At 69.8% G+C, this 55,427-nt stretch carries 55 protein-coding genes and 1 riboswitch (1 of these 56 only partly in view); of the genes, 20 read left to right on the top strand and 35 right to left on the bottom strand.

All coding sequences use genetic code 11. The features are described from left to right. Window positions 1-842, bottom strand: partial view of an N-acetyl-gamma-glutamyl-phosphate reductase gene (argC, locus tag ACFYRH_RS30445; RefSeq protein WP_387782504.1) — the 5' portion only. 190 nt of this gene lie to the left of the window's left edge; the window shows 842 of its 1,032 coding nt (coding positions 1-842); the start codon lies at window positions 840-842; its stop codon lies off the left edge, out of view. A 159-nt stretch (window positions 843-1,001) separates the two neighbouring features. On the opposite strand from argC, the gene ACFYRH_RS30440 reads away from it, so the two are divergent. Genes ACFYRH_RS30440 through ACFYRH_RS30430 form a run of 3 tightly spaced genes read left to right on the top strand, consistent with a single transcriptional unit; the run spans window position 1,002 to window position 2,989 of the window. Then, window positions 1,002-1,556 (top strand): carboxymuconolactone decarboxylase family protein, encoded by a 555-nt coding sequence (locus ACFYRH_RS30440; RefSeq protein ID WP_387782502.1) that lies wholly within the window; start codon window positions 1,002-1,004, stop codon window positions 1,554-1,556. Further along, on the top strand, window positions 1,553-2,437 hold the full coding sequence (locus tag ACFYRH_RS30435; protein WP_387782500.1) for an RNA polymerase sigma-70 factor: 885 nt from the start codon (window positions 1,553-1,555) through the stop codon (window positions 2,435-2,437). Before ACFYRH_RS30440 ends, ACFYRH_RS30435 begins: the two co-directional genes overlap by 4 nt. 33 nt (window positions 2,438-2,470) lie before the next feature. Continuing rightward, entirely contained in the window at window positions 2,471-2,989 is a 519-nt protein-coding gene (locus ACFYRH_RS30430) for a GNAT family N-acetyltransferase (RefSeq protein WP_387782498.1), read from the top strand. A gap of 94 nt (window positions 2,990-3,083) precedes the next feature. Here ACFYRH_RS30430 and ACFYRH_RS30425 read toward each other — a convergent pair whose 3' ends face one another. The 8 genes from ACFYRH_RS30425 to ACFYRH_RS30390 form a co-directional block, all read right to left on the bottom strand. After that, window positions 3,084-8,825 (bottom strand): Ig-like domain-containing protein, encoded by a 5,742-nt coding sequence (locus ACFYRH_RS30425; protein WP_387782496.1) that lies wholly within the window; start codon window positions 8,823-8,825, stop codon window positions 3,084-3,086. A gap of 104 nt (window positions 8,826-8,929) precedes the next feature. Next, on the bottom strand, window positions 8,930-11,140 hold the full coding sequence (locus ACFYRH_RS30420) for a hypothetical protein (RefSeq protein ID WP_387782495.1): 2,211 nt from the start codon (window positions 11,138-11,140) through the stop codon (window positions 8,930-8,932). Next, entirely contained in the window at window positions 11,137-12,138 is a 1,002-nt protein-coding gene (locus tag ACFYRH_RS30415) for a glycosyltransferase family 2 protein (RefSeq protein ID WP_387782493.1), read from the bottom strand. Before ACFYRH_RS30415 ends, ACFYRH_RS30420 begins: the two co-directional genes overlap by 4 nt. A gap of 51 nt (window positions 12,139-12,189) precedes the next feature. Then, complete coding sequence (locus ACFYRH_RS30410) at window positions 12,190-13,731, bottom strand: gamma-glutamyltransferase (protein ID WP_387782491.1); 1,542 nt, start codon at window positions 13,729-13,731, stop codon at window positions 12,190-12,192. A 4-nt stretch (window positions 13,732-13,735) separates the two neighbouring features. Further along, window positions 13,736-16,309 (bottom strand): phenylalanine--tRNA ligase subunit beta, encoded by a 2,574-nt coding sequence (gene pheT, locus ACFYRH_RS30405; protein ID WP_387782489.1) that lies wholly within the window; start codon window positions 16,307-16,309, stop codon window positions 13,736-13,738. After that, window positions 16,309-17,418, bottom strand: a complete 1,110-nt coding sequence (pheS, locus tag ACFYRH_RS30400) for a phenylalanine--tRNA ligase subunit alpha (RefSeq protein WP_387782487.1) — start codon at window positions 17,416-17,418, stop codon at window positions 16,309-16,311. Before pheS ends, pheT begins: the two co-directional genes overlap by 1 nt. A gap of 87 nt (window positions 17,419-17,505) precedes the next feature. After that, window positions 17,506-17,850 carry a hypothetical protein gene (locus tag ACFYRH_RS30395; RefSeq protein WP_387782485.1) on the bottom strand — a complete coding sequence of 115 codons (345 nt, stop codon included), beginning with the start codon at window positions 17,848-17,850 and terminating at the stop codon, window positions 17,506-17,508. A 38-nt stretch (window positions 17,851-17,888) separates the two neighbouring features. Next, a complete protein-coding gene (locus tag ACFYRH_RS30390) occupies window positions 17,889-19,424 on the bottom strand; it encodes an MFS transporter (RefSeq protein ID WP_387782483.1) in 1,536 nt (511 codons plus the stop codon). Between the two features lie 55 nt (window positions 19,425-19,479). Here ACFYRH_RS30390 and ACFYRH_RS30385 point away from each other — a divergent pair, with 55 nt between their 5' ends. Beyond that, window positions 19,480-20,184 (top strand): TetR/AcrR family transcriptional regulator C-terminal domain-containing protein, encoded by a 705-nt coding sequence (locus ACFYRH_RS30385; protein ID WP_387782481.1) that lies wholly within the window; start codon window positions 19,480-19,482, stop codon window positions 20,182-20,184. A gap of 75 nt (window positions 20,185-20,259) precedes the next feature. Here the strand turns inward: ACFYRH_RS30385 and ACFYRH_RS30380 are convergent, their stop codons facing one another. From ACFYRH_RS30380 to infC, 5 genes are all read right to left on the bottom strand, one after another. Next, a complete protein-coding gene (locus ACFYRH_RS30380) occupies window positions 20,260-21,159 on the bottom strand; it encodes a CehA/McbA family metallohydrolase (protein ID WP_387782479.1) in 900 nt (299 codons plus the stop codon). Next, window positions 21,156-21,956 (bottom strand): TrmH family RNA methyltransferase, encoded by an 801-nt coding sequence (locus ACFYRH_RS30375; protein ID WP_387782477.1) that lies wholly within the window; start codon window positions 21,954-21,956, stop codon window positions 21,156-21,158. Before ACFYRH_RS30375 ends, ACFYRH_RS30380 begins: the two co-directional genes overlap by 4 nt. 29 nt (window positions 21,957-21,985) lie before the next feature. Beyond that, window positions 21,986-22,378, bottom strand: a complete 393-nt coding sequence (gene rplT, locus ACFYRH_RS30370) for a 50S ribosomal protein L20 (protein WP_131367113.1) — start codon at window positions 22,376-22,378, stop codon at window positions 21,986-21,988. Window positions 22,379-22,455: 77 nt separating this feature from the next. Beyond that, window positions 22,456-22,650: a 50S ribosomal protein L35 gene (rpmI, locus tag ACFYRH_RS30365; protein WP_184842517.1), complete on the bottom strand. Its 195-nt coding sequence runs from the start codon at window positions 22,648-22,650 to the stop codon at window positions 22,456-22,458. A gap of 92 nt (window positions 22,651-22,742) precedes the next feature. Then, window positions 22,743-23,420 carry a translation initiation factor IF-3 gene (gene infC / locus ACFYRH_RS30360; RefSeq protein WP_387782475.1) on the bottom strand — a complete coding sequence of 226 codons (678 nt, stop codon included), beginning with the start codon at window positions 23,418-23,420 and terminating at the stop codon, window positions 22,743-22,745. 338 nt (window positions 23,421-23,758) lie between these two features. Here infC and ACFYRH_RS30355 point away from each other — a divergent pair, with 338 nt between their 5' ends. From ACFYRH_RS30355 to ACFYRH_RS30345, 3 genes are all read left to right on the top strand, one after another. Continuing rightward, window positions 23,759-24,178 (top strand): DUF1844 domain-containing protein, encoded by a 420-nt coding sequence (locus ACFYRH_RS30355; protein WP_387782473.1) that lies wholly within the window; start codon window positions 23,759-23,761, stop codon window positions 24,176-24,178. A gap of 59 nt (window positions 24,179-24,237) precedes the next feature. After that, window positions 24,238-25,101: a phosphotransferase gene (locus ACFYRH_RS30350; protein ID WP_387782471.1), complete on the top strand. Its 864-nt coding sequence runs from the start codon at window positions 24,238-24,240 to the stop codon at window positions 25,099-25,101. Window positions 25,102-25,239: 138 nt separating this feature from the next. After that, window positions 25,240-25,611, top strand: coding sequence for a hypothetical protein (locus tag ACFYRH_RS30345; protein ID WP_387782469.1), 372 nt, complete (start codon window positions 25,240-25,242; stop codon window positions 25,609-25,611). Window positions 25,612-25,655: 44 nt separating this feature from the next. On the opposite strand, the gene ACFYRH_RS30340 is transcribed toward ACFYRH_RS30345, so the two are convergent. Genes ACFYRH_RS30340 through ACFYRH_RS30330 form a run of 3 tightly spaced genes read right to left on the bottom strand, consistent with a single transcriptional unit; the run spans window position 25,656 to window position 28,756 of the window. Continuing rightward, entirely contained in the window at window positions 25,656-26,570 is a 915-nt protein-coding gene (locus tag ACFYRH_RS30340) for a carbohydrate ABC transporter permease (protein WP_387782467.1), read from the bottom strand. Continuing rightward, entirely contained in the window at window positions 26,567-27,445 is an 879-nt protein-coding gene (locus tag ACFYRH_RS30335) for a carbohydrate ABC transporter permease (RefSeq protein WP_387782465.1), read from the bottom strand. The genes ACFYRH_RS30340 and ACFYRH_RS30335 overlap by 4 nt, the downstream gene beginning before the upstream one ends. 15 nt (window positions 27,446-27,460) lie before the next feature. Continuing rightward, the gene (locus tag ACFYRH_RS30330) at window positions 27,461-28,756 is read right to left on the bottom strand and encodes an ABC transporter substrate-binding protein (protein WP_387782463.1); all 1,296 of its coding nucleotides are present in this window, start codon (window positions 28,754-28,756) and stop codon (window positions 27,461-27,463) included. A gap of 88 nt (window positions 28,757-28,844) precedes the next feature. Between ACFYRH_RS30330 and ACFYRH_RS30325 the strand changes: the two genes are divergently transcribed. Together ACFYRH_RS30325 and ACFYRH_RS30320 are read left to right on the top strand one after the other, a co-directional pair. After that, complete coding sequence (locus ACFYRH_RS30325; protein ID WP_387782461.1) at window positions 28,845-29,861, top strand: LacI family DNA-binding transcriptional regulator; 1,017 nt, start codon at window positions 28,845-28,847, stop codon at window positions 29,859-29,861. Window positions 29,862-29,911: 50 nt separating this feature from the next. Continuing rightward, a complete protein-coding gene (locus ACFYRH_RS30320; protein WP_387782460.1) occupies window positions 29,912-31,081 on the top strand; it encodes a glycosyl hydrolase in 1,170 nt (389 codons plus the stop codon). Here the strand turns inward: ACFYRH_RS30320 and ACFYRH_RS30315 are convergent. Both ACFYRH_RS30315 and ACFYRH_RS30310 read right to left on the bottom strand, forming a co-directional pair. Then, window positions 31,073-32,236 (bottom strand): serine hydrolase domain-containing protein, encoded by a 1,164-nt coding sequence (locus ACFYRH_RS30315; protein WP_387782458.1) that lies wholly within the window; start codon window positions 32,234-32,236, stop codon window positions 31,073-31,075. The genes ACFYRH_RS30320 and ACFYRH_RS30315 overlap by 9 nt on opposite strands. 63 nt (window positions 32,237-32,299) lie before the next feature. Next, the gene (locus ACFYRH_RS30310; protein ID WP_387782456.1) at window positions 32,300-33,013 is read right to left on the bottom strand and encodes a TetR/AcrR family transcriptional regulator; all 714 of its coding nucleotides are present in this window, start codon (window positions 33,011-33,013) and stop codon (window positions 32,300-32,302) included. 156 nt (window positions 33,014-33,169) lie between these two features. Between ACFYRH_RS30310 and ACFYRH_RS30305 the strand changes: the two genes are divergently transcribed. Genes ACFYRH_RS30305 through ACFYRH_RS30295 form a run of 3 tightly spaced genes read left to right on the top strand, consistent with a single transcriptional unit; the run spans window position 33,170 to window position 36,813 of the window. Then, window positions 33,170-33,595 carry a hypothetical protein gene (locus tag ACFYRH_RS30305; RefSeq protein ID WP_387782454.1) on the top strand — a complete coding sequence of 142 codons (426 nt, stop codon included), beginning with the start codon at window positions 33,170-33,172 and terminating at the stop codon, window positions 33,593-33,595. After that, on the top strand, window positions 33,592-34,353 hold the full coding sequence (locus ACFYRH_RS30300) for an ABC transporter ATP-binding protein (protein WP_387782452.1): 762 nt from the start codon (window positions 33,592-33,594) through the stop codon (window positions 34,351-34,353). The genes ACFYRH_RS30305 and ACFYRH_RS30300 overlap by 4 nt, the downstream gene beginning before the upstream one ends. Window positions 34,354-34,356: 3 nt before the next feature. Beyond that, a complete protein-coding gene (locus ACFYRH_RS30295) occupies window positions 34,357-36,813 on the top strand; it encodes an ABC transporter permease (protein ID WP_387782450.1) in 2,457 nt (818 codons plus the stop codon). 53 nt (window positions 36,814-36,866) lie between these two features. On the opposite strand, the gene ACFYRH_RS30290 is transcribed toward ACFYRH_RS30295, so the two are convergent. Then, complete coding sequence (locus ACFYRH_RS30290) at window positions 36,867-37,361, bottom strand: SseB family protein (RefSeq protein WP_387782448.1); 495 nt, start codon at window positions 37,359-37,361, stop codon at window positions 36,867-36,869. A gap of 88 nt (window positions 37,362-37,449) precedes the next feature. On the opposite strand from ACFYRH_RS30290, the gene ACFYRH_RS30285 reads away from it, so the two are divergent. Beyond that, entirely contained in the window at window positions 37,450-37,950 is a 501-nt protein-coding gene (locus ACFYRH_RS30285) for a hypothetical protein (protein ID WP_387782446.1), read from the top strand. Next, the gene (locus ACFYRH_RS30280) at window positions 37,937-38,608 is read left to right on the top strand and encodes a uridine kinase (RefSeq protein WP_387782444.1); all 672 of its coding nucleotides are present in this window, start codon (window positions 37,937-37,939) and stop codon (window positions 38,606-38,608) included. Before ACFYRH_RS30285 ends, ACFYRH_RS30280 begins: the two co-directional genes overlap by 14 nt. Here ACFYRH_RS30280 and ACFYRH_RS30275 read toward each other — a convergent pair. Then, complete coding sequence (locus tag ACFYRH_RS30275; protein WP_387782443.1) at window positions 38,587-40,266, bottom strand: DUF6596 domain-containing protein; 1,680 nt, start codon at window positions 40,264-40,266, stop codon at window positions 38,587-38,589. The genes ACFYRH_RS30280 and ACFYRH_RS30275 overlap by 22 nt on opposite strands. A gap of 14 nt (window positions 40,267-40,280) precedes the next feature. Then, a complete protein-coding gene (locus ACFYRH_RS30270) occupies window positions 40,281-40,616 on the bottom strand; it encodes a YciI family protein (protein WP_387782556.1) in 336 nt (111 codons plus the stop codon). 102 nt (window positions 40,617-40,718) lie between these two features. Here ACFYRH_RS30270 and ACFYRH_RS30265 point away from each other — a divergent pair, with 102 nt between their 5' ends. Continuing rightward, entirely contained in the window at window positions 40,719-41,606 is an 888-nt protein-coding gene (locus ACFYRH_RS30265; protein WP_387782441.1) for an aldose 1-epimerase family protein, read from the top strand. Here ACFYRH_RS30265 and ACFYRH_RS30260 read toward each other — a convergent pair. From ACFYRH_RS30260 to ACFYRH_RS30250, 3 genes are read right to left on the bottom strand one after another with little or no spacing between them, the layout of a single operon-like run. Next, window positions 41,581-42,063: a PH domain-containing protein gene (locus ACFYRH_RS30260; RefSeq protein ID WP_387782439.1), complete on the bottom strand. Its 483-nt coding sequence runs from the start codon at window positions 42,061-42,063 to the stop codon at window positions 41,581-41,583. The two genes, ACFYRH_RS30265 and ACFYRH_RS30260, sit on opposite strands and share 26 nt — an antisense overlap. A 13-nt stretch (window positions 42,064-42,076) precedes the next feature. Beyond that, the gene (gene hisG, locus ACFYRH_RS30255) at window positions 42,077-42,925 is read right to left on the bottom strand and encodes an ATP phosphoribosyltransferase (RefSeq protein WP_387782437.1); all 849 of its coding nucleotides are present in this window, start codon (window positions 42,923-42,925) and stop codon (window positions 42,077-42,079) included. A 51-nt stretch (window positions 42,926-42,976) separates the two neighbouring features. Further along, window positions 42,977-43,240 carry a phosphoribosyl-ATP diphosphatase gene (locus ACFYRH_RS30250; RefSeq protein ID WP_387782435.1) on the bottom strand — a complete coding sequence of 88 codons (264 nt, stop codon included), beginning with the start codon at window positions 43,238-43,240 and terminating at the stop codon, window positions 42,977-42,979. 82 nt (window positions 43,241-43,322) lie between these two features. Here ACFYRH_RS30250 and ACFYRH_RS30245 point away from each other — a divergent pair, with 82 nt between their 5' ends. Next, a complete protein-coding gene (locus tag ACFYRH_RS30245; RefSeq protein ID WP_387782433.1) occupies window positions 43,323-43,727 on the top strand; it encodes a VOC family protein in 405 nt (134 codons plus the stop codon). Here the strand turns inward: ACFYRH_RS30245 and ACFYRH_RS30240 are convergent. After that, window positions 43,704-44,396: an MBL fold metallo-hydrolase gene (locus ACFYRH_RS30240; protein WP_387782431.1), complete on the bottom strand. Its 693-nt coding sequence runs from the start codon at window positions 44,394-44,396 to the stop codon at window positions 43,704-43,706. The genes ACFYRH_RS30245 and ACFYRH_RS30240 overlap by 24 nt on opposite strands. A gap of 18 nt (window positions 44,397-44,414) precedes the next feature. Between ACFYRH_RS30240 and ACFYRH_RS30235 the strand changes: the two genes are divergently transcribed. Together ACFYRH_RS30235 and ACFYRH_RS30230 are read left to right on the top strand one after the other, a co-directional pair. Next, the gene (locus tag ACFYRH_RS30235; RefSeq protein ID WP_387782430.1) at window positions 44,415-45,374 is read left to right on the top strand and encodes a P1 family peptidase; all 960 of its coding nucleotides are present in this window, start codon (window positions 44,415-44,417) and stop codon (window positions 45,372-45,374) included. Window positions 45,375-45,381: 7 nt separating this feature from the next. Further along, the gene (locus ACFYRH_RS30230; protein ID WP_387782429.1) at window positions 45,382-45,873 is read left to right on the top strand and encodes a hypothetical protein; all 492 of its coding nucleotides are present in this window, start codon (window positions 45,382-45,384) and stop codon (window positions 45,871-45,873) included. Here ACFYRH_RS30230 and ACFYRH_RS30225 read toward each other — a convergent pair. Next, the gene (locus tag ACFYRH_RS30225) at window positions 45,809-46,324 is read right to left on the bottom strand and encodes an anthrone oxygenase family protein (protein ID WP_387782428.1); all 516 of its coding nucleotides are present in this window, start codon (window positions 46,322-46,324) and stop codon (window positions 45,809-45,811) included. The genes ACFYRH_RS30230 and ACFYRH_RS30225 overlap by 65 nt on opposite strands. Then, window positions 46,324-46,962: an NAD(P)-dependent oxidoreductase gene (locus tag ACFYRH_RS30220; RefSeq protein ID WP_387782426.1), complete on the bottom strand. Its 639-nt coding sequence runs from the start codon at window positions 46,960-46,962 to the stop codon at window positions 46,324-46,326. Before ACFYRH_RS30220 ends, ACFYRH_RS30225 begins: the two co-directional genes overlap by 1 nt. A gap of 66 nt (window positions 46,963-47,028) precedes the next feature. Between ACFYRH_RS30220 and ACFYRH_RS30215 the strand changes: the two genes are divergently transcribed. Continuing rightward, window positions 47,029-47,511: a MarR family transcriptional regulator gene (locus ACFYRH_RS30215; protein WP_387782424.1), complete on the top strand. Its 483-nt coding sequence runs from the start codon at window positions 47,029-47,031 to the stop codon at window positions 47,509-47,511. Here the strand turns inward: ACFYRH_RS30215 and ACFYRH_RS30210 are convergent. After that, window positions 47,502-48,467, bottom strand: coding sequence for a helix-turn-helix transcriptional regulator (locus ACFYRH_RS30210; RefSeq protein ID WP_387782422.1), 966 nt, complete (start codon window positions 48,465-48,467; stop codon window positions 47,502-47,504). The two genes, ACFYRH_RS30215 and ACFYRH_RS30210, sit on opposite strands and share 10 nt — an antisense overlap. Before the next feature lie 62 nt (window positions 48,468-48,529). Here ACFYRH_RS30210 and ACFYRH_RS30205 point away from each other — a divergent pair, with 62 nt between their 5' ends. After that, window positions 48,530-49,489, top strand: coding sequence for a hypothetical protein (locus ACFYRH_RS30205; RefSeq protein ID WP_387782420.1), 960 nt, complete (start codon window positions 48,530-48,532; stop codon window positions 49,487-49,489). Window positions 49,490-49,701: 212 nt separating this feature from the next. On the opposite strand, the gene ribH is transcribed toward ACFYRH_RS30205, so the two are convergent. The 6 genes from ribH to ACFYRH_RS30175 all read right to left on the bottom strand — a co-directional run bounded on the left by ribH (window position 49,702) and on the right by ACFYRH_RS30175 (window position 55,208). Next, the gene (ribH, locus tag ACFYRH_RS30200; RefSeq protein WP_387782418.1) at window positions 49,702-50,172 is read right to left on the bottom strand and encodes a 6,7-dimethyl-8-ribityllumazine synthase; all 471 of its coding nucleotides are present in this window, start codon (window positions 50,170-50,172) and stop codon (window positions 49,702-49,704) included. Then, window positions 50,172-51,410 (bottom strand): bifunctional 3,4-dihydroxy-2-butanone-4-phosphate synthase/GTP cyclohydrolase II, encoded by a 1,239-nt coding sequence (locus ACFYRH_RS30195; RefSeq protein WP_387782416.1) that lies wholly within the window; start codon window positions 51,408-51,410, stop codon window positions 50,172-50,174. Before ACFYRH_RS30195 ends, ribH begins: the two co-directional genes overlap by 1 nt. Continuing rightward, window positions 51,411-52,085, bottom strand: coding sequence for a nicotinamide riboside transporter PnuC (gene pnuC / locus ACFYRH_RS30190; protein WP_387782414.1), 675 nt, complete (start codon window positions 52,083-52,085; stop codon window positions 51,411-51,413). After that, window positions 52,082-52,750: a riboflavin synthase gene (locus ACFYRH_RS30185; RefSeq protein ID WP_387782412.1), complete on the bottom strand. Its 669-nt coding sequence runs from the start codon at window positions 52,748-52,750 to the stop codon at window positions 52,082-52,084. The genes pnuC and ACFYRH_RS30185 overlap by 4 nt, the downstream gene beginning before the upstream one ends. After that, the gene (gene ribD / locus ACFYRH_RS30180; protein WP_387782410.1) at window positions 52,751-53,779 is read right to left on the bottom strand and encodes a bifunctional diaminohydroxyphosphoribosylaminopyrimidine deaminase/5-amino-6-(5-phosphoribosylamino)uracil reductase RibD; all 1,029 of its coding nucleotides are present in this window, start codon (window positions 53,777-53,779) and stop codon (window positions 52,751-52,753) included. 138 nt (window positions 53,780-53,917) lie between these two features. Then, a riboswitch (FMN riboswitch) is annotated at window positions 53,918-54,051 on the bottom strand. A gap of 89 nt (window positions 54,052-54,140) precedes the next feature. Next, complete coding sequence (locus ACFYRH_RS30175; RefSeq protein WP_387782408.1) at window positions 54,141-55,208, bottom strand: protein kinase; 1,068 nt, start codon at window positions 55,206-55,208, stop codon at window positions 54,141-54,143. Window positions 55,209-55,427 lie beyond the last annotated feature (219 nt).

Genomic DNA, 55,427 nt, shown 5'->3' with positions numbered 1-55,427 from the left:
GTCTGCGGCCACTGGCCCTCGGGCAGCAGGTGAATGAACGGCTCGCTCGCGTACGCGTCCTCGTACGCCTTCCGGAGTCCCGCGGCGTCGGTGCCCTCGGCAACCGGTGCGCTGCAGGTGGCGAGGATGCCACGGGCCATCGGCGCGAGCACCGGCGTGAACGAGACGCTGACCGGACCGTCGGCGTACGGCGTGAGGTTCTGCTCGATCTCCGGCGTATGGCGGTGCACGCCACCGACGCCGTACGCCGACGCGGATCCCATCACCTCGGCGCCGAGCAGATGCGCCTTCGGCGCCTTGCCCGCGCCCGACGTACCGCTGACGGCGACCACCACGAGCTGGGTGGCGTCGATCAGCCCCTGCTGTACGGCGGGGAGCAGCGCGAGCGTGGAGACGGTCGGGTAACACCCCGGTACGGCGACTCGGTTCGACCCGCGGAGCTTGTCCCGCTGCCCGGGGAGCTCCGGGAGCCCGTACGGCCACGAGCCGGCGTGCTCGCCTCCGTAGAACTCGGCCCACGCCTCGGCCTCGGTGAGCCGGAAGTCCGCGCCGCAGTCGATCACGGTGACGTCCTCGCCGAGCTGCTCGGCGATTCCGGCGGACTGTCCGTGCGGCAGCGCCAGGAACACCACGTCGTGACCGGCCAGCGTCTCCGCCGTGGTCTCGACCAGGATGCGCCCGGCCAGCGGCACGAGGTGCGGGTGGTGCGCGCCGAGCGCCGTACCGGCGTTCCCGCCGGCGGTCAGGGCGCCGATCTCCACCTCGGGGTGGCCGCTCAGCAACCGGAGCAGCTCGCCTCCCGCGTATCCACTCGCTCCGGCCACGGCCACCTTCACACTCATGTGAATGAGTATGCCATGAACCGGATGAATATCCAACAGCTTGGCCGGGTCATCCCATACCCACTTCCGGCCGAACCACTCACCTGTGATCCAGCTCATGTCACAACCGGCACCCCGCGCCGTGTCCGCAAGGGGGACGACGACCTGGAGGTGGATGTGATGGCTCGGATCGGGCTCGTACACGACCGGAACTGGTTCGTGCGACTGGTGGAATGGGGCAGCCGGCGGAAGTTCCGGAAGGTGCCGGATCCGGTGAAGGTGGCGTTGCACAACCGGCCGGTGCTGGTGTCGACGGCACTGCTGGAGACGACGGCGGGGCGGTGGAAGGCGCTGGACCCGGGGCTGAAGGCGCTCAGCGTGATGGTGGCATCGGCGCGGATCGGGTGCAGCTGGTGCATGGATTTCGGCTACTGGGAGTTCCATCACCAAGGCATCGACCCGGCGAAGCTGCGGGATGTGCCAAGGTGGCGGGACAGCGACGTCTACACGGATCTGGAGCGCGCGGTGATGGACTACACCGAGGCCATGACAGCGACACCGCCGGAGGTCACCGACGAGCAGGTCGACCGGCTGCGCCAGGATCTGTCCGAGAAGGAGCTGGTCGAACTGACCGCGGTCGCCGCGCTGGAGAACTTCCGCTCCCGGGTCAACGCCGCCGCCGGACTCACCAGCCAGGGCTTCAAGGAGTACTGCGAACTCAGGCCGGTGCAGTGAGCGACGACCAGCTGGCCCGGGAGTTCGCCGAGCACCGGTCCGTCCTGGTCGGAGCGGCGTACCGGGTGGTCGGGAGTGTGAGCGACGCGGAGGACGTGGTCCAGGAGGCGTGGCTGCGCTGGGCCGCGATCGACCACGAGGAGATCCGCGACCCGCGCGCGTACCTGATCCGGATCACCACCCGGCTCGCGCTCAACCGGCTCCGCGAGCAGAAGGCCCGGCGGGAGCAGTACGTCGGCCCGTGGCTGCCGGAACCGCTGGTCGCGGCGGACGACGACCCGGCCGCCGCGGTCGAGATGGCCGACTCGGTGAGCATGGCGATGCTCGTCGTCCTCGAGACCCTCTCGCCGCTCGAGCGCGCGACGTTCGTGCTGCGCGAGGTCTTCGATCTCCCGTACGACGAGATCGCGGACACCCTCGGCCGCTCGGAGTCCGCGGTCCGGCAGCTCGCGCACCGGGCCCGCGAACACGTGCACGCCCGGCAGCCGCGGCACCCCGTCGACAAGGCGCGGCACGACGAGCTGACCCTGCAGTTCATGCGGGCCGCCGGATCGGGCGACTTCGACCAAGTCGTCGCATTGCTCGCGCCGGACGCCGTACTGATCAGTGACGGCGGCGGGAAGAAGAAGGCGGCGCTGCGGCCGATCCACGGTGCGGAGAAGATCGCCCGCTGGCTGTTCGCGGTGCTCGCGGACAACCCGGGGTTCGAGATCCGGATGGCGACACTGAACGACGAGCTCGCCTACGTCGCGTACTTCGACGGCCGGCCGGACACCGTCGCGTTCCTGCACAGCACCAACGGTGTGATCACCGATCTCTACCTGATCCGGAACCCGGACAAGCTCGGAACCGTACCCCCGCTGCACGCCTTGGAGCCGTAGACTATCTGCAACTCAGTCGCAGATGGAGGTGCGGTGAAGTACCTGGAGATGGAACCGGACGAGGCCCTCGACCCGGGGTTGCGGGCGGACCTGCTGGATACCTGGGTCGCGGCCACGAACGCCGGCGGAGCGGTCGGGTACACCGCGCCGGCTCCGGTCGGGAAGATCGCCGAGAACCTGGACGGCGCGCTCGGCCGGGTCGGCGCCGGCCTCGACGTGCTCGGCGTTCTGCACACCGGCGAGCGGTACGCCGGGATGGGCATGCTGGTGAGTCGCGGCAGTGGCCTGCAGGCGCATTGGCGCACGGTGCTGCGGGTGATGGTTCATCCGGAGTACCAGGGCAACGGCGCCGGGCGGATGCTGATGGAGGGGCTGCGTGGTTCGGCGGTCGATCTCGGACTCGAGCAGTTGCAGCTCACGATCCGGGGCGGGCTCGGCCTGGAGAACTTCTACGGCCCGCTCGGCTTCCGCATCGTCGGCACCCACCCGCGTGCGGTCCGGGTCGCGCCTGACGACTACCGCGACGAGATCATGCTGGTGATGGATCTGTAGGCCATCACCATCACCATCACCATCGCCATCGCCGCGCTCGGGCCGGTGCAGGCGGGGAGCGCCGGCGGCGGCGCGATTGTGATGGTCCGGCGGTTCAGCGGCGGGTGCGGGCCAGGGTGGCCAGGGCTGCGCCGAGGGCGGCGAGGAGCAGGCCGAGGGTCAGCAGGACCGGGGGCGGTCCGCCCGTCGGTGGGAGTTCGGCGCGATTGACCGTGCGGAAGTTCTGGGCCGGCTCCGCGCCGACGGTGAACTTCACCGGTGCGGTGACCCTCTCGCCGGCCTCGTCGGTCCGCTCGTAGGTGACCTTCGCGGTACCGGTGAAGGCGGCCGCCGGCTTGAGCGTGACGGTGCCGTCCGTGCCGACCGACCAGGTGCCCGACCCGTCGGTGACGTTCTTGGCGCAGTTCCCGGTCGCCGTGCGGAGACAGACCGAGTTGGGCCGGATCGAGCCGCTGTCGTTGAGCAGCGGGTTGACCGCGACCGGGTTGCCCGGCGTTCCGGTCGCCGCGTCCGGTGCCGCCTTGGCGAGCAGCGGTCCGGCGACTGTCACGTCGAGCAGCGCGGTGTCCGACGTACCGTTCGCGTCGGTGACCCGGTAGGACAGCGCTCGCGTCGTACCGATGAAGTCCTTCGCCGGCGTGTACGTGATCGCTCCGTCCGGGCCGGCCGCGAACGTGCCTTCCTTCGGCACGGTCACGGACCGCTTCTCCTGGCCGTCGCCCGGATCCCGCAGTACGACGGAATTCGGGCGCAGCGGCGCGGACGGGTCACCGGGTTTGTCGTTGCCGAGCACCGTGACGACGACCGCCGTACCGAAGGCCGTGTCGGCGCTGTCGTCGGCAACCAGCGGACGGACCGGCACGACCGTGACGGTGACAGTCGCACGAGCAGCGTTCCGATGACTGTCCTTGACCTGGTACGCCGCCGGTCGCGCGGTACCCGTGAACGTCGCAACCGGGCTGAACGTGACCTTGCCCGCGCTCACGCCGTACGTACCCTGACCAGGGATCGCCACCTGATCGACGAGCGCACCATTCGGATCGACCAGCAGCAGTGACGCCGGATCGAGCGTGGCGCCCGGGCCCGGCTTGTCGTTCGCGAGCGGATCGAGCGTGACCGCGACATGCTGCTTGGTTCGTGCCTCGTCCGGCAACGCGACCGGACGAGCCTGCACCGTGACCACCAACGTGCCGGTGCCGACGGTGCCGTTGCGGTCGGCAATCTGGTATCCGACTGGGACCGCCGCGCCGACGAATCCGTCCACGGGCGCGAAACGAACCGCACCGGTCGGCTGCACCGTGAACGTCCCCTCCCCCGGCACGACGAGCGACGCCACTGGCTCCCCGGTCAACGGATCGATCAGCCGAACGCCGCCCGCGACCAGTGGCGCCGTCGCGTCCCCGGCCTTGTCGTTCGCCAGCACGTCGACCGTCACCGCGGTCTCGTACGGCGTCGTCGCGGTGTCGTCCGCGATCACCGGCGTGACCGGTGCGACCGTGACCGTCACCGAGGCGCCCGCCGTGTTCCCGGTCGTGTCGGTGACCTGATACGCGACCGACGCCGCACCGCGGTACGCCGGCTCGGGATCGAACGTGATCTTGCCGGCCTTCACGGCGAACGCACCCTGCCCGGGAACCGTGACCTTGTCTCCCCAGTTCGCGGCGTAGATCCGCAGCGAGGTCCGGTCGAGCTGCGCGCCGGTCCCCGGTTCGTCGTTGGCGAGCGGATCGACCGTCACCGTCACGTTCTGCTTCGTGGTCACCGGATCCGCCAGCGCCGACGGCCCCTTGCCGACCGTCAGCAGCAGCTCGCCCTCGGCGGTGGTCCCGTTCCGGTCGGCGATCCGGTACGTCGCCGGCGCCGTCACGCCCTGGAACCCCTTCGCCGGCGTGAAAGTGACCGTGCCGTCGCCAACCTGGTACGTCCCCTCCCCCGCCCGCGTCATCGTCTTGCCGTAGTGACCGCTCGCGTCCTTCAGCACGAGGCTCGCGGGCACGAGCGGAGCCGACCCATCACCCGGCTTGTCGTTCACCAGCACATTCACCGAGATCGCATGGCCGTACGGCGTGATCGCGGAGTCGTCGACCGCGACGGGACTGACCGGCGTCACGGTCATGGTCAGCGCGGCGGCAGCGTGATTGCCGTCCGAGTCGGCGACCCGATAGCCGACCGGCAGCGCCTTGCCCCGGAAAGTGGGCAGCGGATCGAACTGAATCGAACCGCTCGCCAGCACCGAGTAGGTGCCCTGCTTCGGCACCGTCAGCTTCTTGGCGAACCCGGACGGGCTCAGCAGCTCGACCGATCCACGCTCGAGCCTCGCATCCGTCCCCGGCCGGTCGTTGGACAGCACGTTCACCGTGACGGTCACGTTCTGCAGCGTGGACGCGGCGTCCGCGACCGCGACCGGCGGCTGCCCGACCGTGACGGTCAACCGAGCAGTCGCCGTGGTCCCGTTGCTGTCGGCCACCCGGTACGTCAACGGCGTACCGGGACCGCGGAACGTCGCGCTCGGCTCGAAGCGGATCGCTCCGCCGGACGCGGCGTACGCGCCTTCGTTAGGAATCGTCACGGTCGCCTTCGGCAACCCGTCCGCCGGATCCACGATCCGCAGGCTGCTCGGCACCAGTGGCGCCGACGGGTCGCCCGGTTTGTCATTCACCAGCACGTTGACCGGGACCGCATGACCGTACGGCGTCTGCGCGGTGTCGTCGGCCGCGCTCGGGGTGATCGGCGTGATCGTGACCGCGATCGTCGAGCGCGCGGTCTGACCGAACAGATCGGCGACCCGGTACGTCACCTTGGTCGCCGTCCCGGTGAAGCCGGGCAGCGGGTCGACGGTGACCGAACCGTCCGCGTTGACCTGGTAGTCGGCCTGTCCCGGGATCTTCACCAGCTTCTTCAGCGACCCGTCCGCCGGGTCCAGCAAGGTCAGGCTGCGCGGGTCGAGACCGGTCCCGCGGCCGGGGGTGTCGTTGGCCAGCGGATTCACGCGCAGCACAAGGTTCTGCTTGCCGGTCGCGGTGTCCGGTGCGGCGGTCGGCGCGGGCGGCTTGGCGACCGTGACGGTCAGGGTCGCGGTGGTCGTCGTACCGTTCACGTCCGCGACGCGGTAGCTGACCGGCGTCGCCGCGCCGGTGAACTTGGGCAGCGGGTCCACGGCGATCGTCCCTTCGGGTGTCGCCGTGTACGTCGCCTGGCCGGTCACCACGAGCGCGGTCGTCGGCAGCTTCGTGACCGGATCGATCAGCCGCACGCTGCTCGGCACGAGCGGCACCGACGGATCACCGGGGTCGTCGTTCGCCAGCACCGGCACGGTCACGCCGGTGTCGTACGCCGTACCCGCGGTGTCGTCGGACGCGTCCGGCTGGACCGTGGTCACGCGCACTGTCAGCGTCGACTTCGCGACCGCCCCGTTGCTGTCGGCAACTTGGTAGGCGACCGCGGTCGCGGGTCCACTGAAGGCCGGCAGCGGCTCGAACAGCACGCGGCCGTCCGGCTTCACCGAGTACCGGCCCTGACCGCGCACGACCAGTGTCGTGACCGGGTCGGTGTCGGATATCAGCCGCACACTCCCCGGCGTGAGCGCGGCGCCGGTCGGGCCTGACTTGTCGTTGTCCAGGACCGCGACCACCACCGATCGGCCTTGCAACGTCGCGACCGTATCCGGGTTCGCGACCGGCGGCCCGGGGGCGTCGACCGAGACGGTGAGCTCGGCGCGGGCCGCCGTACCGTTCTTGTCGAGCACCTGGTAGGTCACCGGCGTACCGACACCGGTGCGACCGTGCACCGGCTGGAACGTCACCTTGCCCGCGGACACCATGTAGGTGCCCTGCTGGGCGACGGTCACCTTGTCGACGAGCTCCTTGCTCACCGGGTCGACGAGCCGCAGCGTGCCCGGGACGAGCGGTGCGTCCGGCGAACCCGGCAAGTCGTTGTCGAGCACGGGTACGACGACATCGGTGTCGAACGCGGTCGAAACCGAGTCACCGTTCGCCGTCGGCGTCACCGGCGTGACCGTGACCGTCAGCGTCGACTCGGCGGTCTGGCGGGTGGTGTCGGTGACGCGATATCCGATCGATGTACCGACTCCGGTGAACTGCGGCTTCGGGACGAAGTCGACGTTGCCGTTCGGCTTCACGACGTACTGGCCCTCGCCGGTGATCGTCACCGTCTTCTTGAAGGTCGCGTCGGCCGGATCGCGGAGTACGACGGACCCGGGCACGAACCGCACACCCGGAGCAGCGTGGTCGTTGGCCAGCGGCGTGACCGACACGCTCACGTTCTGTGGGGTGGTCGCGGTGTCGAGGACGGCGACCGGGTGGTCCGGCAGCGAGACCGTGACGGTCAGCTTCGCGCTGGTCGTGATGCCGTTGCTGTCGGCGACGCGGTATGTGACCGGCTTGGCGGGACCGACGAAGCCCGGGATCGGCTCGACGCGGATCGTGCCGTCGGACCTGGCGACGTACTTGGCCTGGCCGACGACGTTCAGCATCTCGACGCAGTCGCGACCGTCGATCAGGCACAGGGTCGCGGGCGCCAGCGGCGTACCCGGATCGCCCGGCTTGTCGTTGGCGAGCACCGGGACGACGACCGCGGTGTCGAACCCGGCCGTCGCGGTGTCGTCGGTCAGCGCCGGCGGGGGCGGCGGCGTGATCGCGAACGGGTAGTCCTCGACCTCGCCCGCATCCGCGGCACCGGTCGGCTTCTCCACCTGCGCGTCGCTGTAGCCGACCCGGACCCGCGCGTACGATGCACCGGCCTTCGGCGCGAGCTCCGCCCAGCGCACCGTGACCGTGGTCTGCTGCGCTGCGAACGGTGCACACGCCCGCTCGCCTTGCTCGAACTTTCCGTTGACGTTGGAGTCGATCCACGCGCACGCCCGCCCCGCCTTGGACGTACCGGCGAGCTGCAGGTCGGCCGTGTACGTCGTCTGGTTGGTGCGCAGCGGCTTGAACACCACACCGTCGTCGCCCTGATCCGGCGTCACCGGCCCGGTGGTGCCGTTCGCGGTCGCCGCATTGTCCTCGGTGACGTCCTTGCCGAGTTGCACGTCGCTCAGCGCCGACCACGCGGCGTCGTACGACGCCGGCGCGTCACCGAAGTCCTCGGGTGCGGTCGCCACGATCGAAAACGCATCACCCGACGAACCGTTGTTCAGCGCCGGGAGCTTCGGGTGCTTGGTGAACTGCGCTGCCACGTCGAAGGTGACCTTGGTGACGACGCCGTTCACGCGGACCGATCCGCAGGCGGCGGTCGCGGTGGTGTCGAGGCCGGACGGCGACTTCCGGTTCACACAGTTCGGACCGGCGTCATGGTCGGCCGCCGTGACCGTGTCGCTGGTGACAGCGAGGTTGTTGCCCTGGCCAAGCTTCGTGAGGCTCAGGCCCGGCGTGGTCAGCGTGAGGATCGAGTGCAGCTCGGATTGCGCGGTCGTCCGGCCGCTGACGGTCCGGGTGACGGAGCCACCGATGCCGCCGAGGTGCAGGACCGGATTGCGGACCGGTTGGGAGAACGCGATCGTCACCGTGCCGCGATCGCCGCAACCGCCGGTGGACGCGCAGTCGCCGGTGGTCACCACGACGTCCTGCGCCGGGGTGCTCTTCGCGATCGCCGGTTGGTACGTCGTCGGGCCGAGCCCGCGGAAGCCGGCGGTCGTCGGATCGCCGAGCTCGGTCTTCCCGGTCACCGTGATCGTCTGCCGCAGTCCCGAGCCCGGCATCACCGTGGTCGCCGAGTCCGAGAAAGGTGCCGTCGGCACCTGATAGGCATTCGCCGGGACGGTGGTGATCAGACCGAGAGCGACGAGAACCGCCAGCCCCGGTCGGGTTGCCCGCATCTGTCCCAGCCCTCCCGAGCAATCACGGTTCCATTGCATCGGCCGCGTGGCGGGCGGGCCTGCGTAGACGTAACGGACTACGCCGACTCGATGTTACGGGAGAATCACTCTCCGAGGTCGTAGATCCGGACCTTGCCGATACTGTGTCGACGCTCCGCGAGCCGGTCGAGCTCCGCGGAGACAGGACCGTTGCGAGTGTCGGCGTACAGCCAGCGGACGCCGTACTCGGTCCGCAGCCGGCGCAGTACGTCGGGACTTGGGGCAGTGAGCGCCTGCTCGGTGAGCGCGACCCGGTCCGGCCACGGTGACGGCTGCTCGGTGTAGCGGCGGCCGCCGTTGCCCTGCGCGGCCATCGCCTGGTTCGTGTACGCCCACCCCTCGATCAGCGTGCGACGGCCGGCGATCCCGCTGACGATGTACCCGCGGGCGTCGCAACCGGGCTTCGGCGGACCGGCCGGGCGGCACCACGTGTTGGTCGCGACCACGTCATCCCGCGCTGAGTGCTCCCCCAGCCACAACGCTGCCTCCGCCTCGTCCGGGTACACCCACCAGCGCGCCGCCCGGTACGTCGGCGCCTTCTCGGTGTCACCATGCAACGCACTCTGCAGGAACGAACTGATCGGCGCGGTCGACAGCAGCACGAGTACGACGAACATGCCGCCGCCCGCCTGCCGCAAGGTCAGTCGCCAGACGAGCAACAGGAACAGCGTGATGCCGAGGACGACGAGCAGCACCCGGGTGCTCAACCACAGTTGCCGACCGGTCGACGCAGCCGGGACGCCACGGACCCAGACGAGCAGACCGGCGTACCCGATCGACAGGACGAAGGCGGCGATTGCGATGGGGATCGGACGGCCGGACGCGCGGGCGCTGCTCGCCGCGAACCAGCCGGCGCCGGCCAGGCTGAACGGGGCCGCTGTATAGACGAAGTACGACTCGCTCACCGACGGGTGGTCGATCAGCAGGTACCCGGCCCAGCCCGCGATCATCGCACCGAGCAGGAACCACGGCACCGGGTCCTTGTGGACGATCACGCCGAACCCTGCCCAGGACAATGCCTGCAAGGTCAACAGCAGCCCGAGCAACAGGCTGAGTGTGCCGATCACCTCGCCGTGCGCGAGCGCGGGGAGGATCAACCCGCCCGCACCTGGCTGCGTCCGATCGCCGGTCGCCGCGGCGTAGACCGGCAGCGACTTGAGGACGGCGAGCAACTGCAGGCGTGAACCGCTGGTGCTGCCCGCGACGGTCAGGAACGTGATCGCGCCGGCGACTACCAGCACCGCCGTCGTACCGATCAGGCGCCACGGCAAGCGGCGGGTGGTGACGAATAGGTAGACCGCCGCGAGGCCGACCGCCGCGACCAGCAACGGCAACACGGTCGGCTTCGAGCCACCGCCCACGATCGCGATCGGCACAGTGAGCAGCCACAGCGATCTGGGCCCGTTCTTGAACAGCAACTCGATCAGGAACACCGCGACAGCGACCGCCGCCACCATGCCGAAGGTCTGCGACGGACTCAGCAGACTGACCGGCGGCGCGAGATTCACACTCGTGTCGACCAACAGGAACAGTTGCGGTGCGGCCAGCGCGAGAGCCGCGAGTACGCCGGTCCACCACGTGCGGCTCACGATGCGCGCGAGGGTCGCGCAGACAAGCAGGGTGACGACCAGCCAAGGCAAGACCCACAACCGGAACAGCACCACCATCGGGGTCAACCGAGTGACATCCACCGCCGCCGCCATGTCGGCGTTGGCGAACCAGTGGTACTCGAGCCGCTCCCCGACCACCTGCGGGATGTCCGGCGACATCGACCGGGTCAGCTCATTCACCATCGACAGGTGGTAGAGCAGGTCGGGGTAGTACGCGTGACCGTTCGGCGGCATCGGGTGGTACGCCATCACGCCGAACGTGGTCGCGCCGACCATCACGGCTGCCGACACCGCCAACCCGACGGTCCACGCGAACGGCAGCGGCCGCGGATCGGCGATCCGGAAGTGCTGCCGCCCGGCGACCGCGAACCCGATCAGCACCAGTGCCGGCCAGACGATCAGCCAGCGTTGCCAACCGAGCGCGGTGAAGATCGCCCAGCCGATCAGCTGCCAGGTCACGCCGACGACCGATCCGAGGCCGAGATCCTCGGCCCAGTTACCGGTACTGCGCCACGCGGCGCGAAGCAGCAGGGTCCCGGGGAGGGCGATCGCCGCGGCGAAGTACACGGCGTACTTGACGAGTGGGCCGGCCCCGACGTCGCCGAGCGAGGCGAACCCACCGGCCGCCACCAGGATCGGCAGCAGCCACGGGGCGTTCCTCCTCATCTCTCAGAGGATGCAGGATCCCCTGCGGCCCGCTCGTGCAGCGGCTCCGGATGTCCGTGGTCCACGAGGCTGTCGTACCCGACCAGGAACTGCGGCCGGCGCTGACTCGACTGGAACAAGCGCGCGACGTACTCGCCGAGCAGACCGAGGCAGAGCAACTGGATCGCGCCGATCACGCTGACCGCGAGAACGGTCGACGTCCACCCGGGGATGCTCCGGCCGGTCAGCTTGATGACCAGCGCACCGACGACGAACAGGCCCGACATCGCGCCACCGAGCAGCCCCAGCCAGGTCGCCAACCGCAACGGCGCCGCCGAGAACGCGGTCACACTGTCGAACGCCAGCCGCACCATCTTCGACACGCTGTACTTCGTCGATCCGGCGGCCCGCTCCGCGCGGACGTACCGCACCTCGGCACTCGGGAAGCCGAGCCACGGGATCACCAGCCGGAAGACGCGGCCGTCGTCGGGTAGCGCGTTCACCGCGTCGACCACGCGGCGCGTGACCAGGCGGAAGTCGGCGGCGTCGAACGGGATGTCCTTGCCGACGAGCCGGCTCATCAGGCGGTAGTACAGCCGAGCAGTGGTGCGCTTCGCCCACGAATCACTCGAGCGGTCCGAGCGGACGCCGTACACGACGTCGACGTCCTGCTCGCGGACGGTCTGGAGGAACTCGGCGATGACTTCCGGCGGGTCCTGCAGGTCGGCGTCGATCGTGACGACGTACCGGCCGCGAGCGCGGCGGAAACCGGCCGACTGGGCGGCCTGGTGACCGCTGTTGCGGAGCAGGCGCACGACCCGGAGCTGCGGCCAGTCCTTGGCGGCGTCGAGGAGCAGCGCCGCGGTACGGTCACGGCTGCCGTCGTCGACGATCAGCAGCTCGTACGTGATGCCCAGCCCGTCGAGCAGCGGATGCATCCGGTCGAAGAAGATCGGCAGCACCTCCTCCTCGTCGTACATCGGTACGACGACGGAGAGCTCGGGGTGCGTGTCCCGCATCGGCTGCCTTTCCGGATCCTGGGGTATCAGGCTGACCCTACTAGCGTTCGCTCAGGGCGAGATCGCTACGGCGCCGGTGCGGCGCGGGTCGCCGACGGCGAGCAGGCCGTCGACCGGCTCCCAGAACGCGGCCGCGACGCCGCCGAAGTACATCGAGTGCGGCGGCATCGGGCGGGTCGGCAGCGCGGTCGAGCCGGACACCGGCAGGTCGTCCTCGTAGTCGACGACCACGTCCTCGCGGACGCGGACGTGCAGCCGCGGGTACTCGACGGCTTCCCGCAGCGACAGGCCACCGTGTGTGTACAGCGCGTAGACCTGGGCGAGCGCAGTGGGAATCCGGTCCGACCCGGGCGAGCTGATCGCGAGTACGGCGCCGTCGCTGTCCCGCCGGGCCACGCTCGGGGCCATGTTCGAGGTGAGGCGGGTGCCGGGCGCGAGGCTGTGCGGGCCGCCGTGCAGGAGCTCCTGCTCACCGAGGGCGTTGTTCAGCCAGATGCCGGTGCCCGGGGTGAGGACGCCGGAGCCGTACCCGGACGAGACCGTGATCGCGCAGGCGTCACCTTCGTCGTCGACCACGCTCACGGTCGCCGTACTCGGCGAGGTCAACGCCCGCAGATCGCCGGCCGCGGCGAGATCGAGCACCTTCTGCCCCGCCAGCGTCCGCCGGTCCTCCTCGTCGAGCTCGGCGAGCCGCTGACCGAGGACGGCGTACTCGACCTCGACGAGCCGCTCGAGCTCGGGCCCGCTCCAGCCGCCGTCGGCCGGTACGCCGTCCAGCAGCGCGAGCATCGCGGCCGTGGCGACGCCGCCGACCGCGGGCGGCGGGTTGGTGGCGAGCTGCCACCCGTTCTGCCGCACCACCAGCGCCGGGCGGACGACGGCCTCGTAGGCCGCCAGATCCTCGGCGGTGAGGATGCCGTCGTTCGCGGCCATGTCGTGGATCAGGAGGCGCGCGAGTTCGCCGGTGTACATGGTCTCGGCGCCGTCGCGGGCGATCAGTTCGAGGGCCTCGGCGAGCTCCGGGATGACGATCGTGCTGCCGGCCTTGAGCACCCGGCCGTCGTCGTCGTGCACGACACCGTGGCTCGGCTGGTGCCAGCCGAAGATGATCTCGTGGGTGAAGCCGAGGTAGTAGCCCGACGTCCGGCTGAGCGGGAATCCGTTGCGGGCCACGTCGATGGCGGGCTGGACGACCTCGCGCCACGGCGCCTTGCCGGACCGCTGATGGGCGAGATCGAGAGCCTTCATCCCGCCGGGTGTGGCGACCGAGCCGTGGCCGACCGTGGTCGTCGTACCGCCGCCGTAGTCGGTGGTGATGTCCCAGACACCGCGACCGAACCGGTCCGGCGACAGGCCGCGGCCGGGCATCTCCACCCAGCCGTCGATGGTGACCGCGGCACCGCCCGCGACCTGCAGCGTGACGAACCCACCCGACGCCGGCGAGACCACGCCGATCTCGTTCACCATCGTGACGAGCGTCGCCGCGATCGCCGCGTCGACGGCGTTCCCACCTTCGGCAGCCACCCGCACGCCGGCGTCGGCAGCAGCCGCATTCGGCGCCGCCACCGCCACCCTCGGGTGACCGCCTCTCATGGTCTCAGCCGACCCGTTGGACGGCGCCGAAACGGTCGACGGCGACCTGGACGGCGGCCTGCCGTGCGTCGGCGACCTCGTTCTCCTTCAGGGTCCGATCCGGCGCCCGGAACCGCAGCGCGAACGCGAGCGACTTCTTCCCGGCACCGATCTGCTCGCCGGTGTACACGTCGAACAGCCGCACCGACTCCAGCAGCTCGCCCGCGCCCTCGGCCAGCGCCGCCTGCACGTCCGCCGCCGGCACCTCGTCCGGAACGATCAGCGCCACGTCCTCCTTGGCCACCGGGTACGACGAGAACGGGTGCGCCGTGATCGACTCCGGACCCGCCGCGATCAGCGCGTCGAGATCGAGCTCGACCGCACCCGACCGGGCCGGCAGACCGAACGCCTGGCAGACCTTCGGGTGCAATTCGCCCGCATACCCGACGACCTTCCCGTCGACCGAGAACTCCGCGCAGCGACCCGGGTGCCACGGCGCGAGCTCGGTGTTCTTCACCACCGGCTCGACACCGACCGCGGACGCGACCACGCGCGCGATCTGCACCGCGTCCGCCCAGCTTGCCGGCCGGCCCTTGCCCCACCAGCCGGTCGGGGTCAGCGCACCGGTCAGCACGATGCCCACGTGCAGCGGCTGGTCCGGGAGGGCGTCGTACAGCGACTGGACCTCGGCGTCGCTCGGCCGGTGCTCGACCGACGGGAGCGGCGCGGGCTTCGTCTCCGCCTTCGGCAGGAACACCAGGCCGGTCTGGAAGATCGCAAGATCGTTCGCTCCGCGGCCGACGTTGCGCTCGGCGGTCCGGAGCAGGGTCGCGAGCAGCATGGTCTGCATCGACGGCTCTTCGTCGGACAACGGGTTGACGAGCTTGACCGTCGTACGGCGAGGATCGTCTGCGGGGAGACCCATCGCGTCGAAGTCGGCCTCGCCGGTGAACGGGTACGACACGACCTCGGTCAGGCCGGCGCCGACCAGCGCGGTCGCGATCCGGCGGCGCCGCTTCTGCGACACCGTCAGCCCCTGACCACCCGGCGCGGGCGGCAGCACCGACGGCACGTTGTCATACCCGAACAGCCGAATGACCTCTTCGGCGAAGTCGTTGGGGTCCCCAAGATCCGGCCGCCAGGACGGTGGAGTCACCGTCAGCAGATCGTCGCCGACGACCTGGGTGGAGCCGATGGTGGTGGCGCCTACCTCGACGAGTGCGGAGGCGTGCACGCCGGCCGCCAACGGAGCGGCGACCGCGTCGGCCGCGGCCACCTCGACCGTGCAGCCCACCGCCCGCAAATGACGAACGGTTTCCTCGAGCGAGATCGGAGCACCCGCGACGCGCGCGGCGTGGTCGGCGCGAAGCGTCACCGGAGCCGGCGCGGGATGGGTGTCGACGACGGTCTCGTCCGGCAGGATCGTGCCGCCGGCGTACTCCGCCAGCAGGTCCGCGACCCGCTGCGCGGCGTACCGCGGGAGCAGTGGGTCGACCTCGCGCTCGAACCGGCGCGACGCCTCCGACGACAGCTTGTGCCGCCGCGATGCCCGCGCGATCACGACCGGGTCGAAGTGCGCCGCCTCGATCACCACGTCGGTGGTCGCGTCCGAGATCTCGGTCGACGCACCGCCCATCACGCCCGCGACACCGATCGGGCCGGAGTCGTCGGTGATCAGCAGGTCCTCGGTGTCCAGCTCGCGGGTCTGGTCGTCGAGCGTCATCAGCTTCTCGCCGGCGTTCGCCCGCCGTACGACGATGGCACCGGACAGCCGGGCCTTGTCGTAGGTGTGGATCGGCTGCCCGAGCTCGAGCATCACGTAGTTCGCGACGTCGACGCCGACCGAGATCGGCCGCATCCCGGACGCGAGCAGCCGCTTCTGCATCCACCGCGGCGACAACGCCTTCGCGTCGATCCCGGTGACGGTCCGCGTGACGAACACGCTGCACGCCTCGGCGTCGTCCACGCGCACCGGGTAACCGCCGGCGCCGGAGCCGGTCAGCGGCAGATCCGCCGGGTCCTTCAGCGGTACGCCGTACGCCGTCGCCGCCTCGCGCGCGACACCACGGATCGACAGGCAGTACCCCCGGTCCGGAGTCACCGCGATGTCCAGGACGTCGTCGCTCAGCGCGAGCAACTCGATCGCGTCGTCACCCGGCTGCGCCTCGCCCGGTTCGAGGACGACGATGCCGTGCGTACCGTCGTCGCCCAGGCCGAGCTCCGCGCTCGAGCAGATCATCCCGTTGGAGACGTGGCCGTAGGTCTTGCGCGCCGAGATCGCGAACCCGCCGGGCAGCACCGCACCCGGCAGTACGACGACCACCAGGTCGCCGACCTCGAAATTGTGCGCGCCGCAGACGACCCACTGCGGCTCGTCCTTGCCGATGTCCAGCGAGCACCAGCGGATGGTCTTGCCGTTCTTCTGCGGCTCGTTCTCGTACGTCAGCACCTTGCCGACCACCAGCGGGCCGGTCAGCTCGGACTCCTCGACGGTCTCCACCTCGAGACCGGCCCGGATCAGCTGCTCCGCGACCTGGCGACCGGTGACGTCGGCCGGCAACTCGACGTATTCACGAAGCCATGACAGTGGGACCCGCATCAGATCTCCATCCCGAACTGGCGGCTGAACCGCACGTCACCCTCGACCATGTCCCGCATGTCCTCGACCCCGTTGCGGAACATCAGCGTCCGCTCCAGGCCCATGCCGAAGGCGAATCCGGAGTACCTTTCGGTGTCGATGCCGTTGGCCTGCAGGACCCGCGGGTTCACCACGCCGCAGCCGCCCCACTCGATCCAGCCCTCGCTGCCGCAGGTGCGGCACGGGCGGTCCGGGTTGCCGACGGACGCGCCGCGGCAGACGAAGCACTTCAGGTCCACCTCGGCCGACGGCTCGGTGAACGGGAAGAAGTTCGGCCGCAGCCGCGCCTCGAGGCCCTCGCCGAACATCGACACGACGAAGTGGTCCAGGGTGCCCTTCAGGTGCGCGAGCGTGATGCCCTCGTCCACCACCAGGCCCTCGACCTGGTTGAAGACCGGCGTGTGCGTCGCGTCCAGCTCGTCGGTGCGGAACACGCGGCCCGGGCAGATCACGTAGATCGGGGGCTTGCGGCTCAGCATCGACCGCGCCTGCACCGGCGACGTGTGCGTCCGCAGCACCTTCCCGGAGCCGGCCGGCTCGACGAAGAAGGTGTCCTGCATCTGCCGCGCCGGGTGGTCGGGCTGGAAGTTCAGCGCGTCGAAGTTCAGCCACTCGGCCTCGACCTCCGGCCCCTCGGCGACGTCCCAGCCGAGCGCGGTGAACACATCCGCGACCTGCTCGGAGATCAGCGACAGGGGATGCCGCGCGCCGAGCCGCGGGGTGTGCCAGGGCAGCGTCACGTCGACCCGCTCGGTGGCGAGCATCTGCTCCTCGTGCTCGGCCTCGAGCACGGCGAGCCGGGCCGCGAAGCCCTCGTTGATCGCCTTCCGGGCGGCACCGATCCGCTGACCGGCCTCCTTCCGGGCCTGCGGCGGCAGCGCGCCGATCTCCCGGTTGGCCAGCACGATCGGCGACTTGTCCCCGAGATGCGTGGACTTCGCCTCCTGCAGGGCGGCCAGGTCGGCCGCCTCGGTAAACGCCGTCAGCGCCTCGTCGCGGGTCCGCTCCACCTCTTCGGCATGCAGCGGCGTCACTTCGACCGGGTCGTAATCAGTGTTGGGACCGGACATGGCTCGCTCTCGGGTTGGTACGTCTGCGGATTGCAGTCTAGGAACCCGAACCCCAAGAGCGTGAATCGGCTGTCCACAACCCCCTGGTCATCCCATCTTCCGCCTGGTGCGGACGACGCTGCCGAGGACGGCCCAGGCGGCGAGGACGACGGCGCCACCGGCAGGCATCAGGAAGACCGGGAAGTCGTAAGCGCCGGGCCCTGGAATCCCGGGAGCGGTATCCGGGACAGTGTCCGCGAGGATCAGGCAGACCGCCCACGCCACGACGTACCCGGTGGCCAGGGCGGTCGACAGGACGCCGACCGCCTGGGCCCACTTCAGCACGAACCGGTTCGACCTCCGCCTGCCGACCAGATAGGTGATCAGGCCGACGGGAAGCAGCACCAACGCGGCGACCAGCACCGAACTCACGATCCGCTGGGCGTCGATCATGCCCGCATGGTGTCAGCGGATGGTGTCAGCGGCAGGTGTCAGTGCACCGCTTCGGGTACGTCGTCCTGCGTCTTCTGCCCGCCCCTCGGCAGCACGGCCAGCGCCACCACCGCGCCGGCCACCGCACCGATCGCCCCGACCGTCATCGCGATCGACATCGCGTCCGTGAACGCATGCTTCGCCGCGCCGAGGAAGTCCGGCCCGAGCGCGAGCGTCGCGGCGATCGACTTGCGCGCCGCCTCCGGTACCGAGTCCGGCAGCGCCGACGAGTACGCCGCCGCGAGCACACTGCCCAGTACGGCGACCGACAGCGCCGCCCCGGTCTGCTGAACGGTGTCGTTCATCGCCGAACCGACCCCCCGATGCTCCGCGGGAACGGCTTGCATCAACAGGGTGTACGCCGCCGGACCGGCCAGGCCGCCACCGATCCCCATCACCAACAGCCCGATGATGAGCAACCCGTACCCGCTCGAGTCCGACACCTGAGTCAGGATCGCGAAGCTGCCCGCGATGATCAGCAGGCCGAGCGAGATCAGCGTCCGGTCCGCCATCTTCTTACCCAGCGTCGCACCCAGACCGTTGAACACCGCGGCCGCCAGCGCGTACGGGATCAGCGCCAGCCCCGCCTTCAACGGCGAGTACCCGAGCACGAACTGCAGGTACTGCGTCAACGCCAGCAGCAACCCACCCGCTGTGAAGGACAGCAGCACGATCGAGAAACTCGTACCGCTGAACCGCCGGTCCCGGAACAGCGCCAGCGGCACCATCGGGTGCGCACTGCCCTTCTCCCACAGCGCGAACGCGGTCAACGCGACGACACCGACCGCCAGCCCACCGAGCACCCGGGCGGAACCCCAGCCGTGTGCCGGGATCGAGACGATCGCCCAGACGACCGACGCCATCCCGACCATCGTCAGCACGGCACCGGCCGGGTCGATGTCGCGCGCCGGGCCTTTCGACTCCGGGATCAACGCCAGCGTGCCGATGATCGCGAGCACCGCGATGGGTACGTTCAGCAGGAAGATCGAGCCCCACCAGAAGTGGTTCAGCAGCACGCCGCCGACGGTCGGGCCGGCCACCACGCCGACCATCGCGACCATCGACCAGCCGGCCATCGCCTTGCGCTGCTCCTCCGGCGGGAACACGGTGAACAGCAGCGACAACGTGCTCGGCATCAACAGCGAACCGCCGACACCCATCAGGCCGCGGCAGGCGATCAGCTGCCACGGGTTCTCCGCCAGCGTCGCGAGCAGCGACGCCGCGCCGAAGATCACCAGGCCGAGCAGCAGCATCTTCCGCCGGCCGAACCGGTCGGACAGGCTTCCGGCGGTCAGCAGCAGCCCGGCGAACGCCAGGATGTAGGCGTCGATCACCCACTGGATGTCCGCGGGCGTCGCGTTCAGGTCCCGCATCAGGGACGGGATGGCCAGGTTCAGGACGGTGTTGTCGACCACCAGAACCATCAGGCTCAGGCACAAGATCCCCAGGATCCACCACCGCCGGGGATGCCCGGCCGGCCCGGAAAGCTCAGGAAGCTCAGAAGCCTCAGAAGACTCGAACGGTGTACTAGTCACTCGCACACTGTACGACGATCTCGAACACCGTGCGAGTGGTTTGTAGGATGGGGTCATGAAGGAGTCGATCTGGACCCGCCAGGCGGCGGCCGCGCCCGCTCGCGAGACGCTCAGCCGGGAGCAGATCGTGAAGACCGCGATGACGACCCTGGACGAGGACGGCCTCGCCGGGCTGAGCATCCGGAAGCTGGCGGCCAAGCTCGGCGCGGGGGCGACCAGCCTGTACTGGCACGTGCCGACCAAGGACGACCTCGTCGACCTGCTGATCGACGAGGTCTGGGGCGAGATCGACGTACCGGAACCAGAGCTCGCCGGCTGGCGGAACGGGGCGATGCTGTTCGCTCACAGCCTGCGCTCGGCCGTGCTTCGGCACCCCTGGCTCCCCGAGGTCATGTACACCCGGCCGAGCACCGGCCCGAAGGCCATGCGCCTCGGTTCCCGGGGCCTGGCGCTGTTCGCTGCGGCCGGTTTCACCGGCGACGACATCGATCTCTCGATGGGCAGCGTGATGTCGTACGTGCTCGGCTGTGCGAGCGCCGAGGTCGCGACCCGCGAGATGATGCGCCGCTCCGGCCAGTCACCGGACGACTGGACCGCGCAGATGCTGCAGCACGCCGAGACGGTTGCCGCCGGCCACCCCGAGATGCAGGAATCCGTCCGCCGCCGCGGCCACGCCGACCTCGACGCAACCCTCACCCGCCAGTTCGTCTTCGGCCTCGACGCCCTCCTGAACGGCCTCGAATCCCAACTGAAGACCTAGACCCCGACGCCAAAGCGGCGTCATGGCAGCTGGGGAGGATCGTGTGCCCGTTATGGGCAGGAGATCCTCCCCACCTCAGGCGTCAGCTGCGATGTGGATGGGGTTGGTCCAGGCACGGCGGCCGAGGACGTCTTCCACGGTGATCCGGCAGTGGGTGCCGCGGAAGAGCGTCAGGGGGAAGGAGCAGGCGGTCAGATCGGTGCCCTGGGCAACCTCCGCGCCTGGGTGGCCGCCGCTCAGCAGCACCTTCGACGCGGGTGAGCAGCGCACCACGATCGCGTCGCCCTGGATGCGTACGTCGTACAGCTCGGGGCCGGTGCTGGAGTAGAAGTGGCCGGACTTGAGCGCGGTCAGGAGTGCGTTCGGATCCAGTGACTCCGTGCGGACCTGGACCCACGCCTGGCACGGCGGCGGGTCCTGCGGTTGCAGGTGGGCGTCGTCGGCGGCGTAGGTGGTGAAGAGGTGGCCGCGGTTCAGGAGGACGTCGGTGAGGTGCCAGCTGTCACCGCGGTTCTCGCGGTCGGCGAGAGCGTTGTAGACCTCGACGGAGTGGGCGGCGTCGAGGGACTCGGCGTCCGCAGCCGTCAGCAGAGACGCTGACGGATGGGCCATCCCGACGAACGCCCCGGCGGCGCGCGCCCGGCGGGCGAGCTCCCGCCCGGTCTCCGTGTCCGTCGGCGGCGGGAAGTCGAGGGGCAGGCCGGCGGCGACGATGTGCCACTGCTGGCCCGCCTCGGTGCGCGGGGCGTGGAGTTCGGCTCCGATCAGCGTCGTGAAGCCCGCCGTGCGCAGGTCCCGGGTGTCCGTGATCGGGAACCCGTACTCCGCGCGGAAGTGGTCGGTGATCGACACGAAGTCGTAGCCCGCCTCGCGGTAGACGTCGGCGGTCTCCGCCGGGGACAGGTACCCGTCGGACAGGTTCGAGTGGGTGTGCAGGTTCCCGCGCCGGAACCGGCCCGGCAGGTCGAAGATCATCGGCGCTGCTCGCGGGCCGAGGCATACAGACAGATGGCGGCCGCGGTCGCCAGGTTGAGGGACTCGGCGCGGCCGTAGATCGGGACCTTCACCGAGTGGTCGACGACCGCGTTGATGCCGTCCGGCAGGCCATGCGCCTCGTTGCCGAACAACCAGACCGTCGGCTTCGCGAGCGTGCCGTCGTCGATACAGGTGTCCAGGTCCGTGGCGCCGTACCCGTCGGCGGCGAGCACCTGCAGGCCCTGCTCACGCCACGCCTGGACGGCGGTGACGATGTCGACGTCCGTGGTGATCGGCACGTGGAAGATGCTGCCGACGCTGGCCCGGACCGCCTTCGGGTTGTGCGGGTCGACCGACTCCGCCGACAGTACGACGGCATCCGCGCCGGCCGCGTCCGCGGTACGGATCAGGGTGCCGACGTTGCCGGGGTCGCGGACCTGGACGCCTGCGGCGATCAGTTTCCCGGGCGGGCCGAGCGGCACACTGACCAGCGTGCAGACGGCGACGACGCCCTGGGAGGTGACCGTCTCGCTCAGCGCCTCGATGGCGGCACGATCGACCCCGAGCCACGGGACACCCGCGACGCCGGCCAGGTCGTGCAGGTCGCGATGACGGGTCTCGATCCCGGGCTCGGCGTACACCTCGACGACCAGTTCACGGTGTTCGAGTGCCTCCCGGACGGCCTGTGGGCCTTCGACCAGGAAGCGGCCGGTCTTGCGCCGGAACGCACGAGTGGCGAGCCGCCGAGCCTGTTTGATCCGCGCCGATTGCGCGGTCAGCAGACCGGGACTCGCCACTCGAGTGCTTACTTCAGGGGTGCTGCGGCTCAGGCCGCGGCGTCGCTCTTCGGCGCGTTCACGTCCGCCGGCAGGGCGGCCTTGGCCACCTGCACGAGCGCGGAGAACGCGGCCGGGTCGTTGACGGCGAGGTCGGCGAGGATCTTGCGGTCCACCTCGACCTCGGCCAGGCGCAGGCCCTGGATGAAGCGGTTGTAGGTCAGGTCCTCGGCGCGGACCGCGGCGTTGATGCGCTGGATCCACAGCTTGCGGAAGTCGCCCTTGCGCGCCTTGCGGTCCCGGTAGGCGTAGACCAGCGAGTGGGTGACCTGCTCCTTGGCCTTGCGGTACAGCCGCGAGCGCTGACCGCGGTAGCCGCTGGCCTGCTCGAGTACGACCCGGCGCTTCTTGTGGGCGTTGACTGCCCGCTTCACGCGTGCCATGAGGTGTTACTCCTTGTATTTCTGCGCCGCGGGCAGGACTGCCGGCGCGGCGGGGGATGTTCGGGAGGGAGGGGGCGTCAGATGCCGAGGAGCTTCTTGGCCTTCTTCACGTACGCCGGGGCGACCTCGACGGTGCCGGACAGGCGCCGCTTGCGCTTCGAGGTCTTGGCCTCGGCGAGGTGACGGACACCGGTCTGCTCGCGACGGATCTTGCCCGACCCGGTGACCCGGACCCGCTTCTTCATCCCCGAGTGGGTCTTCATCTTCGGCATGGCTGTGTGCTCCTGAGTTTTCTTCGTTGACTCGATCTTCGGTGTGACGGCTCCGGCTGCTGTGTGGTTCACCTGGCGGCCGGAGCGGTTCGTCACTCCGGGTCGAGGTTGTCGGCCGGACCCTTCGGCTTCTTGGTGACACCGGCGGCACGCTCGGCCTCGTGGGCCTGAGCCTGCTCGGCGCGCTCCTGGCGCTCCGCCTGCTCCTCGGCCTCCCGCTCGGCCTTCCGCTGCGCCTTCTCGGCTTCCACGTCGACGCGCGCCTCGGACTTCTTCTTGTGCGGTCCGAGCACCATGATCATGTTCCGGCCGTCCTGGCGCGGCGAGGACTCGACGAAGCCGAGCTCGCTGACGTCCTCGGCCAGCCGCTGCAGCAACCGGAACCCGAGCTCGGGCCGGGACTGCTCACGTCCGCGGAACATGATGGTGATCTTGACCTTGTCCCCGGCCTTCAGGAACCGCACCACGTGACCCTTCTTGGTCTCGTAGTCGTGCGGGTCGATCTTCGGCCGCAACTTCATCTCTTTGATGATGGTGTTGGTCTGGTTCCGGCGGGACTCGCGCGCCTTCTGCGCGGTCTCGTACTTGTACTTGCCGAAATCCATCAACTTGCAGACCGGAGGCCGTGCGGTTGCCGCGACCTCGACCAGGTCGAGATCGGCTTCCTGGGCCAGCCGCAGTGCGTCCTCGATCCGGACGATGCCTACCTGCTCACCGTTCGGTCCGACCAGCCGCACCTCGGGAACGCGGATGCGCTCGTTGACGCGCAAATCAGTGGTGATGGGTCCTCCTGGGTTGAACTAGTACTGGTGCCACCTTGTGGATCATGCGGAGACCCGGCGCCGAAAACGACGAAAGGCCCTCGCGCGTCCGCACGAAGGCCCAATTCCCAGATCGACGGCGTCCTGAACCCGCTGACGGGAGGTACGCCGTACGATCGCCTCGGCACCGAATCGCTCCGGGACCTCGGCGTGACCGGGACCCGCCGACTGTGCATCGGCTGGGTGGGAGGTGGCCCTCCGCTTAGACTCGAACCATCGGAGGCCCTCGAGTATTCCGCTCAGGGGTCACCGGTGGACCGAGTCGGTCGCCGTGCAAGAGTAGCAGCATGACCGACGCAGATGCCACTTCGCTGTCCGACGCACCGACCGCCAGCGCACCGGACGAGGCCGCCCGGCCCGATCCGCTCTCGACCGCGTCCCGGGACATCGCCGAGGTTCCGGCCGTGGAGATCATCTCCACCGCGGCTTTGCACCTGATGAGCGCTGCCGCGGTGAACCTCGGCCTGGCCGAGGACCTGCCCGAGCACAAGGACCTCGACGAGGCCCGCTCGCTGATCGACTCGCTGGCCGGCCTCCTGGACGCCGCCGCCCCGTCGCTCGGCCATCACCACGCCGCCCCGCTGCGTGACGGCCTGCGCTCGCTGCAACTGGCCTTCCGCGAGGCCAGCTCGATCCAGGACGAGCCGGGCCAGGGCCCCGGCGAGAAGTACACCGGCCCGGTCTTCCCCAAGGCCTCCGCCCGCTGAGGCGCCCACTCGCGATATCCGGTCGGCCTGACGTCGCCCGGCCGGTACGGTCGGGCGCTATGACTGCCGACGGTGTGCCCCTGCCTGTCCCGAAACTCGACGCGCGGCAGTTGCTGCTCGAGGTCAACCGGTCCACGGGTGCCGGGCTCGAGTTCACCGGGCACGCGGCCGCGGGCGAGGTCGGCGCCGCGTTCGTGCGCTGGCCCGACGGACGGGACGGCGTCCTGACCCGAGGCTCCGGGTCCCTCACCGAACTCCGGCGTACGGCGGAGGTCCTCGAGGAAGCGCGGGGGCGCGGCTTGCCGGTTCCGGAGTACCAACTTCTCGCGGAGGTGCCGGACGGCGTCGGCGTCGTTCAGGAACGCCTGCCCGGACGACCGCCCACGACCGTCGACCGGGCACTGCTGGAGTCGATGATCACGCTCGCGGACCGCTTCACCGGCCTGGCCCCTGACCTTCCCGTGCCGTCCCTGCACCTGCTCGAGAGCGGCCCCGGCTTCTGCCTGCACGAATCCCTCCAGCGCTACGACGACCGCTCGCGAAAGCTCCTGGGATGGGTTCACGAGGTCGGCCGCGCGGAGACCACAGAGATGACCGGCGACGACCTGGTCCATCTCGACTTCCACACCGGCAACGTGCTCGTCGACGACGCCGGCACGATCACCGGCATCGTCGACTGGGACGGCATCGGCCGCGGCGACCGCCGCTTCGGTCTGGTGACGTTGCGATTCGATGCCCACGTCGCCGTACCGGATGCGGATCTGGCGTGGTTCGACGAGCACCTGGACCGTGTCCTGGCGCCGGACGTGCTGCGGCTCTACTGGGCACACATGAGCCTTCGCCTGGTCGACTGGTCGATCCGGCACCACACGCCCGCGGACACCACCCGCTGGCTCGATTTCGCGGCGATCCGGATGAACTGACCCGCGCGATGGAGCGCGGTGGCAACCGTTTCGGCCCAGTCCGAAATGGGCTCGAATCCTCGGCGGATGCACCGGGACCGTACCTACCTTCGATGCAACGGCCACCGACCGGTGGCCACCACTCGGAGGGGACGAAAGATGCGAAAGATCGCGATGACCGCCGCTGGAATCGCTGCCACGGTGATCGGCACCGGCCTGGCCCTGGCGCCGGGCGCGCAGGCGGCCACGACACAGACGATGTCGACGACGGCGACCTGTCCGTCGGGCGCGGTGTGCCTGCAGGAGCCGAACGGCAGCATCCTGAGCAAGAACATCTGGTACAGCTACGGCGCGCACAACCTGTCGGGCGTCACCGGCAACAAGGTCCTGATCAACAGCCAGACCGGTGGCGCGGGCTTCGCCATCTGCAAGGGGTACAACGGCACGAACTGCTACCCGGTGCAGCGCTACCCCGGCGCGTACGCGTCGTACGACTTCACCCCGATCAACTCGATCGTGCTCGTCAAGTAGCTCGCGCACCGGCTCCGGCCACCACAGGGCCGGAGCCGGTCCGGCTAGCCCTTGACCGCGCCTTCCTCGACGCCCTTGAAGAAGAAGCGCTGCAGGGTGGCGAAGACGATCACGATCGGGATGAACGCGATCATCGTGCCGGCCGCGATCAGGCGGGGATTGTTGCTGAAGGTGCCCGACAGGTACTGCAGGCCGACGGTCAGCGTGTACTTGTTCGGGTCCGTCAGCACGATCAGCGGCCAGAGGAAGTCGTCCCAGGCGCCGATGAACGCGAAGATCGCGATCACGCTGATCGTCCCGCGCACCGACGGCAGACCGATGTACACGAACCGCTGCCAGGCGTTCGCGCCGTCGACGATCGCCGCCTGGTCGACCTCGAGCGGCAACGCGCGGAAGGCGTTGTACATCAGCAGCACGTTGAGCGCGCCGATCATCCCCGGCAGCGCGACACCGAACAGCGTGTTCGCCAGACCGAACTCCCGGACCGTCACGTACTGCGAGATGATCGTGACCTCACCCGGCAGCACCAGCGTCGCGAGGAACAGCCCGAGGACGATCTTCCGCCCGCGGAACTGCAGCCGCGAGATCGCGAACCCGGCCAGCGACGCGCCGACGATGTTGCCGCCGACCACCAGGACCGCGACCACCAGCGAGTTCCGCGCGTAGTCCCAGACCGGGATGGTGTCGGTGACCGCCTTGTAGTGGTCGAGCGTCGGCTGCGCGGGCAGCAGTCGCGGGATCCGGGTGTAGATGTCCTCCCCGGAACCCTTCAGCGACGTCGACAGCTGCCACAGGAACGGCCCGATCGTGATCAGCAGCACGAACGCGAGCAGGACGTACCGCACGAACTTCTCGCGCGGCGACACCGAGTTGAACCCGAACGAGCCCCGCCGGCGTCTCGACGGTTCCGGAGCCTCAGGCGCCACAGCCGGACGCGCCGGATCGGTGACCACACTCATGCTTCTGCTCCTCGACGGTTGAGCCGGGCCAGCACCAGCATCGGTACGACGGTCACGAAGAACAGCACGATCGACAACGCGGACGCGTACCCGAGGTTGCCCTCGAAACCCTGGCTGTACTGCTGGATCAGCATCACCACGGAGTTGTCCCGGCCACCCGGACCGCCCTTGCCGCCGCTCAGGATGAACAGCTCGGAGAACACCCGCAGCGCCGACACCGAGATCAGGATGGAGATCAGGATCATCGTGCCCCGGACGCCGGGAATCGTGACGTGCACGAATCGCCGCAACGGCCCGGCACCGTCGACCGCGGCCGCCTCGTGCAGCTCACGCCCGACGTTCCCGAGAGCGGCCAGGTAGATGATCATGTAGTACCCGAGTCCCTTCCAGATCGTCAGGCTGATCGCACTGAGCAACAACAGCCATTGATCGGACAGGAACGGCAACGGCCCGGAGATCACACCGAGCTTCTCGGCCAGACCGTTGACCAGACCGCGGTCGTCGAGGATCCACTGCCAGATCAGCGCCACGACCACCGCGGACGCCACCACCGGGGTGTAGAACGCGGTCCGGAAGAACGTGATCCCGGGCAGCTTCTTCTCCACCAGTACGGCGAGCAGCAGCGGCAGGACGGTCAGGAACGGCAGGCAGACCACCATGTAGATGACGCTGTTCAGCAGCGCCCAGCGCAGCTGCTCGTCGTGCAGCAGGGTCTCGAAGTTCTTCAGCCCGACGAAGTGGCCGCCGCCGATCGGCCTGGCGTTCGTGAACGACAGGATGACGGTGTTGATCGACGGCCACAGGTTGAAGACGAGCAACCACGCGAGTGCTGGGATGACCAGCACCCACGGGGTGAACCAACGGTTGTAACGCATGCTGTGCCTGTTCAACTACTGAGTGAGTAGCTGGTTGGCCTTGGCCACCGCCGCGTCAAGTGCTGCCTGCGAGGTGATCTTCCCGGCGATCGCCAGCGAGATCTGCTGGCCGATGAAGTCGTTGGTCGCGCCACTGATCACCGGCGGCTGCAGGTTCTTCGCCTTCGCCAGCGACTGGAAGGCGAGCACCTTCGCGTCACTTTCCGGCGTACCGTCGGACTTCGAGAAGTACGGGTCCTGGGCCGAGGCCTTGGTGGACGGGAAGATGTTCACGATCTTCGCGAACGCGGCCTGGTTCTCGGCGTTGGTGACGAACCGCGCCAGCGCGATCGCCGCGGCCTGGTTCTTGGTCTTGGCCGACACCGACAGGCCCTGCACATAGAGCGGCGGGGTGTCCAGTGCCGGCGACGGGACGACCTTGCCCTTCAGCGACGGGTTGTCCTTCATGAAGTCCTGGATCGCGTTGCCGCCACCGGTGGTCCAGGCGACCTTGCCCTGGGTGAAGAGCTTGGAGTTGCCGAGGTACTCGTTGGTCAGGATGTCGCGCGGCATGTAGCCGGCCTTGTACGCGTCGCGGTACTTGTCCAGCAGCGCGGCGGCCTCGGGGGTGTTGAAGACGAACTTCTTGCCGTCGTCGGAGAGGATCTTGATCCCGGCGTTGGTGAAGTCACCGATGCCCGGCAGCCGGCTCATCAGGTATTCCTTGCCGCCGGTCTTGTCGTGCATCACCTTCGCGGCCGCGAGCAGCTCGTCGAAGGTCTTCGGTGGGTTCTTCACGTCCAGGCCGGCCGCGGCGAACTTGGTCGCGTTCCAGTAGTCGATGTCGGTGTTCAGGTACCACGGGTAGCCGAAGGTGCCGTCCATGCCCTGGTACTGGTACGCCTGCACCCCGCCCTCGACGTACTCCTCGTTGAGCTTCGGGTCGGCGGCGGCGACGTCGAGCAGCATGTTCTGCTTGGCCAGGCTCAGCGCGAAGTCCGGCGGCAGGTTGGTGACGTCGGGCAGCTGGCCGGCCGAGGCCTGGCTCAGCACCTTCTTGTCGTAGCCGTCGCCGGGCTGGTCCAGCCAGGTGACGTGGGTTCCCGGGTACTTCGCCTCGAACGCCTTGATCACGCCTTCGACGTACGCGGTGAACTTCGGCTTCAGCGCCCAGGTCTGGAAGCTGACCTCACCGGTCACCTGAGCATTCGCGTCGACGGTCGGCTTCGCCCCGCCGCCGCCGCCGGAGTCCTCGGAACCGAGGCCGCATCCGGCGAGAGTGAGAGCGGCGGCGGCAAGGGCGGCCACCGGCGCCAGACGGCGTCTACGCATGGAATCTCCTGGATTTGATAAACCGGTATAGCTCCCGAACTATCCACATCGTAGAATCCGCTGTCAAGGGCGGATGAGAGGTACGACGATGGCGAGACCGACGATCGCGGACATCGCGACCAGGGCCGGGGTGTCCAAGGGCGCGGTGTCGTTCGCGCTGAACGGGCGGCCGGGTGTCAGCGACGCGACCCGGGAGCGGATCCTGAAGATCGCGGAGCAGATGAGCTGGCGCCCGCACAGCGCGGCACGGGCGCTCGGGGCATCCCGGGTGGACTCGGTCGGGATGGTGATCGCCCGCCCGGCCCGGACGCTCGGCGTGGAGCCGTTCTTCGCGCACCTGCTGTCCGGCGTGCAGTCGGGTCTGTCCGCGGAGTCGATCTCGCTGCAACTGCTGATCGTCGAGGACACCGCGGCGGAGATCGAGGTGTACCGGCGGTGGGCCTCGGAGCACCGCGTCGACGGCGTGATCCTGGTCGACCTGACGGTGAAGGACCCGCGCGTCGACGAGCTGAGGGCGCTCGAGCTGCCGGCCGTGGTGATCGGCGGCCGCGGCGGCAAGGGCGCGCTCGCCTCCGTCTGGGCCGACGATCGCGACGCGATGCTGGCCGTCGTCGAGTACCTGGCCGCGCTCGGCCACCGCCGCATCGCCCACGTCGCCGGTACGCCGGACTTCCAGCACACGCAGCGCCGGATCCGGGCCGTCCGCGACGCGGCACCGCGCCTCGGGCTGCTCGACGCCCCGTCCCTCACCACGGACTTCAGCGACGCCGAGGGCGCCGCGATCACCCGCAAGCTGCTCTCCCAGCGGGACCGCCCGACCGCGATCGTCTACGACAGCGACGTGATGGCCGTGGCCGGCCTCGGCGTCGCGATGGAGATGGGCGTCTCGGTCCCGGGCGACCTGTCGATCGTCGCGTTCGACGACTCGATCCTCACCCAGCTGATGCACCCGGCCCTGACGGCGCTGTCCCGCGACACCTTCGACTTCGGCCGCCAGGCCGCCGAGGTGCTGCTGGAGACCATCGCCGACCCGGGCCGGGTGATCAACCGCCGGACCACCGACCCGGTCCTGACGGTCCGCGAGTCAACCGCTCCCCCGGCTTGATGCCGCCCTGATGTTGCCCTGGAACCCTAAACCGATTTAGCATCCTCGCCATGGCTTTGCAGACCGTCACGCCCCGGTTCGGTGCGAACTACGTTCCCTCGGCGGGATGGTTCTACTGCTGGCTCGACTACGACCCGGACGCGGTCCGCCGGGACTTCGCCGACCTCGCCGGGATGGGCCTGGACCACGTCCGCGTGTTCCCGGTCTGGCCGTGGATCCAGCCGAACCGGGCGATCATCCGCGAGCGCGCGATCGCCGACCTGCTGGACACGATCGACGCCGCCGCCGAGCACGGGCTGACCGTCGCGGTCGACCTGATCCAGGGCCACCTGTCCAGTTTCGATTTCCTCCCGTCGTGGGTGCTGACGTGGCACAAAGCCAGCCTCTTCGAGGACCGGACGGTCCGCGACGGCCTCACGGCGTACGTCGGCACCGTGGCCCGCGCGGTCGCGACGAAGCCGAATGTCTTCGCGATCACGCTCGGCAACGAGGTCAACAACCTGTGGCCCGACAGCCTGACCACCCCGGAGACGTCGACCGCATGGGCGCGGGAGCTGCTGGCCACCCTCAAGAACGCGGCGCCCGACGTGCTCGCGCTGCACTCGGTCTTCGACGACGCCTGGTACAAATCCGACCACCCGTTCCACCCCGTTGACGCCGTGGACCTGGGTGACCTGAGCACTGTCCACTCGTGGGTTTTCAACGGGGTCTCACGAGTGGACGGTCCCCTCGGGCCGGCCACGCTCACGCACGCGGACTACCTGGTCGAGCTCGCCAAGGCCACGTCGCTCGATCCCGAGCGTCCCGTGTGGCTTCAGGAGATCGGCGTACCCGGGCCCGACATCCCTGCGGACCTGCAGGCCGAGTTCACCCGGCGGACCGTCGGGACGGTGCTGCCGAACCCGGCGCTGTACGGCGTGACGTGGTGGTCGTCGCACGACATCGACCGGCGGCTGCTCGACTTCCCGGACCGCGAGTACGACCTCGGTCTGTTCACGGTCGACCACCAGCGCAAGCCGGCCGCGCAGGCGCTCGCCGACCTGATCGCCGAGGTCCGGGCGAACGGCGTACCGGAGCAGGCTGCGGTGACGACGCTGACCGCGCCGGTGAACCTCCGCACCGAGCCGGACCGTCGCGCGGAAGTTGCCCCCGGCAGCGAATTCCACCTGCAATGGGTCGAGGCCCGCGCGCACGGCCCGGTGCGGATCGTCCTACCCTGACCGGCCGGTCAGGACCTGCCGCAGTTCCTGGTTGACGTTCGCGCCCGGGGCCGGGTCGTAGTTCCCGAGGTGTACGGCGGTGTACCCGCGGCCCGGGTACCACTCGGCGCTCGTACTGACCCCCGGTGCGCCGCCGGTGTGTCCGCTGACCAGCGCACCGTTGAGGATCGAGCTGTCCACGCCGTACCCGAAGAAGTTGACGATCTCCGGCAGCCCGGGCTTCGCCGGCAACGTCCCGAACGTGAACTTCGGCGTCACGAAGACGTCCCGGTACGTCGTACTCAGCAGCGTGCCGTCGTTCAGCGCGCGGAGGAAACGCACCAGGTCGGGTGCGTTGGCGAAGGCGTTGCCCGCCGGGCTGCCGATCAGATCGAACGCGCCGGCGTCGAGGGCGTCGTACCGCTTGCCGGACTGATCTGTCGGGTACGGACGCGCGAAGCGACTGTCGGTCTTCCACTGGCCGAGCAGGGTGAAGTCGGCCGACGTCATCCCGGCCGGGCGGAACACGTGCTCGCGGATGTAGTCGTAGTACGAGACGCCGGCGATCTTCGCCACGATGCAGCCGAGGACGTGGAAGCCGGAGTTGCTGTACTTGCCGGCCGTCCCGGGAGCGAACGCGAGCGGCTCGGTACGGATGTAGCGCAGGGTGCCGTCCATCATCTGCTGCGGCGTGGTCCAGCTGGCCGACTCCGCGAAGTACCCGTCGAGCTGCATGTAGTCGCCGAGGCCGGAGGTGTGGGTCAGCAGGTGGTGGATCCGGACCTTGTCGCCGATCCCGGCGGTGAATCCGCTCAGGTACTTCTCGATCGGGTCGGCCAGGCTCAGCAGGCCGCGCTGCGCGAGCCGGCCGATCGCGGTCCCGGTGAACATCTTCGTCACCGAGGCGAGGCAGAAGATCGTGTCCGCGCGGTTGCGGATCCGCTTGCTCCGGTTCGCGTACCCCATCGAGCGGGACAGCACCGGACGGCCGTCGCGGAGCACCAGGACGGTGCCGGAGAACGAGTCGTCGGCCGCGAGCTTGTCGAGGTACTTCTCGAGCTCGCCGAGTCTCGTACCGGTCGCGGCGGCGGGAACGGTCCAACTGACGCCGGCGACGACCGGGGCGACCGCCAGGCCGGAGCGGCCGAGAAACGTGCGCCTGCTGTGGGTTGCCAAGGGAGTGCTCCTCACGTGATCGATGACCAGTGAGATCCAACGCGGCAGGCCGTTTCCCCGGCGTTACCGCCGGCCGATGAGGACGTCGATCCCGTCCAGGATCCGCGCCAGCCCGAACTCGAGGTCGTCGTCGAGCTCGTCCTCGTACTCCGAGTTCAGGTAGAGCGAGGTCAGCGTCGGGTAACCGCCCGCCATCAACCGCGGCACCAGGAACTGCCCGACCTGTTCCGCCTGCACCGGCGTGTTGTCGTTCGCGCCGAGGTGGCGGGCCAGGTTCGCGTAGTTCCGCGCGTACCCGTCCAGGAGCACCACGCAGCCCAGGTTGTCGTGCTGGCTCAGTCCGGTCCCGGCCAGCGCCGCGAGGATCACCTCGACCCAGCGCAGCAGGTTCGGCGTGACGGGCGCGCCACGGATCGGCACGTCGAGCAGCCAGGGCCGCTCGGCGTACAGCTTCACCTGGGCGTCCACCCAGGCGGTCGCGGCCGCACGCCAGCCGGACGGCAGCTCGGGTGGTACACCGACCGCCTTGTCGTGCACCAGCACGATCAGCTCTTCCTTGGACCGGACGTAGCGGTACATCGCGTTCGTCGTGACACCGAAATGGCCAGCGATCCGCTGCAGGGAGATCGCCTCGAACCCGTCCCGGTCGCCGAACTCGATCCCGGCGTCCACGATCTGATCGACCGACAGCGCCGGCTTCGGCCCGCGGCGCTGCACCGGCAGCACACCCCACGACAGGGCGAGCCCAGGCGGCAGTTCCCCGCGGTCCTCGGTCATGTCTCCCATCCTGACGTACGCCGGCCGCTGGGCACGCCGATCCCGGCAAAGAGGGGTGCTAGCACCACCGGGGAAACGGGTCCTGAGCACCGCGAGGGGAAACTGTTCAATCCCTACGCTTTTTCACATCAGAACTTCCCGGAAAGGACCCCGCCGATGAACACGCTTCTCGACCCCCTGTTGATGCCCGACCAGGTCCAGCTCACCGAGGCCGACCGGCGCGCCGCGATCGCCAAGCTCGACAGCGCCGTCCGGCAGGCCGCGCTGACGCCGTCCCAGGCGAGCGACCGGCAGCTGCGGCTGATGACCGCACGCACCCGCGGTGAGTTCCGGCAGATCATGGCCGGAGTCCCGGACGCCGCGCCGCCGCGGGCGCTCACCGTCGCGTTGCGTGGCTTCACCGGTCTCTGGCTGGTCGCCTGCGTGGTGCAGTTCGTGGTCTGGGTGGCGCTGGCGATGTTCGGCCACTTCGACGGCCCGTGGTGGCTCTGGTCCGACCTCGGTCTCGGCGCGGTCGTCGCGATCCTCTGGTGGACGAACGAGTCCTACCACCGCAAGTCCGACGTACTGGTCGCTTCGTGACCGCGCCGGTCCAGCTCACCGGCGTCCGGAAGGTCTACGGCACCGGCGCCGGCGCGGTGGACGCGCTGGCCGGCGTGACCTACGGGTTCGCCGCCGGCACGTTCACCGCGGTGATGGGGCCGTCCGGATCCGGCAAGAGCACGCTGCTGCACTGCGCGGCCGGCCTCGATACCCCGACCTCGGGCGATGTCCAGCTCGCCGGTACGTCGTTGCGCGGCCTGGACGAGACCGCACTGACCGAGTTGCGCCGGGAGCACGTGTCGTTCGTCTTCCAGTCGTTCAACCTGATGCCTGCGCTGACCGTGCGGCAGAACGTCGTCCTCCCGCTGACGCTGGCGGGGAAGGCGGCCGACGACGCGTGGGTGACCGACGTGATCCGGCGGGTCGGGCTCGGCGAGCGGATCAACCACCGTCCGAGCGAACTGTCCGGTGGCCAGCAGCAGCGGGTCGCGATCGCCCGGGCACTCGCCGGACGGACCGCGATCACCTTCGCCGACGAGCCGACCGGCGCACTGGACACGACCACCGCACTCGAGGTGCTCACGCTGCTCCGCGATCAGTCGCGCGAGCTCGGACAGACCATCGTGATGGTCACCCACGACCCGGTCGCGGCGTCGTACGCCGATCGCGTCGTGTTCCTCGTCGACGGCCGGATCGTGTCCGAGTCCCCGCACCCCACGGCCGAGAACGTCGCCGCGGAGCTCGCACTGCTGAGCGCCGGGCGCTACACCACCCACCAGACAGCCATGGAGATCTGACCCATGTACCGCCTCGCCGTCACCACCCTGCGGTACCGCACCGCCGCCTTCCTCGCGATCTTCGTCGCGGTCCTCCTCGGCGGGGCCCTCCTGAGCGCCGCCGGCGGTCTCCTCGAAACCGGCCTCCGCCTGAACGCCCCACCCCAGCACCTCGCTGCCGCCCCGGTCGTCGTCACGGGCGACCCGGCGTACCACCCGCCGAACGGAAACGGCGCCGCAGCCTTCCCCGAACGCCACCGGGTGAGCGACTCGCTGGTCACCGAACTGGCCGGCACACCGGGCGTTCGCACAGCAGTCGCCTACCGCTCCTTCCCCGTCGCACTGGACGCGAGCAGCGCGCACGGTGCCGAGGTTGTCGGGCGCGGGTGGGACTCGTCGGCGCTCACGCCGTACCGCTTGAGCGCCGGGCACGCCCCGCGGGGCGGAGAGGTTGTGCTGGATTCACGGCTGGCGAACGGCACCGAGCCCGGCGAGCACGTCAGCGTGACCGTTGGTGGTGAGCCGCGGACGTACGTCCTCGCCGGAGTCGCGGCCGCACAGCACGACGTCGACGTACCCGCCGTCTTCTTCTCCGCTGCGGAGGTGCCGCCGGGTGCGGACGCGATCGGTGTGTTCCCCACGGACGGCACGTCGGCGCGTGACCTCGCCGAGCGGCTCGAACTGCCGAAAGGTGTGAAGGCCTACACCGGCGACGACCGTGGTGCCGCGGAGTTCCAGGGGATCGCGACGAGCCTGCCGCTGATCATCATGTCCGGTGTCTTCGGTGGGATGGTGGCCGTGGTGATGGCGCTCGTGGTGTCCGCCACGATCGGCCTGTCGGTCCGCCAGCGCCGCCGCGAGCTCGCCCTGCTCCGTGCCAGCGGTGCGACCCCGCGCCAGGTCGGCAAGATGGTGATCGCCGAGACCATGATCGTCGGCGTCCTCGGCCTGATCCTCGGACTCGCCTGCGGCCGGATCGCCGGCACCTGGATCTTCGGTCTGCTCGCGGACGGCGGCGTCGTCCCGCCGCAACTGCGGTTCGACCAGGGCCCGCTCGCCTTCGCCGGCGCGGCCCTTCTCACGTACGTCGTCCTCCGCGTCACCGTCGGTTTGGCCGCGCACCGTGCCGCACGGATCCGCCCGGTCCAGGCCCTCGCCGAAGCCGCCGTACCGAACGTCGAGCTGAGCAGGATCCGGATCCTCAGCGGCCTGGTCTTCGCCGGCGCCACCGTGGCGATCGCACTGTCCACGCCGTTCATGGGCCCCACCAACGCCGCGGCGATCGGCGGACCGGCCGGGCTGACCGGCTCCATCGCGGTCGCGATCCTGGCGCCGCTCGTCATCCGGCGCGCGCTGGTTCCGCGCATCACCGCGCTGATCGAGAAGCGCGGGACCTCCGGCGTCCTCGCGGTGATCAATCTGCGGGTCCGCGCGGTCCAGTTCGGCGCGATCCTGATCCCGATCACGATCGCCACGGCGATTGCTGTCGGCAACATCTACTCGCAGACCACGCAACAGAAGGCGGCCGCCGAGGCGATGACGAGCAACCTGGCCGGCGACGTCGTCGTCTCCAGCACCTCGGGCATCCCCGCGGCGCTGACCGCGGCCGTGAAGTCGGCGCCCGGTGTCAGCGCGGTGTCCGAGATCGTCCGCAGCAAAGGCTGGATCGAGAAGCCTTACGACAAGTCCCACACGAGTGACGCCTGGCCGCTGCTCGGGCTGAACGGACCTGTGTACAAGGACAAGGTGAAGAAGGGATCCCTCGACGACCTGACCGGTGACACCATCGCCCTCCCAGCCGGTACGGCGAAGAAGCTGAAGGTCGACGTCGGCTCGCAACTCGAGGTCCGTCTCGGTGACGACGCCCTGGTCACGGTGAAGGTCGTCGCGCTGGTCGAGGGGCCGTCCGGGTACGAATCGCTGCTGCTGCCCGCTCAGCTCCTCGCCTCCCACACCACGACCGGCCTGCCCAGCCAGCTCCTGGTGCGGACCACGAACGACAAGCTGGACCTGACCAGGTGGCCAGAGGCAACGATCGGCGACCGGGCCGCGCTGTCCGACGGACTCGACACCGGTCTCGGCGTCGACGCGTGGATCAGCTATCTGCTGGCAGCGATCGCCGTCGCCTACACCGCGATCGCCTCGGTCAACACGATCGCCGTCGCGGTCCTGGACCGGCGCCGCGAGTTCGGCCTCCAACGCCTCACCGGCTCCACCCGGCGCGAGGTATCACGGATGCTGACGCTCGAGGGGCTGCTGATCGTGGCTATCGGATTGGTGACCGGACTGATCACGGCGGCCTTCACCGTCCTGCCGATCGCGATGGCGACCCGCGGCCTGCCGATCCCGTCCGGCCCGGTGTGGATCCTCGCCGCCTGGGTGCTCGTCGTCCTCCTGCTGGTGCTGCCGACCACCGCGATCACCGGCCGCATCGCGATGCGCCCCCGACCGATGGACGCCCTCAGCTCACCCGTCGGCTGACCGGCTCTTCGGAAAGAAACCGGCGCCTGGTGACTATTTCCTTCCGCAAACCCTCAGGAGGCCGGCTCGATCCACGCGTAGCCGCCGTCTTCCAGGCGGATGACCTGGAGGCCGGCGGCGAGGCGGCGTACGTCGTCGGTCTCGATCACGCCGGCGGCCGGACCGGCGACGTCGAGGACGATCGCGGCCGCACCCTCCTGGATCGCGGCGGTCGCGACCAGCCGGGTCTGGGCCGGCATCGGGCGGGCATCCGGACTCCAGCGGGACAGACTCTCGGTGCCGGTGAACGCGAGCAGCGCGTTCCGCCCGTCCTGGCCCTGGAGCAGCGCGACGGCCATGTCCGAGGTCTTGTCGTGCGCGAGCCCGTTCTCGTCGTACTCGACCTCGCCGAGCATCGCGACCACGGGCACCAGCAGGCGCGCTTTGGTGAGCGCGGCCAGCACCGCTCCCCCGTCGCCCGCCGCGAGCGCCGCGGCCAGCGCGGGATCCGCCGCACCGTCGTCGTTGTCGAACCCGGTGAAGGCCAGTCGCCGCTCTGGTGGTTGCACGCCGCCATTGTCCCCGGAGCGCGCTTTCAGGGGTGCATCAGGGCCTTTCCCCTCTTGGTTCGGCGAGCAACTGTGCGAGCCTGGGTATGTGCCTGACTTCAACGATTTGACGCTGCTGCCGTTCTGCGTGGGCCTGACGCTGCTCGGTCTGATCGGCTCGTGGTTCGCCTGGCGGCGCCGCGGGGTGGCGGCCGGCACCCGAGGTGTGGCCTGGTCCCTGCTACCGGTCTCGCTGTACCTGACCGGTCTGCTGGAGCTGGTCTGGGACGTGGTCCGCTCCGCCGTGAGCTGGGTCACCCACCTGATCTTCTCCCCGACCGTCTGGGCCGGTGTCGCGCTGTTCGGCGTCTCGGTGGTGCTGTACGTCGTCTCCGGTGTGGCCCGCGGCCGCTCGGGGAACCAGAAGAAGGCAGACAAGACACAGAAGAAACCCGCCTCGCCCGCGGGTGAGCTGACCAAGACGGGTCCAGCGCCCGCCTCGGCTGCTCCCGCTCAAGCTGCCAAGCCGTCAAAGGGGAAGGCGAAGCAGCAGGAATCGTCGGAGTTCGACGAGATCGAGGACATCCTGAAACGCCATGGAATCAACTGACACAGCCGCTGACCACGGCTCGCCCCTGACCTTCGACTCTCTTCTGGACAACGTCCAGGCCGGCTCCCCGCAGCTCGGCCGGACCCGATTGATCGGCATCGACGGACCCGCCGGCTCCGGCAAGACCACCGTCGCCGCCCACCTCGAGGCCCGCGCCAAGGCCCGCGACCTGAACACGTACGTCATCCACATGGACGACCTGTACGACGGCTGGACCGGAGCCGAGCGTGGATTCGGCCTGCTTCGTGACCACGTCCTGCAACGCCTGGCCGACGGTCGTGAGGGCCGGTACCGGCGCTACGACTGGTACGCGGGCGCGTACGCCGAGCTGCACGTCGTACCGAACACCGTCGACCTGCTCATCGTCGAGGGTGTGACGGCGTGCGACCGGGACGCCGCGCACTGGCAGTCGCTGCGGCTGTGGGTGGAGACGTCGAACGAGGTACGGCTGGATCGCGGGATCGATCGCGACGGCGAGGCGCTCCGCGACCACTGGCTCGAGTGGATGCGCTGGGAGCGCGACCACTTCGCCGAGCAGGCGACCCGCTCGCGGGCGCACGTGATCGTCGACGGCAACCCGTCGGTCCCGCACGACCCGGCCCGCGAACTCGTCACGACGGCCGTCGCGCTACCGCCTCACGACTCGGCGGCGTCCTGACGACCGTCCCAGGACCAGCGCGGGATCGTCAGGCCGTCCGGGATGTCGTCCGCGTCGTGCCGGTACATGGTGCCGAACGTGGCCCACGCGAAGTAGTCGTGGAGGACCTGCCGTAGCCGCGGATCGGTGAGTTCCGCGTCGGTCATCGCCTGGTCGAAGCAGGCGATCCCGCGGTGGTTCATCTCGTCGTGCTCGCCGTTCCCCGCGTGCCGCCGCTCCACCGATGCCTCCGTGCCGTACTTCGCGGTGTACGCCTCCGGGCCGCCCAGAGCCTCACCCCAGTACGTCGCCAGCCGCTCGGTGTGATCCGGCTTCGCCCCACCGTGGAACGCGTGACTGACGACCTCGTCGGCCATCACGCGCCGGTGCCACGCCTCGGCCAGCCGCAGCATGCCCTCCGCCCCACCCGCCGCTTCGTAAACGGTCTCCATGGGCTCAGTCTGCGCCATCGCGGTGAGCCGGTCACGTGCCTGCGCGCGTTCGGGTTCGGAGCCGGCCAGGGCCAGCGCCAGTTCGTACGCCGCGGTTGCCTCGGGCAATCGGCCGAGCCGCTGCAGCAGATCGGCGCGGGCCAGCGCGAACGGGTGGTAGTCCCGTAGCACCTGCTCGTTCCCGAGGGCGTCGAGGGCCGCGAGGCCGGCTTCGGGCCCGTCGCGGAAGGCGAGCGCGGCGGCCCGGTTGAGCGCGATCACCGGTGACGGATCGAGCTCCCGGAGGACGTCGTACAACTGGACGATCTGGGGCCAGTCGGTCTGCGTGAACGCGGGCGCCTCGTCGTGCAGCGCGGCGATCGCGGCCTGGACGGCGTACGGGCCGGCGGGACCGCCCGTGAGCGCGGCGACGACCAGCTCACGGCCCTCGGCGATCATCGCGTGATCCCAGCGACTGCGGTCCTGGTCCTCGAGCAGGACGATCTCGCCGTCCGGTCCGGTCCGGGCGTCCCGGCGGGCGTGGATCAGCAGCATCAAGGCGAGCAGGCCCGTCACCTCACGTCCGTCGGGCAGCAGCCGGTGCACGATCCGGGCCAGCCGGATCGCTTCCTCGGCGAGGTCCAGCCGTTGCAGGTACGGCCCCGAGCTGGCGGCGTACCCCTCGGTGAAGACGGAGTAGATCACCTGCAGTACGCCGGGCAGTCGCTCGGGCAACTCCTCCGGGCCAGGGACGCGGAACGGGATCCGTGCGTCGCGGATCTTCTTCTTCGCGCGGACGATCCGCTTCGCCATCGTCGCGGTCGGCACCAGGAAGGCCCGCGCCACCTCTGGCGTGGTCAGCCCGGCCAGGCAGCGCAGCGTCAGCGCGCCGCGATCCTCCGGAGCGAGGGCAGGGTGCGCGCAGGTGAAGAACAGCTGCAGCCGCTCGTCGGGCAGGTTGTCCCCGACCGGTTGCGGAGCGGCGCGGTCCGCCTCGACCTGCAGGATCGCGAGTTTCGCGGCGTACACCTGGTCGCGCCGTAAGCGGTCGACCGCCTTGCGTCGCGCGGTCGTCATCAACCAGCCGCCCGGGTTCGCCGGCACGCCGTCGACCGGCCAGCGGACCAGCGCGGTCTCGATCGCCTCCGAGGTGACCTCCTCGGCCAGGTCGAGGTCGCCGAACCGCCGGGCGAGCGCGGCCAGCAACCGGCCGCGCTCCTCCCGGAAGACCTCCTCGACCTGCTCCATCCCGGAAATCCCGCTCAGAAGTCCGCGACCGGCCGGACGATCACCGAACCGCCGCCGCGCGACCCCGGGCACTTGGCGGCCCAGTCCAGCGCGACGTCCAGGTCCGGTACGTCGATCACGTAGAACCCGCCGAGCACCTCCCGGGTCTCCGCGAACGGACCGTCGGTGACCGTGCGCTTCCCGTCGTTCGCGACCTCGACCCGGGTCGCGGTCACCAGGTCGGCGAGCGACTCCGACGCGACCACCACCCCGGCGTCGGTGATCTCCTTGTCGAACCGCATCCAGTCCTCCGGCTCGCAGCCCACCGGCGCGTTCTGGGTGTCGAGTTCACCGGCGTTGATCAGCAGCATGTACTTCACGTCGTACCTCCTGTGTGCGTGTCTACAGCATGACCACGAACGGGTTCGCCCCCGATGGACAGCACGTCCGGACAAATTTGTGAGGATGGGGTCATGAGCGTCTTGCCTTCGGGAGAGCAGTGGGTCCTTCGTGCCGGTGCGTACGAGGCGACCGTGGTGAGTGTCGGGGGCGGACTGCGCGGCGTCACGTACGACGGCCGTCCGGTCCTGCTCGGGTACGGCGCGGACGAGGCCGCGCACGCCGGCATCGGGCAGCACCTGTTCCCGTGGCCGAACCGGATCACCGACGGGCAGTACACGTTCGGGGGTGTCCAGCAGCAGCTGTCCCTGACCGAGCCCGCGCGGCACAACGCGATCCACGGGCTGACCCGGTGGGCGAACTGGCAGCGACTCGACGACGGTTCGGATCCTGCGGTCGTGGTCGCCGGCCATCAGCTGTACGGCCGGCCCGGGTACCCGCATCAGCTCGAGCTGCGACTCGAGTACCGGATGACCGACCAACTGACCGTCTCCGCCACGGCCACCAACGTCGGCGCGAGCGCGGCGCCGTACGGCTATGGGGCGCATCCATACCTGTCCGTCGGCCGGGCGATCGACGAGTGCGTGCTGGAGTTCACCGCGGACCAGCGGCTCGAGGTGTCGGCGGAGCAGATGTCACCCGTCGGGCTGACGCCGGTCGACGGCACGCCGTACGACTTCCGCGGCGGCCGGGCGATCGGGTCGATCTCGATCGACAACGCGTTCACCGGTCTGGACGGCTCGTGGTCGGTGTCACTCCTCGACCCGGACAGCGGCGCCCGCTCGACGTTGAGCAGCGACACCGCGTGGATGCAGCTGTTCACCGGCGAAGCCGTCGGCCGTACGGCGCTCGCGGTCGAGCCGATGACCTGCCCGCCGGACGCGTTCCGCACCGGTCAGGACCTGATCGTCCTGCAGCCGGGCGAGTCGCACACGACTAGCTTCGCGGTGTCGGCTTCTTAGGACCGGCATTCTTAGGTCCGGCACCGTGCTCGCGGGCGACCGCCGCCAGTTCCTTGGCGGCCCGGCTCGCCCGCGCTCCCTCGGCGGCCTGCACCGCGAGGATGCCGAGCCGGTTCTCGTCGGCGTCGAACAGCTGCAGCCACGCGTCCCCCGGCCGGAACCGCAACGCGGTCACGTCCGACCACTTCAGCGTGTACGACTTGAAGACGTTCCGCACGCGCAGGCGGTCCGCGTACGCCGTGACGCGCAACGTCGCCATCCGGTACAGGATCCACAGCACTGCCCCGAAGAAGGCCAGCAGCGTGATCCGCTGGAACCAGCTGAACGTCTCGCGGGCGTCCGGCGGCAACCGGAACCAGATCACCCCGAAGACCGCGATCACCGACAGCCCCATGCCTGCCGACATCGCCGCCACCATGCGTGGGTGGAAGGTCAGCAGGCGATCGTCGGCAGCCACGTCGTACTCCGGGTCAGATTCGGCAGGCGTGGATGTCGGTGGTGAGAATGGCACGAGCACCGACCTCCCAGAGCTGGTCCATCAGACGCTGCGCCTCGGCGCGCCGGACCATCACCCGGACCGCGACCCAGCCCTGCCGGTGCAGCGGGGAGATGGTCGGCGACTCCAGGCCGGGCGCCACCGAGGTGGCCGCGTCGACATCCTCGGCGCGGATGTCGTAGTCCATCATCACGTAGTTCCGGGCGATCAGGACACCCTCGAGCCGGCGGATCAGCTGCGTCATCCCGTTCGCCGGGGTCTCGACGCCGTGCCGCTTGATCAGCACCGCCTCGGACTGCAGGATCGGCTCCCCGAACACCTCGAGCCCGGCCTGGCGCAGCGTCGTACCGGTCTCCACGACATCCGCGATCACGTCCGCGACGCCGAGCTGGACGGCCGACTCGACCGCGCCGTCCAGGCGGACGACGGCAGCGTCGATCCCGTTCTCCGCCAGGTGGTCCTGCAGAACTCCGGCGTACGACGTGGCGATCCGCTTGCCCGCCAGATCCTTCACGGAGTCCGCGACCCCGGGCCGCCCCGCGAACCGGAACGTCGACGAACCGAACCCGAGGCCCATCACCACGTCCGCGTCGGCGTGCGAGTCGAGCACCAGGTCCCGGCCGGAGATCCCGACGTCGAGCGTCCCTTCGCCGACGTACACGGCGATGTCACGCGGGCGCAGGTAGTAGAACTCGACCTCGTTGGCAGCGTCGGTGAGCGTGAGGTCCTTGGTGGACCGGCGCTGTTTGTAGCCGGCCTCGATGAGCATCTCGGTGGCGGCCTCGCTCAGCGAGCCCTTGTTGGGTACTGCGACGCGCAGCATGGAACTGCCCTTTCTGATGAAGTGAACCGGTGTCGTGTGGGAGGTGCGCTCCTACAGATGTCGGTACACGTCGTCGAGGTCGAGGCCGAGCGCGTGCATCATCACCTGGGCGTGGTAGAGCAGCTGGGACAGCTCCTCCGCGGCCCGGTCCTTGCTCTCGTGCTCGGCTGCCATCCAGGACTCGGCGGCTTCCTCGACCAGCTTCTTGCCGATCGAGTGCACGCCGGCGTCCAGCGCCGCCACGGTCCCGGAACCCTCCGGCCGCGTCCGCGCCTTCTCACCCAGTTCGGCGAACAGCTCATCGAAAGTCTTCATCGCGCGCCCAGCCTACGGGTCGGCCATCAGCCGCCGCCCCGCAGGTCCGGTAGGCGGACCGGATCTGTGGGTTACTAGACCTATGGAGGGACCACCACAGATCTCCGTGATGCTGGCGGTCGAGGACGCACCGGCGGCCGCGGCCTGGTACGCCGAGGCGCTCGGCGCCGTCGAGCTGTGGAACCTGGGCAGCGTCATCGGGCTGAGCATCGGCGGCGCCCCGATCTTCCTCGGCGAGCCCGGCGGGAACATCTGGCGGACGCCGGCCGCGACCGGTGCCCCGACGGTGCGGGTCGAAGTGTTCGTGGACGACCCGGACAGCTTCGTCGAACGCGCGGTCGCTGCCGGCGCCGACGGCAGCTTCGACCCGGTCCGCGACCACACCGTCCCGTGGGGCACACACCGTCAGGGCTCATTCCTGGACCCGTACGGCCATCTGTGGTTCGTCGGAGACCGCTCGCCCTTAGGACCCGCTGAGCGTGGCTGAGCGGGTGCGGGGCGCTGAGTGCGCGTCGACGTACCAGTCGTGGTGCTCGGCGAGCAGTTGCCTGATCATCGCGTGGTCGGCGGTGTCGTTCTCGGTGCGCTGGTGGAACGGCGGTGGGTAGAACGCGTCGCCGACGAGCGCGACACCGTCGGCGATCGCGATCACCGAATCCGGGGCGTGGTGGCCGCCGACATGCCGGAGTACGACTCCGGTCGGGAGGGTGATGCTGTCGTCGAAGGTCTGGTCGGGGAGGACGATCCGGAAGCCGGACCAGTCGGGGACGGCCAGGGCGCGGGCGCGGAAGCTCGGGCCGAGTTTCGGGTTCGCCTCGACCTGGTCGCGGAGGTAGCGGTGGCTCCAGGGCCGGTCCGCCTCGTCCTGCAGGAGTTCCGTGGCGGCGGAGTGCGCGATCACGGTGATGTCGTCGGACCAGGCGCAGGCGCCCCAGGTGTGGTCCCAGTGGTGATGGGTGTACACGAGCCACTTCGGCGCGGGCAGTCCGGCGGCAGCGATCGCCGTACCGATCTGCCGGGCGTGGTCGGGGCTGTTGCCGGCATCGACCACGACACTGCCGCGGTCGTCGGCGATGACCGCGACGGACGGGCGGATCGCATCCGGGTCCGGGTCATGTGGGAAGAGCCAGACCCGGCCGGTCAGGTGCTGCAGCATGTGGCCGACGATAGCGGCATGCAGATACCCCGGAGAGCCCGCGAGCTCGGCATTACCGTCGGGACGTTGCCCACCGGCCCGCTCAACGCGATCACCGATGTCGCCGGGGTCCGGGTCGGCCAGACCACCATCACCGGCGACGGGCTGAACACCGGCGTGACGGCGATCGTCCCTGACGGGTACGCCGGGACGCTGCCGGCGGCTGTTGCGGTCGGCAACGGGTACGGGAAGCTGATCGGGACCACGCAGGTCGAGGAGCTGGGGGTGATCGAGACCCCGATCCTGCTGACCGGGACGCTCAGCACGTTCCGGGTCGCCGACGCGCTGCTCAGCTGGCTGCTCGACCGCGATCTCCGGGCGACCAGCCTGAACCCGGTGGTCGGCGAGACCAACGACGGCCACCTCTCCGACATCCGCCGCCGCCCGATCAGCGCTGCCCATGTCCACGCGGCGCTGGACTCCGCCTCGTCCGATCGTCCCGAAGAGGGCTGCGTGGGCGCCGGCACCGGCACCACCGCGCTGGGTTTCAAGGCCGGCATCGGCACCGCCTCCCGGGTTGCCGGCCCCGGGCGCGTCGGAGCCCTCGTCCAGTCGAACTTCTCCGGCCTCCTGACCGTCCTCGGCGCGCCGATCCCGGCGGAGCCCATCGACGCCGACGGGAACTCCTGCATGATCGTGGTCGCCACCGACCTTCCGCTCGACTCCCGGCAGCTCGGTCGCCTGGCCCGCCGCGCGATCTTCGCCATGGGCCGCGTCGGCTCCGACTTCGCGCCCGGCAGCGGCGACTACGCGATCGCCTTCAGCACCACGCGGACGCCCGGTTATCAGGACCGCGAGCTCCGCGGCCCCTTCCAAGCGGTCACCGAGTCCGTCGAGGAAGCGTTGCTCAACTCACTCACGATGGCTAGGACGACCACTGGCTTCCAGGACCGCACCGCCCACGCCGTCCCGCACGACGTGATCCGCAACCTGAGATAGTCACCCGATGGAGCACAGTTCCCGCGCCTGGATCGCCCGCCGCCTCCGCTCCCTCGCCACTCTCGAACTGCTCAACATCCCACTGCAGTACGTCGTGTGGTTCGGCGTGATCGACCTGCCCGGAACCGCCCCGAACCTGGCCGGCTTCGCCCTGTTCGCACTCCTCCTGGCGCAAGGCGCGGCGTACTGGTCGGCGAAACTCCGTCAGCTCCCGGGCGAGCCTCTCCCCGCCGCACGCTGGTTCTCGCTCGCCCGCAAGTGGAACGTGCCGGTGCTCGCCGGCGGCTTGGTCTTCGTCCTGGCAGCAGTGGCACGAGACCCGGGCGCGACCACCGTGGCCGGGCTCGTGTTCGCCGTCGTCGCCGTGCTCGAGTACGTGAACTACTTCCACCTCCAGCTCATGCACGACACCCCCGCCGACCTGCGCTACCTGTTCACCCGTGGTCTCCGACGCTCACACCTGGCACGAGACCTCGCACGGGCTGCTGCTTCGCGCTAGCGGTCGTCGTCCGCTGACTCGCCACCACCAGCGCCCCGAAGGCGAACACCGCTGCCAGCGTCCGGATCGCGTGCGCCACCTGCCACCGATCGCGGACGTCCGCCCAGTCCACCGGCGGATGCTGCACCGACCACGACGACTGATCGGCGTTGATCGGCAGGTTGATCGCCAACGTCAGCACGAATACCAGGACCAGCAAACCAAGAGCCACCAGCACCAGACGGCGACCGTTGCCACGTCCCCAGATCGCAAGCGCCACTGTCGTGACGATGGCCGGGATCAGCGTCACCGAGGCCAGCTTGTCCAGCGAGTCCAGCTCGACCAACCGCACCTGTGTGTAGACCGAAGCGCCGAACGACCGCAACGACATCTCGAGCACCAGCACGCACACGAGGAACCCCGCGAACAGCCCACTGAACAGCAGGCTCGCACCACGCACGACTTTCGCCATCAGTAGCCCACACCAACGGGCTGGCAGATCGTCGCGGGGTCGTCGAGTACGGCGAGCATCGCGTGCCCGGCATCCGCCCGCGAGATCGAGTAGCTTCGCGTCACGGTGCCGCCGACAACTGTCCGGTACTTACCGGACAACTGCCCGTTTGTCAGCTTCGGCGGCCGGACAACCGTCCACTCCGTCGCGCTCGCCCGGATCGCCGCCTCCATCACCCGAAGATCGGCGTACACGTCGGCCGCGAACCTGTTGATCGCCGGGTACACGATCCGGCGGTTGACGAAGCTCTCGTCCGCGGGGATCGGCCCGAGTGGCGCGGCGCTGACCGCGACGAAGCGCCGTACCCCGGCCGTTTCCATCGCGGCCAGGATCGACGCCGTACTGCGGGAGGCGACCGGACCGTCCTTGCGACCGCGTGCCCCCACGCCCGAGATCACCGCCGCACTTCCGTCGACCGCCTCGCGCAGCGGCTCGGCGGCGTCCAGACCGGCCACCCGAACCACCTCCAGCGACGGGTGCTCCAACTCGAACTCCGACGACTTCCGCACCACCGCGGTCACCTTGTGACCGGCATCGAGTGCCTGCCGTACGACGTGGCCGCCGATCCCGCCCGTCGCACCGAACACCGTGATCCACATCCCGAACGCCTCCTTGCGCTACCGTGAATCTGATCTGCAACTCATATAGTACGGGAATCATAATATATGGAACAGACACAATCAGGTGACGCACGCCACCGTCGCCGGACCGGCAACGACATCAAAGGCGCGCTCCGCGACCTGCGGATCCAGCTCGCCCTGCTGAATCACCAGATCGGCGGCAAGCTGGCGCTCAAGGACGTCGACCTCGACTGTCTCGACGTCCTGGCCCGCAGCGGCCCGCTCACCCCGAGCGCTCTCGCCCGCCAAGCCGGCCTGCACCCGGCCACGCTGACCGGAATCCTCGACAGACTCGAACGCGGGGGGTGGATCGCGCGGGACCGTGCGCGGGCCGACCGCCGCAGCGTGACGATCCGGGTGCTGCCCGACCGCGGGATGGAGGTGTTCCGGCTGTACCAGCCGATGATCGGCGCGATGGACGACGTACTCGACGGGTACAGCGAGGACGAGCTCGCGCTGATCGCCGACTTCCTCCGCCGCAGCACGGCGGCCGGCGAACGCGCCAACGACGAACTGGGTCAGGAATAGAGCTCGAGCAGGTTTCGGCCGAGATCCTTCAGCTCGGCGCGCAACTCCTGCGGTTCCAGCACTTCGACTGCCGCGCCGAAGCGACTCAGTGCGGCCGCCGCGTTCGCGACCGACTCGATCGGGATCGTCACCACGACAGTCCCGTCCGGCTCCGGCTCCGCCGCGGCGACCGCCTTGACGAGGGCCGGGAACGAGATGTCGTACGTCTTCGCGGCCAAGGCCGCCGAGACGCGGACGACGGCCTCGCCGGTGAAGCGGACCCGGTCGAAACCCGCGAGGTGGTCCTGCCAGAACCGCGCGAGACCGAAGTCCTCGTCGCGTTCGAACACGTCGTCGGTCGGCGTCAGTTCGAGGATGTTGGACACCCGGTACGTGCGCAGTCCGCCGGGCGTGGCGGCGACGACGTACCAGCTGCCGTTCTTGAGGACGAGACCGTACGGCTCGAGGGTGCGGTCGACCTCGCGGGGTTCCTCCCAGCGGCGGTACCGCACCTTGACGCGGCGGTCGTGCAGGACGGCGTCGGCGACGGCGGAGAGGTGTGGTGAGCCCTCGGCGTCCTGGTACCAGGCGGGCAGGTCGAGGTGGAAACGGTTCTTCAGCCGGCCGGCGCGGTCGCGTTGGTCCGGCGCGAGGGCGGCGAGCAGCTTGAGCTCGGCCGCGCTCGTCTCGGCGGTGAGGCCGAGCGCTGCCGCTGCTCCAGGCATTCCGACGAGGAACAGGGCGGCTGCTTCCTGTTCGGTGAGTCCGGTCAGGCGGGTGCGGTACCCCTCGACCAGCCGGTACCCGCCGGCGCGGCCCTGGTCGGCGTACACCGGGACCCCGGCCGCGGCGAGCGCCTCGACGTCGCGGTAGATCGTGCGCAGCGATACCTCGAGCTCGTCGGCGAGCTCACGCGCGGTCAACTGCCGGCGCGTCTGCAGCAACAGCAGGATCGACAACAGGCGGCTCGAACGCATACTCCGAGGTTAGCTCTGATCGCTGCCATGATCTGTCAGGTTTTGCTCGCACGCTGAGCGGTATGACGACTTGGAGCAAGGTGACCGGCGACTTCGACTTCCTGAACGGGTACTTCGACGTCCGGCACCGCACCCTGAAGAAGGCCTTCGCCGACTGCGACGAGTGGCTCGAGTACGACGGCACCACGACGGCGCACACGTACTTCGACGGTCAGATCAGCATCGACGAGATGCGCTTCCCGACGAAAGGCGCGTACGGGCTCTCGCTGCGGGTGTTCGACCCGGAATCCCGGCAGTGGAGCATCTGGTGGGTCAACAGCACCACGATGACGCTGTACCCGCCGGTGCGCGGCGGCTGGTCCGCTGACGGCTCCCGGTGCCGCCTGGTCGGTGAGGACTCGCTGGACGGGGAGCCGATCCTGTGCAGCTACGAGTGGTCGGACATCACCGACACGACGGCGCACTGGGAGCAGGCGTACTCGAACGACGGCGGCGCGACGTGGGAGACCAACTGGATCATGGACTTCACCCGCCGCTCCACTCCCCCGCCGGCGTTGGACGTTCCCAAGATGACGGACGACTTCGACTTCCTCGTCGGACGGTGGTCGTTCCACAACCGCCGTCGGCGCCCTGTCCTCGGGGAGCCGTTCGAGTGGCACGAGTTCGACGCGGAACTCGAGGCGACCACGTACTTCGACGGCGCGATCAGCGTCGACGAGGGCTGGTACCCGACCGAGGGCTTCCGCGGCGCGACCTTCCGCCTCTACGACCCCGAGTCGAAAACCTGGTCCATCCACTGGATCAACAGCCAACGCGGCCACCTGGAAACCCCCGTCATCGGCTCCTTCGACGGAGACACCGGCACCTTCGAAGGCCCCGACGAATGGGACGGCCACCCCATCGACGTCCGCTTCCTCTGGACCCGAGGCGCGAACGAGGCAGCCTGGACCCAATCCTTCTCCACCAACCACGGCCAAACCTGGACCGACAACTGGCAAATGACCCACACCCGCCAGCAGTAACCCACACCCACCCCCGCCCGCTGCGTGACGGTCCGCAGAGAACCTCGGATACCCGACGAGGACTTCGCACAAGCAATTGCCTGTCCACAGTCGTCAGGGCGTATCCGAAGTACCCAGGCGACTGCCAAGCCGCCGCCTCGGGCGGCCGGGAGGCGGCTCGGGTGGCGGCCGGCACTCGGCGGGCGCGGCGGTGTTGCGACAGGTGGGGGCTGCTACGTCAACTGGCGGACGGCTGACAGCGTGGAGAGGGCGGCCTGGGTGGCTTCGTAGCCCTTGTCTTCGCGGCTGTCGGGGAGGCCGGCGCGGTCCAGGGCCTGGGGGTCGTTGTCGCAGGTGAGGACGCCGAAGCCGACGGGGACGCCGGTGGTGACGCCGACCTGCATGAGGCCCTCGGTGGCTGCCTGGCAGACGTACTCGAAGTGTGGGGTGTCGCCGCGGATCACCACGCCCAGCGCGACAACTGCGTCGTACCCCGCCTTCGCCGCATGCAACGAAGCGACGGGGAGCTCGAACGAGCCGGGCACGCGGATGACCGTGTACTCGGCGCCGGAGTCCTTGCACGCCCGTACGGCGCCGGCGAGCAGCCCGTCCGTGACCTTCGGGTGCCACTGCGCCGCGACGATCGCGACCCGGGCGCCCTCGACCTGCGGGACCTCGACGGTGGGTGCTCCACTGCCCGACATCAGCCGGCTCCGTTCTCTTCGGTCAGCAGGCCACCAGGCAGGTGGTGACCCATTCGGTCGCGCTTGGTGCGCAGGTACCGCAAGTTGTGCTCGGTCGGGTCGATCGAGATCCCACGCCGCTCGATGACCTCGATGCCGTAGCCCTGCACCCCCGCCAGCTTGTCGGGGTTGTTGGTCAGCAGCCGGGCCTCCTTGACGCCCAGGTCGGCCAGGATCTGCGCACCGGTCCCGTAGTCGCGGGCATCCGCCGGCAACCCGAGATCGAGGTTCGCGTCGACCGTGTCCCGCCCGGCGTCCTGCAGCTCGTACGCCTGCAGCTTGTGCAGCAGTCCGATCCCGCGACCCTCATGACCGCGCAGGTACACCACCACGCCGCCCTCGGCCGCGACCTGCCGCATCGCCTCGTCGAGCTGCGGTCCGCAGTCACACCGCAGCGAACCGAACACGTCCCCGGTCAGGCACTCGGAGTGCAGCCGCACGAGCGTCGGTCCGTTCCCGATCTCACCGCGCACCAGCGCGAGCTGCTCCGACCCGTCCACCGTGTTGCGGTACCCGTGCGCCACGAAGTCGCCGTACCGCGTCGGCAGTGTCGTCGTCGCGACGCGCTGGATCTGCGACTCGGTCCGCCGCCGGTACCTGATCAGGTCGTCGATCGACACCAGCACCAGCCCGTGCTCGTCGGCGAACGCCCGCAGCTCGAGACCGCGCTTCATGGTCCCGTCGTCGTTCACCATCTCCGAGATCACCGCGGCCGGAGTCAGCCCGGCCATCCGCGCGAGGTCGATCGACGCCTCGGTGTGCCCGGGACGTACCAGTACGCCGCCTTCGCGGCCGCGCAGCGGGAACACGTGCCCCGGCTGCACCAGGTCGTACGGCTCCGAGGCCGAGTCGGCCAGTACCCGGATCGTCCGCGCCCGGTCGGCCGCCGAGATCCCGGTGCTGATCCCGTCCCGCGCATCCACCGAGATCGTGTACGCCGTCCGCATCCGCTCCCGGTTGTGCGGCGTCATCAGCGGGATGCCGAGCCGGTCCAGCTCCGCGCCCTCCATCGGCACGCACACCACACCCGAGCTGTACCGGATCAGGAACGCCAGCAGCTCCGGAGTCGCCTTGGACGCCGCGAAGATCAGGTCGCCCTCGTTCTCGCGGTCCTCGTCGTCGACCACGATCACCGGCCGCCCGGCGCGGATCTCGTCGATCGCGTGCTCGATCGTGTCGAGCTTCAGCACGTCACCCATCTAACCCACCACCACCGGTTCGGGAGTCTGGACCCGCTCGCGGTTCTGGATCTTCCACCACGAGGCGAATCCGAGGACACAGAACAGCCCGTACACGACGTACATCGTCGCCGACGGGTAGAACTTCGCCTGCACCAGCAGGGGTACGCCGACCACGTCGACGGCGATCCAGATCAGCCAGAACTCGACGAAGCCGCGCGCCATCCCGTAGGTCGCCAGGATCGACCCGGTCAGGATCCACGCGTCCCATTGCGGACCCCAGGAGCCGAGTTCGCGCAGGACGAAGTACGCGATCGCGTAGATCACGACCGCGATGCCGGCGAGCTCCAGCCGTTCGCGGGCGGTCGCCCACCGCGGCTGGACGGCCTTGGCCGCGCCGCCGTGGCGGGTCTGGTACCACCGGTACCAGCCGTACAGGCTGACGATCGCGAAGAACACCTGCCGCCCGGCCTGGCCCCACAGGTCCTTGTCCTGCGGGGTGTCGAAGATCCCGCCGACGAAGACCGTGAACAGCAAGACGTTGCCGACGATGCCGACCGGCCACGCGGACACCAGCCGGCGCATGCCGAACAGGGCGCTGGCCAGGCCGAACACGTTGCCGACGATCTCCCGGACCAGCACCGGTGATCCGGCGATCGTCACCTGCGAGGTGAGCAGCCAGTCGATCGGGTTCATCGGTCGCCTCCGTTGTCCCGCACGTTGCCTCCGTTGTCTGCGCCGGTGCCTCCGTTGCCCGGCACGTTGCCTGCGGCAAGCAGTCGTTCGACGTACTTCGCGATCACGTCGACCTCGAGGTTGACGGTGTCACCGACCGCGTTCCGCCCGAGCACGGTCAGCTCCAGCGTGGTCGGGATCAGGCTGACCCCGAACGTCCCGGACGCGTCGTCGACGTCGGTCACGGTCAGCGACACGCCGTCGATGGCGATCGAGCCCTTCTCGGCGACGTACTTGAGCAGGTCCGGCGTCGTCGCGATCCGGACGTCCTCCCAGTGCTCCCCCGGCGTCCGGCTCGCGATCGTGCCGGTGCCGTCGACATGGCCCTGCACGATGTGCCCGCCGAGCCGCGCGTGCGCGGTGACCGCGCGCTCGAGGTTGACGGTCGAGCCCTTGTCGAGGGTGCCCAGGCTGGTCCGCTTGAGCGTCTCGCGCATCACGTCGGCGGTGAACAGCCCGTCGCCGTACTCGACCACTGTCAGGCAGCAGCCGTTGACCGCGATCGAGTCGCCGTGGCCGGCGTCCGCGGTCACCTTCGGCCCACGAATGGTGAGCCTCGCGGCGTCGCCGTCCAGCAGGTCCAGGGACTCGACGGTGCCGAGTTCTTCGATGATGCCGGTGAACATCTACTTTCCTCCCAGAGGAACCAAGGTCAACCGGACGTCGTCGCCCAACCGGGTGACGTCCGCTAGCTTGAACCGCCGCAGGTGGTCGATCGATTCCGCGCCCAGGTCGCCGACCGCGGCGAACCCGGAGCCGAGCACCGCCGGAGCGACGTACGCGACGATCTGGTCGACCAGACCGGCGCGCACGAACGCGGCGGCCAGCGTCGGACCACCTTCGAGCCACAGGTGCCGGATGTGCCGGTCGTCGAGCTGCCGGAGCACCTCGGCCGGATCGTGGGTCGGCAGCAACAACGTCTGCGCGCGGTTGTTGCGGACCCGCGCCGTCTCGGGGATCTCCCGGTCGCCGACGACGACCCGCAACGGCTGCCGGGCCGCGGGTACGTCGTCCTCGTCGCGGACCGTCAGCTCGGGGTCGTCGTCGAGCACGGTCTGGGTGCCGACGGCGATCGCGTCGCACTCGGCCCGGTGCCGGTGTACGTCGGCGCGCGCGATCGGCCCGGTGATCCACTTGCTCGTCCCGTCCGGCGCCGCGGACCGCCCGTCGAGCGTGGTCGCGAACTTCCAGGTGACGAACGGCCGGCCGGCCCGGACGCTGTGCAGCCACACGTGGTTGACCGCTTCGGCCTCGTCCCGCAGGACACCCTCGACGACCTCGATGTTCTTGTTCCGCAGCTTCTCGGCACCACCCGCCGCGGTCCGGTTCGGATCGGGTACGGCGTACACCACCCGCGCGATCCCCGCCTCGATCAAGGCATCCGCACACGGACCGGTCCGGCCGGTGTGGTTACACGGCTCCAGCGTCACGTACGCCGTACCGCCGCGGGCGCGCGCTCCGGCCATCCGCAGCGCCTCCACCTCCGCATGCGGGCCGCCGGCAACGGCGTGGAAGCCCTCGCCGACCGGATGCCCGTCGCGGCCGGTGATCACACAACCGACCACCGGGTTCGGGTGGGTGCTGCCGGTACCTTTCGCGGCCAACTCGACAGCACGCCGCATCCAGGCGACATCAATCGGCGACGCGTTGCTCACTGCTCACTGGTCCCTCGTCGTCACGGACGCACTACCGGGGTCTCGTGACGACCGGCGACCACGCTCCGCCACCCGAGTCTCGCCGTACGCCGCGTGACGCGCGCACCGCCCGACCGGACGTCAGAGCACACCCGCCGACCGCGTGCGCCTCCCATCCGGACTTTCACCGTCGGTCCTGGAATTCCACCAGGTCAGCCGATCGCCGAACTGCAGCGACCGGGTCGCGGACTGTCACCGCCGGCTCGGAATTACACCGACCCCGGAGCACGCGAGTGGGTTCACTCGTGCTTCAAGTATGCCCTCTCCCACAACCCCCACCACGACCCAGGTCACATCGTGGTCGGACCGGCGGGCCTCTGCCTCAGCGGAGCAGGAGCCAACCGGCAGTACCGAGCAGGCCGGCCGCACCGGCGAAACACGTGGCCGCGACGACGACCAACGCCCGCCGCCCCCGGACGGCCGGCGCAGCGACCACTTCGGTCGCAGCCCGCGGTGCACGCGGAGCAACCACCTCCATTGCGGCCCGCGGCGCCGGCGGAGCAACCACCTCCGTTGCGGCCCGCGGTGCCGGCGGAGCAACCGTCTCTGTTGCGGGCCGGCCGGGCGGGAGCGGGGGCAGCTGATCGAAGACCTCGGGTGCGTCGGGGTCGTCGGCCCACGGCGTCGTACCGGCGGCCGGGAGCGCACCGCTGGCCGCGAGCAGGCGCCCGGCCGCGCTCGCGGAGTCGGGCCGACCCGACGGATCGGTCGAGGTCGTCCGGCGGACGAATTCGCCGAGCGGTCCCTCGACCGCCGGCCGGGTGCCGTCCGCGCCCGGCCGTTCACCGGTCAGCAGCTCGACGGCGACAGCGCCGACGGCGTACAGGTCCTGACGCGGGTCTGGGTCCGCTCCGGCGAGCTGCTCGGGCGCGAGATATCCCGGCGTACCGAGAACCGTGCTGTGCCTGGTCATCCGCGGTTCGTCCAGCACCGCCGCGATGCCGAAGTCGGACAGCCGGAGGTGCGGCCACCCCCGGCCCGTCACGTCGAGCAGCAGGTTGGCGGGCTTCACATCGCGGTGGACGACGCCGGCGGCATGAACCGCGGACAACCCGTGCAGCAGCTGATCGAGGAGGACCGCGACGTACGACGACGGCAGCGGCCCGTGATCTCCGAGCAGCGTCGCGACCGATCCACCGCGCACCAGATCCATCGCGAACACGACCTTGTCGTCGTCCGCGGCCCACCCGTGCGGTGCCACCACGTGCGGGTGCTCGATGCGCAGCGACTGCTCCCGCACGAACCGCAGCAACGTCGCTGCGTCGTGCTGCCCGAGCACCTTGGCCGCCACGTACCCCGTCCGCCGCCGGTCCCACGCCCGCCAGACCGATCCCATACCGCCGGTCGCGATCAGATCGATCAGCTGATACCGCCCCGCGAATGCCTCCACCCCGCAGAAACTACCGTCCCGGCTGGCCACCGCGGCAGTCGTCCACAGGTCCCACAGCTTGTCCAGGCTGTCCCGGCCGTCTGGGTTGTGTCGGATACACGGACGCGGGGGGGGCGGGGCCCCCCGCGGGGGGGGGGGGGCCCCCCCCCCGGGGGGGGGGGGGGCGGGGGCCGGGGCGGGGGGGGGGGGGGGGCGCCCGCGCGGGCGCGGGCGCCGGGG

It is taken from the genome of Kribbella sp. NPDC004875, assembly GCF_042873375.1.
Classification (GTDB): Bacteria; Actinomycetota; Actinomycetes; order Propionibacteriales; family Kribbellaceae; genus Kribbella.
The sequence above is the reverse complement of the archived record's forward strand: the minus strand, read 5'-3'. Positions and strand labels throughout refer to the sequence as shown.

Bases quoted from the DNA above. Each gene is read 5' to 3' on its own strand.
- ACFYRH_RS30230 (WP_387782429.1), top strand. From the start codon at position 45,382: ATGGAGCACAGTTCCCGCGCCTGGATCGCCCGCCGCCTCCGCTCCCTC.
- ACFYRH_RS30305 (WP_387782454.1), top strand. From the start codon at position 33,170: ATGAACACGCTTCTCGACCCCCTGTTGATGCCCGACCAGGTCCAGCTC.
- ACFYRH_RS30235 (WP_387782430.1), top strand. From the start codon at position 44,415: ATGCAGATACCCCGGAGAGCCCGCGAGCTCGGCATTACCGTCGGGACG.
- ACFYRH_RS30320 (WP_387782460.1), top strand. From the start codon at position 29,912: ATGGCTTTGCAGACCGTCACGCCCCGGTTCGGTGCGAACTACGTTCCC.
- ACFYRH_RS30250 (WP_387782435.1), bottom strand. From the start codon at position 43,240: ATGAAGACTTTCGATGAGCTGTTCGCCGAACTGGGTGAGAAGGCGCGG.
- ACFYRH_RS30270 (WP_387782556.1), bottom strand. From the start codon at position 40,616: ATGCTGCTGATCAACGCCGGTGAACTCGACACCCAGAACGCGCCGGTG.
- rpmI (WP_184842517.1), bottom strand. From the start codon at position 22,650: ATGCCGAAGATGAAGACCCACTCGGGGATGAAGAAGCGGGTCCGGGTC.
- ACFYRH_RS30275 (WP_387782443.1), bottom strand. From the start codon at position 40,266: ATGGAGCAGGTCGAGGAGGTCTTCCGGGAGGAGCGCGGCCGGTTGCTG.
- ACFYRH_RS30225 (WP_387782428.1), bottom strand. From the start codon at position 46,324: ATGGCGAAAGTCGTGCGTGGTGCGAGCCTGCTGTTCAGTGGGCTGTTC.
- ACFYRH_RS30210 (WP_387782422.1), bottom strand. From the start codon at position 48,467: ATGCGTTCGAGCCGCCTGTTGTCGATCCTGCTGTTGCTGCAGACGCGC.
- pnuC (WP_387782414.1), bottom strand. From the start codon at position 52,085: ATGAACCCGATCGACTGGCTGCTCACCTCGCAGGTGACGATCGCCGGA.
- ACFYRH_RS30425 (WP_387782496.1), bottom strand. From the start codon at position 8,825: ATGCGGGCAACCCGACCGGGGCTGGCGGTTCTCGTCGCTCTCGGTCTG.
- ACFYRH_RS30340 (WP_387782467.1), bottom strand. From the start codon at position 26,570: ATGAGTGTGGTCACCGATCCGGCGCGTCCGGCTGTGGCGCCTGAGGCT.
- ACFYRH_RS30195 (WP_387782416.1), bottom strand. From the start codon at position 51,410: ATGGGTGACGTGCTGAAGCTCGACACGATCGAGCACGCGATCGACGAG.
- ACFYRH_RS30325 (WP_387782461.1), top strand. From the start codon at position 28,845: ATGGCGAGACCGACGATCGCGGACATCGCGACCAGGGCCGGGGTGTCC.
- ACFYRH_RS30350 (WP_387782471.1), top strand. From the start codon at position 24,238: ATGACTGCCGACGGTGTGCCCCTGCCTGTCCCGAAACTCGACGCGCGG.
- ACFYRH_RS30205 (WP_387782420.1), top strand. From the start codon at position 48,530: ATGACGACTTGGAGCAAGGTGACCGGCGACTTCGACTTCCTGAACGGG.
- ACFYRH_RS30265 (WP_387782441.1), top strand. From the start codon at position 40,719: ATGAGCGTCTTGCCTTCGGGAGAGCAGTGGGTCCTTCGTGCCGGTGCG.
- pheT (WP_387782489.1), bottom strand. From the start codon at position 16,309: ATGCGGGTCCCACTGTCATGGCTTCGTGAATACGTCGAGTTGCCGGCC.
- ACFYRH_RS30415 (WP_387782493.1), bottom strand. From the start codon at position 12,138: ATGCGGGACACGCACCCCGAGCTCTCCGTCGTCGTACCGATGTACGAC.
- ACFYRH_RS30385 (WP_387782481.1), top strand. From the start codon at position 19,480: ATGAAGGAGTCGATCTGGACCCGCCAGGCGGCGGCCGCGCCCGCTCGC.
- ACFYRH_RS30395 (WP_387782485.1), bottom strand. From the start codon at position 17,850: ATGATCGACGCCCAGCGGATCGTGAGTTCGGTGCTGGTCGCCGCGTTG.
- ACFYRH_RS30310 (WP_387782456.1), bottom strand. From the start codon at position 33,013: ATGACCGAGGACCGCGGGGAACTGCCGCCTGGGCTCGCCCTGTCGTGG.
- ACFYRH_RS30335 (WP_387782465.1), bottom strand. From the start codon at position 27,445: ATGCGTTACAACCGTTGGTTCACCCCGTGGGTGCTGGTCATCCCAGCA.
- ACFYRH_RS30245 (WP_387782433.1), top strand. From the start codon at position 43,323: ATGGAGGGACCACCACAGATCTCCGTGATGCTGGCGGTCGAGGACGCA.
- ACFYRH_RS30420 (WP_387782495.1), bottom strand. From the start codon at position 11,140: ATGAGGAGGAACGCCCCGTGGCTGCTGCCGATCCTGGTGGCGGCCGGT.
- ACFYRH_RS30355 (WP_387782473.1), top strand. From the start codon at position 23,759: ATGACCGACGCAGATGCCACTTCGCTGTCCGACGCACCGACCGCCAGC.
- ACFYRH_RS30345 (WP_387782469.1), top strand. From the start codon at position 25,240: ATGCGAAAGATCGCGATGACCGCCGCTGGAATCGCTGCCACGGTGATC.
- ACFYRH_RS30215 (WP_387782424.1), top strand. From the start codon at position 47,029: ATGGAACAGACACAATCAGGTGACGCACGCCACCGTCGCCGGACCGGC.
- ACFYRH_RS30330 (WP_387782463.1), bottom strand. From the start codon at position 28,756: ATGCGTAGACGCCGTCTGGCGCCGGTGGCCGCCCTTGCCGCCGCCGCT.
- ACFYRH_RS30295 (WP_387782450.1), top strand. From the start codon at position 34,357: ATGTACCGCCTCGCCGTCACCACCCTGCGGTACCGCACCGCCGCCTTC.
- ribH (WP_387782418.1), bottom strand. From the start codon at position 50,172: ATGTCGGGCAGTGGAGCACCCACCGTCGAGGTCCCGCAGGTCGAGGGC.
- ACFYRH_RS30185 (WP_387782412.1), bottom strand. From the start codon at position 52,750: ATGTTCACCGGCATCATCGAAGAACTCGGCACCGTCGAGTCCCTGGAC.
- rplT (WP_131367113.1), bottom strand. From the start codon at position 22,378: ATGGCACGCGTGAAGCGGGCAGTCAACGCCCACAAGAAGCGCCGGGTC.
- ACFYRH_RS30240 (WP_387782431.1), bottom strand. From the start codon at position 44,396: ATGCTGCAGCACCTGACCGGCCGGGTCTGGCTCTTCCCACATGACCCG.
- hisG (WP_387782437.1), bottom strand. From the start codon at position 42,925: ATGCTGCGCGTCGCAGTACCCAACAAGGGCTCGCTGAGCGAGGCCGCC.
- ACFYRH_RS30440 (WP_387782502.1), top strand. From the start codon at position 1,002: ATGGCTCGGATCGGGCTCGTACACGACCGGAACTGGTTCGTGCGACTG.
- ACFYRH_RS30380 (WP_387782479.1), bottom strand. From the start codon at position 21,159: ATGATCTTCGACCTGCCGGGCCGGTTCCGGCGCGGGAACCTGCACACC.
- pheS (WP_387782487.1), bottom strand. From the start codon at position 17,418: ATGTCCGGTCCCAACACTGATTACGACCCGGTCGAAGTGACGCCGCTG.
- ACFYRH_RS30220 (WP_387782426.1), bottom strand. From the start codon at position 46,962: ATGTGGATCACGGTGTTCGGTGCGACGGGCGGGATCGGCGGCCACGTC.
- ACFYRH_RS30410 (WP_387782491.1), bottom strand. From the start codon at position 13,731: ATGAGAGGCGGTCACCCGAGGGTGGCGGTGGCGGCGCCGAATGCGGCT.
- ACFYRH_RS30280 (WP_387782444.1), top strand. From the start codon at position 37,937: ATGGAATCAACTGACACAGCCGCTGACCACGGCTCGCCCCTGACCTTC.